The organism is Pseudoalteromonas sp. NEC-BIFX-2020_002 (genome assembly GCF_013002825.1).
In the GTDB taxonomy this organism is placed as follows: domain Bacteria; phylum Pseudomonadota; class Gammaproteobacteria; order Enterobacterales; family Alteromonadaceae; genus Pseudoalteromonas; species Pseudoalteromonas neustonica.
Window position 1 is genome coordinate 1 of sequence record NZ_JABEPJ010000021.1, and the last position, 57,671, is coordinate 57,671.

Consider the following 57,671-nt stretch of genomic DNA (forward strand, 5'->3'; position numbering starts at 1 on the left):
GTAAATCCGCCGATGAGCCATGCTGTTATTCATAATGAATAAAAGATGGTGGGTCATGATGGATTTGAACCATCGACCAATTGATTAAAAGTCAACTGCTCTACCAACTGAGCTAATGACCCGCTCTATTGTTGCAACTTAATACAACCAAACATCAATACGTAAATCCGCCGATAAAAGACCATTCAATTAATAATAAATGAATGGTGGGTCATGATGGATTTGAACCATCGACCAATTGATTAAAAGTCAACTGCTCTACCAACTGAGCTAATGACCCGCTCTTTTTGCCGCAACTTGAGTGGTTGAACCATTCGTTTGCTGCGGGCGCTTATAATACTTATTTAAAAAATGAGTGCAACCGAAATTGTCTCTTTTTTTAAGTTTTAATGCCTAGCTGTCCAATTTTAGACCGCTTATGACAAAAAGCAGTCTAATCATAGCGATTCTACATTTTTGCAAGCCGTTCAGTGGCTAATTTTGCAGCAGTTGTACTGGGGTACTGATTGATTAAATCGTTAAAGGTTTTTAACGCTTGTTCAGCTAATCCTTGCTCTTTTAACAAAGTACCCAGTTTTAACATTGCATCTGGGCGCTTATTTGAGTTTGGAAATTCATTCACGACCACTTTAAAATGTTCAGACGCTTTAACAGGATCATTTTTTATCGTCAGTAATTGCCCTAACCAGTAATGTGCATTCGACGCATAGACTGAACTTGGGTAAGTACTTAAAAAAGTTTGAAACTCAGGGATCGCTTGATCATAACGCTTATCCTTCATTATTAACGCCACTGCACGCTCATACGCTTCATTCTCAGACAAATCTGCGCTAATGGCTTGCGATGGCACCTGTTCGGTATAAGTTTCAGCAGTGCTTTGGTTAGGCTGTGCGTATGCCTGACTAACTCGGTTCTCTATTTCTTGATAAAGCTCACGCTGGCGCTGCAATACTTTTTCAAGTTTATAACTTTGCTCTTCAGTTATCCCACGTACTTGACTTACTTCATCTTGAAGTACATTGAGCTGTTGCTGTAACTCAACTTGTAGCAAGTTTCGTGACTGCATCATGTTCTCTAGTGCAGCAAGGCGTTTTTCTATACTCGATTGTGAACTTGCAGCTTCTGAAACAGGAGCGGGAGCAGCCCATAACTGGGTGCTCCCGCTCAAGATCATGGCTGCCAAAATAATTTTCGGCTTCATAATGTCTCTAATCTTAGTAAACTAGTACCGCACGGCGGTTTTTAGCGAAAGCTGATTCAGTGCGTGATTTAACCATTGGTTTTTCTTCACCATAGCTCACTACTGACATTTGGCTAGCTGAAACACCTAAGCTTTGTAAGTACTTTTCTACGGCTTGTCCACGGTTTTCACCTAGTGCAATATTGTACTCTGGCGTGCCACGTTCATCAGCATGACCTTCAATTAATACTTTAACTGATGGATTTTTTACTAAAAACTCAGCATGGGCACGTAATAGCTCGCCGTATTGACCTTCAATCGTCGCTTTATCAAAATCAAAGTAAATTACTTGCTCTTGACGAAGTGCTTCGTATTTCTCACGAAGTTGCTCTTGCGCTTGTTGCTCAGGAGTCAGTGTTGCCACTTCTACAGTATCAGTATTGTTATTTTGTTCAACTGTCGCTTGATTTGATTGATTTGCTGCACCTTCATCGATATCTGAAGATGAGCTACAAGCTGCTAGCGTCATGACTGGCACAGCAATAAGCAGGCCTTTGAGTATTTTATTAAGTTGCATTGAGTAGATTCCTATTTTGAGTAAACCAGCAAATATTACTGTAAATAAGGCGACCACGCGGGTGCCTTTACTTGTCCGTTTAGCACAGGTAAACGTGCTTTAAAGCGACCGTCCATTGATACGAGCGCAAGTACCTGCTTATTATTATGCAGCGTGCTGTAGATGATCATAGAGCCATTTGGTGCGATGCTCGGTGATTCATCAAGGCGTGTTCGCGTTAAAACTTGAAACGCGCCAGTAGCCAGCTCTTTTTTAGCTAGATGGTATTGCCCATTAGTACGGTTCACCATTACTAATTCTTTGCCATCTGGGGTGATTGAGCCCGCTAGGTTCATATCACCATCGAAGGTCATTCGTTGTGACCTACCTGTTTGTAAATTTAACTTATAAATCTGAGCATTACCACCCCTTTCCGAGGTAAACACAATATCTTGGCCGTTAGGATGCCACGATGGTTCAGTATCTATACTGCGATGACGAGTAAGGCGTGTTTCTTTGCCTGTTGCAAAATCCAGCATATAGACTTCAGTTGCACCGTTACGATCTTTAGACAGTACTAAAAGTAATTTTTTCCCATCAGGTGAAAACTGCGGTGCACCATTAATCCCTTTATGGCTAGTAATTAACTCACGTTTTCCCGTGTATAAATCTTGCATATATATTTGGCTTTGGCGGTTTTCAAACGTTACATAGGCAAGCTTTGTTCCATCTGGTGACCACGCTGGTGACATTAATGGTTCTTTAGAACGCAATAATACTTGTTCATTAAAACCATCATAATCAGCCACTACTAACTGATAAGGTTTCGGATCTTCATCACGAACAATTACATACGCTATTTTTGTTAAAAAAGCGCCACGTTCGCCCGTTAGTTTCTCATAAACAACATCACTAATACGATGAGCGTAACGTCTAAACCCAGTTTCAGTAATTATACTTTCGCGCGCTTCTTGAACATGATCTTGATTTTTAATCAATTTACCATTACTCATCATTTGCGTTTCACCGCCAGTAATCTGACCACGGATCACATCAACTAACTCGTAACTCACTAAATAACGACCATCAGTTTGTTGTGCAACTTCACCAACGAGTACTGCTTCAACACCTTTATTAACCCACGCACTGTAATCAATATCAGATTCTTTACTCGGAAACTGCGGCATATTTTCTGTACTAATCGGTTTAAACTTACCACTGCGCATTAAATCTGCGGCAATCACTTCGCTGAGTTTTTGTGGGATTGGACCAACACCTTGATACTTAAACGGCACAATAGCAATTGGACGAGCGCCATCGATTCCTTCTGTAATGACTATTTCAAGTGCCCCATTTGCAACACTCGTAAAGCCCAGAACTAAAATTAAACAAACTGCTTTGAACTTAGTGAACATACCATTCCTTTAAAATTGTGGCTTAATTGTTAAGTTAATATTTTTTAATTGCTCAAAAACATCTTTATCTTTAGATACAGGAAGCGTGTCTGCCATACGAATAGCTCTAAGAGCAGCTTCGCAAACCAGTTTATCCCCGCCTAAAGAGCGGACTTGAGTCACAAGACCATTAAAACCTAAACGAATATTCACACGGCATTGCTGGTTTTTCATTTTTTCATCAATTAATAAATTTTGCTGGATACGTGCCATTATTAACGCTTTAAACTTATCAACTTCGGTGCCAACCTGCTGTTGACGTACTTTATTACGAGCAGCTTGTTCTGTTGCCAGCTGCTCTTGCAACATTTGCTCTTGTAACGCTTTTTGGCGGGCCTCTTCGGCAGCTTCAGCACGTTTTTTAGCTGCTAACTCTTCACGTTTACGATCGTCTTCAGCTTTCTTTAATGCATCTTCTTCAGCTTTACGTTTTTCAGCCGCCGCTTGTGCAGCTAATTCCGATGCTTCTTTTTGCTTTTCAGCCTGCTGCGCTTTAGCACGTTCTTTTTGCTCTATCTCACGCGCTTTTTTTGCTTGAGCTTGCGCCTGTGCCGTTTCTTTCTCTTTTGCTCTTCGCTCTTGCTCTAATTTTTTTATACGACGATCTTCAGATTCACGTTGCTTGCGTGCATCGGTTGCTCTGCGCTCAAGATCTTGGATACGTTTATCTTCGGCTCGCTTTTGCTGCTCTTCTTTACGCCTTAGTTCAGCAATTTTTTGTTCAACCATTTTTTGATCAACCGTCACAGCTGCAACAGCGTTTTCGGCTTCTGGCATAGACGTGTTTAACGTTACTTCCATTACTTTGGGACTTGGCGCATGAAAGTTTGCAGTGCCTATGAGTACGCCTATTATTGCAAAGTGCAATAATACTGATTTAATTACTGAAGCACCCATATTAGCCTTTAGTCCCTTCAAATGATTCTGTCATTAAACCAACCGATGGAACGCCTGCGTTCTTTAAAAAATCCATTAATAGTAACACTTCTTGATATGACACTTTGCCTGATCCTTTAATCATCACTGGCGTGTCAGGATTTTTCATCAGCTGTAATTTGATGACCGCAGCCACATCAAGTGCCTCCATCGGCTCTTCAGGATCAGTGCCAATACTCACGTAATATTTACCTTGGGCATCTATCGAGGCAATGATTGGCGGCGTATCTTTCGTATCAACTAAATCTGATTCTTCCATTTTAGGAAGATCAACTTTAACGCCGTGTGTAATCAAAGGTGCTGTTGCCATAAAGATGATCAACAACACTAACATAACATCAATGTATGGGACCACGTTTATCTCTGCAACAGGACGACGCTTTTTACGTTGGTACATTCGCTTTTGCCTCTATTTGTGTAGCTGCTTGACGGTGTAAAATATTCGCAAACTCTTCCATAAAATTAATGTAATTAGATTCAAGCTTTTCAACTTTATTTGCAAAACGGTTATAAGCGATAACGGCAGGGATTGCTGCAAATAAACCCATAGCAGTTGCAATTAATGCTTCTGCAATACCAGGAGCAACCATCTGTAACGTAGCTTGTTTAACTTCACCCAATGCAATAAAGGCATTCATTATTCCCCATACAGTTCCAAATAAGCCGATATACGGGCTGATAGAACCGACAGTTGCTAAAAATGATAAGCTTGATTCAAGTTTTTCTATTTCTCGTGATAAAGCAACGCGCATAGAACGATGTGTGCCTTCCATAACAATGCTTGCACTTTCGAATGTGGTTTTTTTATGGCGTGCAAACTCTTTAAAACCAGCAATAAATAATGCCTCTACGCCTGTAGAGTTACCACTGCGTGATGTGATTTCATTATAGAGCTTACTTAAATCTATACCTGACCAAAATTTTTGTTCAAAGCGCTTAGCATTTGATAGCGCATCTGAAATAGCTTTTTTGCGCTGGAAAATAACAGCCCACGACATAACTGACATAGCCACTAATGCCAACATAACCAATTGCACAAGAAAACTTGCTTCTAGAATTAAATCTAAAAAATTAAGTCCTGATCCCACTTTAAACTCCTACTTAAGGTTTCTTGTATAAATAAACATTTTATTATACGCCAGTGTATGACCAAAAACATGGCCAAAAGTTGCAACTAGTGTATCCATTCAATTCGGTACTGACAACGCTATTGCTGTGAATTAGCAACAAAAAACGTTAAAAGACAAACTGATTGTTTTTACCTCAAATGAATCAAATATTCTATTAAATTAAAAGTAAGTACATAATGATATATATTGCTGCGTATTTATTATAAAAAACATCATAAAACACACGTTTTATTCACTATAAAAGAATAACCACCCAAAACCAATTTAAAAACATGAAGCAGGATAGTTAAACTAATGTAAAGTTAATTCAAATTAAAATTAAAAAACATTTAATTCATACACTTAAAAAATAAACAACACTAGTATCGACCACTTTTCATGCAAAAACAAAAATCAATCATTAGTTTTATTAATCTGAAAATTAAATTTTTCTAGTTTGAACAAAAATAATAAAGCCGCTATTATTCTCCCATACCGAGCTAGCGCTGCAATGAATATTTCATTACACCCAGTTCTTTGCAATATGATTCTGATTTTTCGTGTTGCTCAGTTTAAAGTCATTTTGATAAAACTTGATGAATTTAAACTACTCCCTGGATTACTTCCTTCAACTTGTTGTTTGCCCGCATTTTTTGCGGGCTTTTTTTTGCCCGCAATAAAATCACTCTTAATACCTTATCATTATCATTCTAATAACTAAATTTTAATGCACTGAATATAATTACTTGTTTGAATTATATGGATATTAAAGTATTCCACAGCAAATATTCACAATTCTCAGAGGGTATACAATATAGCTGGCAAACTTAACTGTAAGTGAACTTATTATTAGGAATTAAACAAATACTATGCCTGCTTCAAATCAGAGCACAGTATTTATTACTTTATGTAAGATGGGATTACGGGTAGGAATATGGTGTATCTTCAAGCATGCTAAAGATACAAAAGTTGACCAATATTACTCTTTTTTAGGCTGTAAGCCAAAATGGTGATATGCATTATCTGACACAATGCGCCCTCTTGGGGTTCGTTGTATAAAACCTTGTTGAATTAAGTAAGGCTCTATTACATCTTCAATGGTTTCTCTTTCTTCACCAATGGCTGCGGCTAAATTATCCAGACCAACTGGCCCGCCCATAAACTTCTCAATAATCGCGAGTAAATATTTACGATCCATATAATCGAAGCCGCTTTTATCTACGTCAATCATATTAAGCGCGAGCTCTGCAACCTCGGCATTAACTGTACCGTCTGATTTAACTTGCGTGTAATCACGCACTCGTCGCAACAGACGATTAGCTATTCGCGGAGTACCCCGTGAACGTTTAGCTATTTCGATTGCACCATCATCGCACATTTCTAAATTTAAATAATGCGCAGAGCGCCCCACAATCGTCGACAAGTCAGCCACTGAATAAAACTCTAAACGCTGTACTATACCAAAACGATCTCTCAGCGGTGATGTTAACGATCCCGCACGAGTTGTAGCGCCTATCAAAGTAAATGCAGGTAAATCAAGCTTTATTGAGCGAGCAGCTGGGCCTTCACCTATCATTAAATCTAACTGGTAATCTTCCATCGCTGGATAGAGGATCTCTTCAACTTGTGGACTGAGGCGATGAATTTCATCAATAAACAGAACATCACCCTCTTCAAGGTTTGTAAGCAATGCCGCTAAATCGCCAGCTTTTTCAAGTACAGGCCCTGAGGTTGTTTTAATACTTACACCTAGCTCGTTGGCAACAATATTGGCTAATGTTGTTTTACCTAACCCCGGCGGGCCAAATATTAATAAATGATCAAGGGCTTCACCTCGGCTTCGTGCAGCTTCAATAAAAATTTCCATTTGCTGCTTAACATGTGGCTGACCTGTGTAGTCGGCTAAAAGTTTTGGTCTAATTGCACGGTCAACAACATCTTCATTACTTTGTTCGGTGGCATCTATTAAGCGATCCGCTTCAATCATGGTTTACTCACAACATTGATTTAAGAGACTCTTTGATCAGAACCTCTGTAGACATATCTGGCTTGCTAATCGCTTTAACCGTTTTTTGTGCTTGCGCCAACTTATAGCCCAATGAAACGAGTGCAGAAATTGCATCATCAGCCGCATTATTCGCAATTAAAGCATCTGATGCGGGCTGTATTACTGCATTATCACTAAATGGCGTGAATAAGTCATTACCCCAATCTTTTAAGCGGTCTTTCATTTCAAGTACAAGGCGTTCTGCGGTTTTTTTGCCAACACCCGGTAATTTCACTAAGCTAGTTGCATCTTCATTGTTCACACAGGTTACAAATTGCTTAGCCGACATTCCTGATAAAATAGCTAAGCCTAATTTTGGTCCAACCCCATTTGCTTTAAGTAATTCACGAAATAAAGCGCGTTCAGTTTTGTTATTAAAACCAAATAATAGCTGTGCATCTTCTCTCACAACAAAATGAGTGTAAACAATTGCCGTTTCACCAATATTGGGTAAATCATAAAAACACGTCATTGGCATGTTTACCTCGTAACCTACTCCAGAGACTTCAAGTAAGATCTCAGGTGGTTGCTTCTCTACCAATATACCGTTTAATCGACCTATCATTATTATTTCCTTAGCCTTCCTCTAACGGTTTTACTGGCACTGCCCGCTAGCTTTATTAAGTTTTGATTAGAATGTGCATGACAAATAGCAATTGCCAGTGCATCCGCTGCATCGGCTTGCGGCGTACCTGGCAGCTTTAAAATATTTTTTACCATCTGTTGTACTTGTGATTTATCTGCACCACCATGGCCAACAACAGCTTGTTTAATTTGCCTTGCTGAATATTCAAATACGGGTAATTCAGCCACAGCAGCTCCGACAATAGCAGCTCCTCGGGCCTGTCCTAGTTTAAGTGCTGAATCAGGGTTATGCGCCATAAATACTTTTTCAATCGCAAACTGTTCTGGCGAAAATTGCGCTATTAATTGGCTAATACCTTGAAAGATCATTTTTAAGCGAATAGGAAATTCGTGATCCGCCAGTTTTATACATCCACTGCCTAAATAGGTAAATTTTGCACCTTGATGAGCAATGACCCCATAGCCCGTCAACCGCGAACCTGGATCAATCCCTAAAATAATAGCCAAGCTCTTGCCCAATAAATATAACTTACTAATAAAGTAATAATGCCAGAGCACTGTATAAATTACCAGTGCATTGTCAATGCAAAAACCCGCAATTGCGGGTTTTTGTGTTAATACTATAAAATGAGTCGCAATATTAACCGAGCGAGCGCAGTAAACCTTGGGTATTTTTACGCATTGTTCGAGCAATCATAAAGTAGCCTAAAACAGCCACAAATGTGCCCCCTACTAAAGGACCAATGATCCAAATATGCGGGTGTAATTTACCGGCTAAATCAAACATTTCTCGTTGCACAATAAATAATGCGACATCACTCACTAGAGCCGCAACAAAGCCAGCCGCACTGCCGAGTAATAAAAACTCGTATAATGTCGCATTTTTTATTAATCGGCCTTTTGCACCTAGGGTGCGTAAAATCACTATTTCTTGCATTCGCTCCCCTAAGCTTGCTTGCACTTGCGAAATTAAAACTAGCGCCCCACAAAGCACCACAATGGCAAGTACAAAGCCAATTGCCAATGATACTTGCGAAATAGTCGATTGAATTTGTTTAACAAAACTATCAACATCAATAGCATTAACCGTTGGGTAAGTACGTAACAATTCACTAAAGTCACGTTTTTGATCCGTCTCTATACGAACTGAAGAAATATATGTCGCAGGAAAATCTGCCAATACATCCGGACTCAAAATGATAAAAAAGTTTGGCTTTAAGGTGGCCCAATTTACTTTACGAACACTCGTTATTTTTGCATCAAACGATTGTGCGCCAATTAAAAACGTTAATGTATCACCGAGTTTTACGTCTAAACGCGCCAGCATTGATTCTTCAATTGACGCTTCACCCGTCGCACTTTCAGAAAACCACTCGCCATCAATGATCTCATTTTGCGCTGGTGATTGTGTTAACCAAGTTAAATTAAGCTCTCGCCCGATTCCAGAGCGCGCTTCTTCATCTTTTTTCTCATTATCTTGCAACGATACTTCACGCGCTACAAGTTCACCATTTACCGCATTAACACGCCCGCGAATAGTTGGGTAAAACTCTGATACTTGAATTTTCTTTTGCGCTAAATAGTCAGTTATTACGGGTAATTCAGACTCCGTAATATTAACTAAAAATGCATTAGGTGCGTCATTCGGTAATTGTGACTGCCAATCAGCAATCATGTCGTTTTTAAGTACCACCAAAAATAAAAGTAATTTAATCGCTAATGCAAAGCTAATAAGTTGCACTGAATTTGCATTTGCGCGCTTTTGAATTGATGCAATCGCCAACGACCAACTATTGCCTGGGCGTAAACCTAATTTACGTCCGCCCCCAAAGATGATCCGTGAGACCAAAAACAGTAAACCAATAAGCACCAATGTTGAAACAAACAAAATTGCAGTAATTTTTAAGTTATTACTAAATAACCACATTAATAAAAACACAGTCATTGCAGACATGGCTAAATGTACTTTACTAACAAGTAATCTATCCCCTAAATTACGACGCAACACTCGCAGCGGCGGTATATCAAATAAGTCTAACAACGGCTTAATTGAGAACATCACAGCACAAATCACACCTGTACTAATTGCCGTTATCCAAGGTTTAATACCCGCAGCAGGTAATGTATTGTTCATAGATTTAGCTAAATAGTTCGCTGCAATATCTTGTAAACCAAAGCCTATGAGCAAGCCAATAAGCACAGATAAGGCGCACACCATTGATAAATGCAATAAGTAAATTTTGCGGATCATGTCGCGGCTACCGCCAAGGGTCTTCATCATCGCGACGGGATCGTATTGACGCTCACAATAACGCTTAGCAGAAACTGCAATAGCCACAGCAGCTAAAATAATGCCTAATAAACCTGCTAACAATAAAAAGCTTTCAGCACGATTTAAGCTATTAGCGATAGGAGATTGACGGTCTTTTACACCATACCATTGCTGATTTTCTTTTATTTGTGGCTTAAGCCAAGCATAAAAGGCATTAATATCAGACTCTTCACCAGCGTATAATTGACGATAGAACACTCGGCTTCCAGGCTGCACAACTTGCGTTTTCTCAATGTCGGCGCTATTTAACAAAACACGGCGACTGCTTGAAAAAATATTAAAAGGTGCATCAGGTTCTTCCACTAATACTTTTTCAATTGTAAATTGCGCTGCGCCGAGTTCAACCGTGTCGCCCACTTTTACATTTAACGCGTAAAAAACAGATTCACTAAACCACACATTGCCCGCACTTGGCCCTTGATTTACAATTTCAACCTGTGCATCTAAACGAGCCTTAATTTTTAACTCACCTTTGAGCGGGTATTCAGGCGATACAGCTTTAACAGAGCTTAATTGCATTTCATCATTAGCAAACAACATGGTATCAAAATAAGTTAACTGGGCTGTTTTTAAATTCTGCGAATGTGCTTTTTCTAAATACGATTGTGGTAAAGCGTGACTGCTGGCAAGTACTCTATCCGCTGCGATAAATGCACTGCTTTTTTGCGCAATACTTTGGCCTATTCTGTCTGTAACCATAGACAAAGTAAGTACAGTCAAAACGGCTAATGCAATGGCAGCACAAATAACCGTGAGTTCACCACGGCGAAATTCACGAAAAAATAGTTTTAATGCTAATTTAGCCCACATCAGCAAGAACCTCGCTGGTATCTTTTACCAGTTTACCCGCCTCAATTTGCAAAACATACTGGCATTTCGCAGCAAGTGCCTCATCGTGAGTCACCAGTATTAGTGTTGTGCCATGTTGTTCATTAAGCTCAAAAAGTAAAGACTCAATCAATTTACCATTTTTACTGTCTAGGTTTGCTGAAGGCTCATCGGCAAATAATATTTTAGGCGTACCAATAAACGCACGGGCAATGGCTACACGCTGCTGCTCTCCGCCTGATAGTTGTGATGGGTAATGTTCTATGCGATGGCTTAACCCTACTTTTTCAAGTAAATCTAACGCTTGTTGTTTTGCATTAGCGCTGCCCGCTAACTCCGCAGGAAGCATTACATTTTCAAGGGCAGTTAAACTTTGTACAAGCATAAAAGACTGAAATACAAACCCAATTTTTTGTGCTCGCAGTGCTGCTCTTGCCTCCTCATCAAGTGTATGCAAAGCATCACCATCAAGAATTATTTCACCCTGTGTTGATTGATCAAGTCCAGCTAATAAACTAAGTAAGGTCGATTTACCTGAACCTGACGTGCCAACTACAGCAACTGAGTCACCAGACTTGACATTAAAGCTGATGTCGCTGAGGATGGGCAACTCACCTTCAAGGGTATTTACCGTTTTAGACAGTCCATTAACTTGAATAATATTTACTTGAGATAGCGCTGACATATGATGCATTCAATCCTACGTTTAATATTTGTTTTTCTAATTGTAATCAAACCACTTACAGCTGCAGCTGACAACACAATTTTAATTTTAGGTGACAGTTTAAGCGCCGCTTATGGTCTAAAACAAGAGCAAGGCTGGGTTAAATTGTTACAAGATAAGTACGACAAAGAGCAACTAAACATCCAACTTATCAATGCCAGTATCAGTGGTGAAACCACTGGCGGTGCACTAAGACGTTTAGACTCATTGTTAAATGAATTTCAGCCAAGTCACGTACTTATTGAACTTGGCGGTAACGACGGCTTACGTGGTTTTCCAATAAAAAGGCTTGAGCAAAACCTCACCCAATTGGTAAACCTAAGCAAACAAGCTGACGCCAATATAGCTATTATGGAAATACACATTCCACCTAATTACGGCCCACGTTATACCAGTCAGTTTACAGGTAGTTTTGAAAAAGTCGCCACCGCAACTGACAGCCACTTAATGGACTTTTTTGTACTCAATGTTGCAGGCGATCCAACGCTGATGCAAAACGACAATATACACCCTAACAAAACTGCACAACCTATATTACGTGACATTATGTATAAATCGATCAAAATGTGGCTAGAAAAGTAACCTTTTGCCACTATACAGTTATTAACTAAGTTCAATAAATGTTCAAACAAACAAAAGGTTATTGATTTTTTATAAAATATGGGTATATTGCATGGAAAGTCGGTATGTGGCGCAGCTTGGTAGCGCACTGTCATGGGGTGGCAGGGGTCGAGAGTTCGAATCTCTCCATACCGACCAATTATATTTCCCCTCACTTCTATTTCACCGTTATTCTTTGCATCCTCATTAATTTGCTTTATGAAGAGTGAATAATGGCTATTCCGATAATTTTATGTTTTCAAATAAAATTCAAGTTTTTATTTTGTACGCCGTTAATTAAACATGCTTTGGTGACAGTGTTTACTTAGCCCGCAGAGTTTTAAGCTTACACGAGCCCTGTTAAACACTGTCGTATTGTATTGAAAAATATAACAACATTTTAAACATGCCGACTTATTAAAGCCTAAATTAGGGTAATAAGTCGTTATTTATAACAAGTTGCTATTTTATGTACAGGAGGTACTGCGTGGACTTTTCTAATGATGAACAACAGTTTTTATCAAACTTATTTAAAGGCCAAGCCAAGCAGCAATTACCTGCAAATCAACGCCTGACTGTGCAAAGTGATATTCCGGCTAAAATAGCGAATCTATTTATTAATGCTAAGTTGACTTTACTCGCTGAGGTCGGTCACTATCAGTTGTGGTTTCCTTTAGAATTTAAAACTGATGAATCAGGGTTGTTAACCCCGATACTTAGCTCACCTGAAGTTATTGACACCACAGGTACACAACGAAGTTGGCGCTTAGACAATTTAAATATACAAAGTGACGGGTTTAAAATTGAGTCAATATCTAGCACCGGGATCTTTTTAAAACCAATCAGCAATAAAGTGCCTTTAATTACTCATCACAGAATGCAATTTTATCTGCCAAATAAAAAACACATCATTATTAGCATTGAACCAGTTAGACAAAATAAGCAAGGTATCGCAGCTAAAATAACTCATATTCATGAAGGGAAAGATCACCTTCGCGACTATTTATTTAGTGTTCATAAACGACAATATGTAAATTTATATACCGCTATTGCTTAGAGTTAGTTGCGAAGTGAAGAATCCATCGATAAGCTGTCTTTTTTATTGTTACTAATGAAGGTTTTATGAGCGATACTATTTATCCAATTGGAACAGCTAACATTTCATGGAATGATGATGAGAAACAACAATGGTTCGATTCTCAAAACATTAAGCGTAGCTACCACAATGATGTTGTGTCATTAATAAATGAACTTACAGATGAGTGTGATGTTGAACAATATGGTGAACTTGTTTATCAAGACGCTAATTACCCCCTCTTTGCTATTAAATCTCGTAATTGGCAAAACAATAAACCAACCGTATTAGTAACTGGTGGTGTGCATGGCTATGAAACCAGCGGTGTGCATGGTGCAATTCGGTTTATTAAAACATTAGGTAGACATTACAGTGAGCATTTTAACCTTGTGGTAACGCCCTGTATCAGCCCGTGGGGCTATGAAACAATAAACCGCTGGAATCCAGCTGCCATAGATCCTAACCGTTCTTTTTATGCTAATAGCCCTGCCCCTGAATCTGCAAATGTGATGGCTTACATTGCTGGGCTTGGTGTTGAGCTAGTTGCACATATTGATCTACACGAAACAACCGACACCGATAACAGTGAGTTTCGCCCTGCACTTGCTGCGCGCGATGGTAAAATTAATACTAATTGGAATATTCCTGATGGTTTTTATTTAGTTGCTGATTCAGCGAAACCAGCGGCAGAATTTCAAAAGGCTATTATTGAAAACGTTACAAAAATAACACACATTGCACCCAGTGATGAAAATAACCAATTAATAGGCGTGCCGCAAGAGCAATTTGGCGTTATCAACTATGCGGCACGCGAGCTTGGTTTATGCATGGGCTTTAGCGATGCAAAGTTTGTAACAACAACTGAGGTATACCCAGATAGCCCAACAGCAACGGATGAAGAATGTATTCTTGCACAAGTTGCTGCGATTGCCGGTGCGCTTGACTATATAGCTTCACAACAATAATCGTATTTAAAACAGATCCATCTACTGAATAACTTTCGGGTCTGCTTTTTACTAGGGCGTGTTGACCTTTGTGGATTGACATTTGTTCAATCTAGGGGCGATTTAATCGCGGCGCGAGGTTTGGAATCGAGTGGGCTCGATAACTGCTCCTGCGTTATTCTACTGGCTCACATCCATGTGAGAATAAGTAAAAATCGAGCAAAGCTTCCGCGCCCTGCTCACGCCCCTTACCTACATCGGTGTAAGTAACAAAGAGTTAATCGCCCCTAGGAAGAACCCTTTGGGCAGCGCATGTTTGGAATTTATACTGCGTTATCGCCTATTTATGGGGAACGACCACACACCATAGGCGCTGCCTTGCCTAAATACCTAACATACGGCTGTAAAATCAATCACGAAAGGTCAACACGCCCTAGACTAAATTATATATTTGTTTAAAATTCACGCTCTTTTATTTTTACAAGGAAGCAAATGGAATTTAAAAACAAATACGGTAGAGTCGTTTTAGAACGTGATCACAGCATTATTATCGGACATTTTCACGGCAATATTAACGCAAACCTAGTCTGTCAATTTAGTAACAGCATTTTTGAACACATTAAACCTTTTGCAGGAAGACCTTGGGCGTATATCAGTAACTCATACACGGCATGTGCAGCAACGCCTGAGGCTGAGGAACAATTTACACATTTAGCAAAACAAATGATACAGAGTAACTGTATTGCTAGCGCCTATATTTTAGGCTCGTCTTTAGTGGTTAATCAAATGCAACGTATTATGAATAATGCAGGCTTGATGATTGATATTAAAAGTCGTTTGTTTGCTGATTTATATCAGGCTAAAGAACATATAAATGAACAATTTAAGTTGCTAACGTGTTGATAAATCAACTACGTTAGCAATCCACATATTTAATTACGGTAAAATAAGCTTGGTGTTGTAATGGTAATACTTGGATCTTCCTTCGCTGTAATTACAAACTCTAATTTAGTAACTTTTTTATCTACATCGTAGCCATCTGCAATTATAGTTACCGGCACACGTTTAAGTAAGCCTGGCTCAACGAGTATCAACGCTGGGCTTTGTAATTTTGCAATATCAAACCCTTTTAAATCAATTGTATAATGAAGTGGTTGCTGTGTTTTATTAATAATTGTTAGCGTGTATGGGTTTTCAACCAGTCCTTCATAGTTAACTCGGTATAAAGCGTTACGATCACGTAATACCGATGCTTCTATGGGGGTTCTTTGCGCTAACCATGCCACCATAGCAAGCGTTAACAGTGCAGTTAAAGCGCCGTAACCTATCAATTTTAACCTAAATGGATTTGTGTGTTTTCCTGCCATTTGTTGCTCGCTGGCGTATTTGATCAAACCTTTTTGATATCCGAATTTAGTCATCGTATCGTCGCAAGCGTCAATACATAAACCACAATTAATGCATTCATATTGCAAGCCATTTCGAATATCAATACCGGCTGGGCACACCTCTACACATAAGTTACAGTCAACACAATCTCCTAGGCCAACAGTTTTTGGGTCAACTTTACGTTTGCGCGGTCCACGGCTTTCACCACGCTCGTTATCATAAGTGACGACAAGTGTATCTTTGTCAAACATAACTGATTGAAAACGCGAATAAGGGCACGCAACTGTACACATTTTTTCACGTAAAAAGCCTGCATTACCATAGGTGCAAAATGCAAACAGAAAAACCCAAAAACTAGTAATACCTGACCATTCAAAAAAGAACATGTCAGCGTAAAGTGTTTTTGCTGGTATAAAGTAAGCCATAAATGACGTTGCTGTGAGCACTGAAATAACTAACCATGCGCTGTGTTTGGTTATTTTTTTACGTGTTTTAGTGATCCCCCAAGGCGCTTTATCAAGCTGAATTCGTTGATTTCGGCTGCCTTCAATTCGTTCTTCAACCCAAGAAAATAACAACATCCAAATAGTTTGCGGGCATGTGTAACCACACCAAACTCTTCCTAACCAATTAGTTACAAAAAACAACGCAAACGCTGCAACCATAAATAGCAGCGCTAATATCATAAAGTCTTGAGGTAAGAGCGTTAAACCAAAAATGGTAAACTTTTGTGTTGCTACATCGAATAAAACCGCCTGTTGCCCATTGTAAGGGATCCACGGAATAGCAATAAACGTGAGCATCAACAGCCAGCCAAGGTGGCGGCGAATACGTTGGAAAAACCCTTTTTGCTCACGAATATAAATTGGCCCTTCATTTTTGTAGGGCTTGATGATCATATCTTCTTCTTTAATATCAAACTTCATAATACTTACTTCATGGTGACGGTGACTAAGCAAGTATTTGCAACTTTCAGACCAAACTGAAACTTAATTTAAGCTCATGATATTATTGATTTAAATTTAAATGGCTAGTTTTTAACTCGTTAAATAAAACGAAAAACGTTAAATATCACGAATCCCTTTCAATTCCCAATTTTCTCATTTTAGATCGTAACGTACTTTCATGTAGCCCAAGCTTAGTAGCTGCTCCGTGTGCACCTGATATCTTCCAATTTGATAGTTCAAGTACAGACACTATATGACTCTTTTGTGCCTCATCGAGGGTTAAGCTGATGTTAAATGCCGTGTTCGGTGGCATGCTCAAAGGTTGACTTAAATGTAAAATAGGCTGTTTGCTAAGAATAGCTTCACGTTCGAGTACATTTTGTAGCTCACGAATATTACCTGGCCAATCATAAGCTTGCAGCTGGCTAATAGCTTTTTTACTTAACCCCTTCAGTTGCTTACCAAGGCGTTTATTCAATTGCGCAATTAAGTTGGTACATAATAATGGAATATCTTCTTTGCGCTCTTTTAATGCAGGCACTTTAATTGGGAATACATTTAAACGATAATAAAGATCCATTCTAAACGCACCTTGCTGTACCATTTGCCAAAGATCGCGATTGGTTGCTGCGACAATGCGAATATCAACTTTAATTGTATGGCTAGAGCCTACCCGTTCGAATTCATGCTCTTGTAATACGCGCAGTAATTTACTTTGCGCTTCGGGCGGTAACTCCCCTATTTCGTCTAAAAATAAAGTCCCTTTATCTGCCAACTCAAATCGCCCTTTACGACGCTCATTTGCGCCTGTAAAAGCCCCTTTTTCATGTCCGAATAACTCTGATTCGAGCAAACTTGGTGTAAATGCTGCGCAGTTAACCTTTATAAACGACTGGTTTGAGCGTTCGCTGAGGCGATGTAAGTTACGCGCAACAAGCTCTTTACCAGTGCCATTTTCACCTAAAATCAGCACTGTACTAGTGGTTTGCGCTACAAGTTTAATTTGTTCAAGCATGTTTTGAAAAATATGACTGTGTCCAACTAATCCAGAATCTTGCCAATCTTCGTTAAGCTGTGCAATTAAGTAATTATTTTCGTCTTTAAGTTGCTCACTTAAATCTTTAACTTGGGTTAACGCTTGACGTAGCGCGTGTTCGGTTTGATGCTGCTTGGATACATCACGAAATATCGCGACCGCACCAATCAGTTGGTCATTTTTATAAACCGGTGTTGACGTGTATTCAACCGGAAAATTACTGCCATCTTTACGCCAAAAAACTTCATCCTTTACATGGCGGTGTTTACCATCAAACATGGTGCAATATATTTGGCATTCATCCGCGGGGTAAGGCCGCCCGTCAGCGTGGCTGTGATGATGATATTGATGTATTTTTTTCCCTAGTAGCTCAGCGGCTTGCCAGCCTGTCATTCTCTCTGCAGCTGGGTTTATAAACACGGCATTGCCACTGAGATCAAAACCATATATGCCTTCACCTACCGCATTGAGAAGTAATGTAGGATCATTTAAAAATTGCTTTATCATTGCACACCAAATTCGTGAAATATCGCGAGCATTATGGCAAATTTACATCTTTAGTTACATTAATTATTTAACAAATAATTACATCGGCCAGTACAAACATTTAAACTAGTTAAAACAACAAAAATAGAGGGATCATATGTCACTTCAGGTTCAACAACTTAACAAACACTATCACACAGTGACCGCGGTAAATAATTTATCCTTTGAGGTAAATCAAGGTGAAATATTTGCATTGTTAGGTCCTAACGGAGCCGGTAAATCATCGTTAGTAAAAATGCTCGTCGGATTTACACACGCTGATAGTGGCTGTATTAAATTAATTGATGGCTCTCAAAGCTATAGTCAAATTCCTGCCCACCTACTTGGCTATTTACCTGAGGATCGCGGTCTTTATCCTGAAAAAACACTCAAACAAAATTTACAATTTTTTGCAAGTCTCCATGGTGTATCAAATAATGACTTTAATAAACGCTGTGAATATTGGTTAGATAAATTTAGCTTATCATCACGTATTAATGATCCATTAAAGTCTCTTTCTAAAGGTAATCAGCAAAAAGTTCAGCTCATCAGCGCTATTTTACATGAGCCAAAATGGGTTATTTTAGATGAACCATTTTCTGGATTAGACCCTATCAATCAAGAGTTGGTGGTCGAATTTTTAGCGCAATTAAAGCAACAAGGTATGACCGTTATTTTAAGTGCGCATCAAATGGCGATGGTTGAAAAGCTTGCGGATCGGGTTTTATTACTCAACCAAGGCCAAAGCGTGTTATATGGTGATTTAACCAACATTTTAACCACGCAACAAGCAAGGGTTATAAAAGTACAGTTTGCCGAGCCGCTTGATGAATTAGCGGTAAATGAACTAAAAGATAAGTACAATGTTGAACAAATAAAAGCACAACAATTGCAAATCACCCTTTTAGAAGAGCAATCACTGAACACTCTTTTGCCGTCATTATTAGTACTCGGCGATATAGTTGAATTAAAAAATCAGGCCCAGTCATTACACAGCCTTTATCTAAATGCCGTCTCTGAGCATAATAAAAAGTTAAAGCAAGGAGCTCAACTATGAAAGCACAGTCATTAAAAAGCACCCAAATTTGGACCGTGGCAAAATGGGAGTTTTTGCACTTTTTTAAATTAAAACAAGAAATTATTTCAAAACTGATCATGCTTGTCATCGCTGGCGTTATTTATTTCTTTGCAGCAAATAATCAGCAACTTGAACAAAGTTACACTATCGCAACTGATACCGATTTCACTCTCAATGCGGGCAATAGCCAACAGAGCAACTTTAACTTTATACCCGTGAACGATCTTGATCATGTGATCAAAAACTTAAATGAAACTAAAGAGTATGATGCCGTTATTCGTTTTAACTCACCTGATGGGCGGGTCTCACTTATCACCGCAGAAAAAGCAAGCTGGCAATTACAACTAAGCAGTTTATTAAGCACAGAGCTACAGCATGCGCAATTTAATAAACTCAATTTAACTCAAGAGCAACAACTAGGTTTACGTACACAAGTACTTATAGAGCACCAGGTTTTAGATGAATTACTAAAAAACCAAGCAGATAAAAGTCAAACTTACACTGCGTTTGGTGTATTAATTTTGCTTTTTATAGCGATGTTTGGTGTGTTTGGCCAGCTTTTTGTGAGTATCACTGGTGAAAAACAGAACCGTGTTACAGAACAAATTATGGCAACCATGACACCGCAAACATGGATTGACGGTAAATTAACAGGGCAAATATTATTAGCCGTAAAAACAATGGTCGGCACTTTGCTATCCATTGTACTTTCAATGCTATTTTTTACTGTGGTGATAAAACAACAAGCGATTGATCTGCACTTTGTGAATTGGGCGTTGTTGCCATGGTTTTTTGCCTTTGCGATTGCTGGTCTTGCTATTTGCGCGGCCTTTATGGCGGCAATTGCCGCTGGGATAGACGATCCTAACCACAGTAGTAAAAGTGCATTAATGATGCTGCCTATTGCACCTATTGTAATCGCCTTTTTTGTAATGGACGCCCCGAATAGCATACTGACAGTGATATTAAGTTATTTACCAATCACTGCTTTTGCTGTTATGCCTGTACGTATGTCGCTAGTTGAGTTACCACTGTGGCAACCTTTGCTCTCACTCGTACTTAGCATTGGCTGTTTTTATTACTTGCGAATAGTTGCCGCTCGTATTTTCAAAATGGGGATGAATATGTACGGTAAAGAACCTAGTTTAAAAGCAATGTGGTCAGCTATTTTTAAATAATCTAAGGTCTAATTTATTTTAACTTTTTCTTTTTGATACTTTTCTTTTTGATATTTGCAGTACTCCACATAAGATCCTAGACAGGCTGTAAATAAGCAGCCTGTCTAACTATACTCTTCGTTAATGGCTATGAGTTTTACTATTTATATAATCGGTCAGAGCAAACAATACACCTGAGACCACGAATGTCACATGTATTAATACCTTTAACATAAGTTGTTCGCTGGTGTAGGTTGACGAAATTATAAAAACTTTAAGGAGCTCAACAGCTGAAATAGCGACAATCGCACTGATTAATTTCATCTTCAAACCAGAAAAACCAACTTTCCCCATCCATGCAGGGCGGTCTTCATGGTTTTCAATATTTAACTTCGATACAAAGTTTTCATAACCACTAAAGGTAATGATCAATAGTAACCCCGCTAATAATGCCGTATCAACTAGGGTTAAAATACCCACTAACAATTCTTGGCTTGTTGCTGTGAATGTTGATACACCCATTAAATACAGTAATTTGAAAAATTTAATGAGTAATAAAATTACAGCAAAGAGTAAACCAACAAAAAATGGAGCCAATAACCAGCGGCCACGAAATATCAACGTTTCAAGAAGATGTTCAGCTTTACCTGCTTGGCGTGGAATTTTATTTGGGTTGGGATTATCCATAGTACTCATCAATTTATAAAAACCCGACTCTATCTGAGTTTCTAGCTCGATACAAATACTTATCTACATCAGCAGCTGATTTTTGTGTTAGCTTTTTCATCCTAACGATAAAAATATTTCGTTATCTTTTATTCTCATTTAGTTTGAAAATCAACTTACCAACAGCATGCTGCTTGATTGGTTAACTCTTGTTTTTGAATGTTCAAAAACAATCGTCACTACATTTTTAGGATTAAACGAATGAAAAAAGCATTGCTAGCGCTTATGGTAGCGCCATTATTTGCGGTTTCTGCAACTTTTGCTGTTGCTGACGATGCTGTTGACGCTTCAGCCGAAACAATTAAAGAATACACAGAAATGTGTTTAAACTGGGCTAAAGACGACGATATCAGTAATGATGAGCTGAAACCATACGTTTTAAAATGCGTAAATGATGAACTTGAAGCAGAAGGCTATAACAAAGTCACTGATGTAAAAATTTAATCGTCACATTGCCATTGCACATTAATTTGACATAAAAAAACCGGAATCGGCACAAGGGTGTGCGTTCCGGTTTTTTTGCGTTTAACGAGTACTTGATTTAAACACTCGTTACATACATTTTACTCTGCGTCTTTTTTCACTTTAGCAGGTGCTTTTTTTGCAACCGCTTTTTTGGCGGCTGGTTTTTTAGCTGCTGCTTTCTTTTTAGGTGCGGCTTTTTTCTTTGCCTCTTCAACCCACTTTCCTGCGTTATAATGTGCAGTCCAGCCAGTTGCTTTACCTTCAACCTCAGTCATTACATACTGTTCTTTATTCTTTCTGCTATAGCGTACAACAGCTAAGTTACCATCTGGATCTTTTGCTGGTGCATCTGCTAGATAATAGAACTTAGGTGAAATACGATCTCTAAAACGATGTAACTCTTCGACCTTTGGTGCACGTGTTTCTCGCGATTTAGGGAACGTATTTGCCGCTAAGAAAATACCTGCAGCCCCATCTCGCAGTACAAAGTATGCTTCTGATTTTTCACATTCTAGCTCAGGCAGTTGTACGGGATCTTCTTTTGGTGGCGCAGCTTCTCCACTACGCAGTAATTTACGTGTGTTTTTACACTCGTCATTACTACAACCAAAATATTTTCCAAAACGTCCTGATTTAAGCTGCATATCAGATGAGCATTTATCGCACTCAATAATAGGCCCATCATAACCTTTAATTTTAAAGGTTCCCTGCTCGACTATATGCCCTTTACAACCTGGGTTATTACCACAAACATGCAATTTGCGTGTTTCATCAATCAGGTATGAATCCATTGCCGTTTCACAAATTGGGCAACGCTTCATTTGCATTAATGTTTCAGTTTCAACATCTTCAACATCTGCAGCGACCGCTTCATCACCCGACACTAAGTTCATAGTGGTCGTGCAGCGTTCTTTTGGTGGTAAGTTATAACCTGTACACCCGAGGAAAACACCAGTAGATGCTGTGCGAATACCCATTTTTCTGCCGCACGTTGGGCAGTCAATATCGGTTTCGACCATTTCATTTTTACGCATTCCACCTTCATCTTCTTCGCCACTGGCTAAAGTCAGTTGGGTAGAGAAATCAGCATAAAACTTATCAAGTACTTGTGTCCAGATGCGCTCACCTTCAGCAATATCATCTAAACGACCTTCCATTTTCGCGGTAAAATCGAAGTTCATTAAGTCAGTAAAATTCTCAACTAAACGGTCAGTGACAATCTCACCCATTTTTTCTGCAAAGAAGCGGCGATTCTCAACTCGTACATATCCACGATCTTGAATCGTTGAAATAATTGACGCGTAAGTAGATGGACGACCAATGCCACGCTTTTCAAGCTCTTTAACTAGGCTCGCTTCACTAAAACGCGCTGGCGGCTTAGTAAAGTGTTGCTTAGGATCAAGCTCAACAAGGCTTAATACTTCACCTTCTTTAATCGCAGGTAATGATTGATCTTCTTCATTCTTTTTACGAATAGCAGGTTGCACTTTAGTCCAACCATCAAAGCGTAGTACGCGGCCTTTCGCTCTAAGCTGAAAATCATTCGCTGCAACGGTTAATGTTGTTAAGTCATATTCAGCAGGAACCATTTGGCAAGCAACAAATTGACGCCAAATTAATTCATAAAGCTTTTTGGCATCTGGGTCGACACCATCAAGGTGGCCTGATAATACACTCACGCTTGAAGGTCGGATAGCCTCATGCGCTTCTTGTGCATTGCCTTTAGAACTGTAATTTATTGCTTCTTTTGGTAAGTATTTATCACCAAATTGCTCAGTTACGTAATCACGGCACATTGCTACTGCATCTTTCGACAAATTCGTCGAATCGGTACGCATATAGGTGATATAACCTGCTTCATACAAACGCTGGGCAAGCATCATCGTCTTTTTAACGCCATAACCTAAGCGTGTACTCGCAGCTTGTTGCATTGTTGAGGTAATGAGTGGTGCACTAGGACGACTCTTACTTGGCTTCTCTTCAACACTTACAACTTTATACTCAGCATTTTCTAGCGATGCAGTCGCAGCCATCGCCTGTGCTTCGCTAACTGGCTTAAACGCTTTATCACCTTGTTTAAATACTTCTAAACGTAATGCTGATTCGCTATTTTTAACATCTGCATGAATATCCCAGAACTCTTCTGGGATAAATGCTTTAATTTCGCGTTCACGTTCAACCAGTAAACGTACCGCAACAGACTGAACACGTCCTGCTGATAAGCCTCTAGCAACTTTCTGCCACAACAATGGAGACACCATGAAACCAACTACACGGTCTAAAAATCGACGGGTCTGTTGGGCGTAGACCATGTCGGTGTTTAGCTCTCCAGGTGCCTCAAAGGCTGCCTGAATGGCATTTTTGGTTATTTCATTGAATACTACACGTTTATACTTCTCAGGCTCGCCGCCAATAATCTCTTGAAGGTGCCAAGCAATTGCTTCCCCTTCTCTATCCAAATCCGTTGCGAGATAGATTTGGTCAGCATTTTCAGCGAGCTTTTGTAATTCTTGAACAACTTTTTCTTTACCCGGTAATACTTCGTAATGTGGCTGCCAGCCTTTGTCAGGGTCAATCCCCATTCGAGCAACTAAGTTAGTATAATCACGCTGTTTTTTATACGCGGCCTTTTCTTCAGGCGCCATTTTGCGCACTTCCGCAGGTGTTTTTGTAGCTGCAGTTTTGGTTTTGCCAGAACCTGAGGTAGGAAGATCTCGTACATGCCCAATACTAGACTTGACGATAAAATCATTTCCTAAATATTTATTAATTGTTTTAGCCTTAGCAGGAGACTCTACAATTACTAGCGATTTGCCCATAGTTGCCTATTTCTAACCAAGTATTTAAAATGTGTTTTGCCCTTTTACAGGCGCGAATATTTATAGGTATATCTACAAACACCAATTGTTACAAGCTTTTAATACAAACTTTTCTGTTTTTAATGATTAATTAAGCAATTGTTGTGCTTAATTTAGGCAATTTGGTGTTTTTAACTATTTGCAGTGGAATATATAGAATAGAAACAAAAATGCCAACCTTATGGTTGGCATTTATTATTAAATCACAGCTTGAATCTATTTATCGTCAAATATAGCAATCGCTTTTTCAGTCACTTTCTTAACGCCAAACTGATTTTCAAAAGCAAACTTGATGGTAAGTATGCCGTCTAGCTTTTTATTTCCTTCGGCCTCTCTTGCAATTCTAACATCTGAGTACAGAGGTTTATCAGTATTTGTGCTCAATATTGTTTCACTGTGTCCAATAATTGACAGATCACCATTTGTTGTAGATAACGTAACTTCTGTACCTGCAGGTAAAGGGTTACCAAATTCATCTGTATAGTGAATACGTATTGATATTCCCGTTAAACCTACATCAATTGTTTCTGGATCAGTCTCATCAGGATCATTGGGATCAAAATCAGGATTTGGCTGACTAATAATCGATAAATCTATCGTCTCTACATCACAACGCTCTGTAACATCAGACATTTCTAGAGTCGCTACAGCTGAACTAACACAGTTTGCAGGGATATGCAGTGAATTACCCTTGAGCACTGAGAAACGTACATAAGGAGTATCACCAGACATAACTAGTTCAAATTGTTTACGAACTTCTATCAACTCTCTTGAACATTCTCCAGCGTTATTCGCAGCCTCGCTACATAATAAGCCATTATATTTTCCATCAGGTCCATCGAAAAGGCCGTTGCTGTTAAGGTCACGCCACGTTTCATTATGACCTCCGCGTGAGTTTAACTCTGAACATAAATCAGTAACGGGGTCATAACTATCACCTCTGTCATCACTACAATTTGCTTTATCAAATGATGAATTTTCATTATGGTCCATAAAGGCTTCAGCTAAATCATAACTTTTATAATATTCACCAATATCAAACAAACCATTTCTACGGCTGACATCTGGCGTTGACTCTTCATCAACGAAATTTTCTTGACCTTTTGTAACAGCAAGAATGCTTACACGACCACCCATCACAACACCATCGGGGTCATTTTTTGCTCTCTTAATACCATTAATACATGGAGCAGCAACACCAAAATATGGGTCACAGTTAATTTCTTTCGTTTTAGGGTTTATACCTTCTTCAGTCGTTGAGTTACCATCAATCTCACCGATACGGTTACCCCATTTATAACTCCAAAATGGTCTATCGCCTTGTGAGCGCCAAGTAACAACACACATAGCATCCGTAGTCTTACACGTTTCCTCATTACTAGCAGAGCCAATTACACCGGCCTCAGCTAGGATAGTCGCCTCGACGCCATCTCCATTATAGTTATTGAATTGGTCACCAAAAAACACCGTCACGTCAGTTGTTATACCATTGTAATACAGTGAGTTAGGATTAAACATAACAGGGCTTGCATCAAAACTATTTTGATCAGCGACGCCTGATGATAAAGTCAACTGTGATGAAACAGAGCTAATTTGTTCTGATAATGGGACTAAATGTAGTTCACCATCTGGGCAAATTTCGTTAGTAGGTTCAAGTTGACATAATTCATAATCGTCAACCCAACACGTTAAATCGTCGCCTACAGGTAAAGCTTTAACATCATCTTTTGATACGTAACATGCTTTCACTACAAGTGGGCCTGGCACGATTCCTGAAGTAACCGTTGTTTGAACAAATCCATCATTATCTGTATTTGCACTTTTAAGAGTTAAATTAGCGAACCCTAAAGTATCTGTTAATTTAAAATCTATACGCTGCTGTGATGATGCAATATTATCAGCATCAAGCAACTTAAATCGAACAACCGACTGCGTTGGTTGACCACCTTCACCTGGAGGAAGCGCTATAAACGTTTCGGAAACATCAATAAACTGAATAGATTGAACATCTGAAGTTTCAACTGGAATAATTGTTGTAGCTGTAAAGTTCTTTCCACCTGTTTCAACGGTAATATTAATATCATCGTTGATACCACAGCCATTAGCTCGATACGTTGAAGTAGCAATACCGCTAGAAGATTTAACTACAGCATCAATAACAGAGCTACCACTGGTTACACATGTTGAACTAAACTCGACGTCTGTTGGCGTTAAGTATAAGTTTCCATCTTCATCACGCAGTGTTACTTCAATGATAGTGCTGCCGCCAGCTTTCAATGGGATAACGTTACCTAATGCATCTATATTTAGCCCGTTATTAACCTCTAAAATTAAATCAGCGATTCCTACAGCAAAGTTAATTGATGAACTAATACCTAAAGATCGTGCGGTAATAGTGCCCGCTCCACCTGTATTGCCTGGCTGCAACTTTAAAAGAGCCATGCCAAAATTATCCGTTAACGCCGTGCCCGACGAAGGAAGTATCGAACCTAAACTTGTGTCAAGATTAACTAATGCGTTTTTAACACCATCGCCATTTTGTTTATCAATAACCTCGACTAAAATTTCACCTAGCTCAGAGGATGATAAGTTATTTGTCACTGAACAACCACTTGAAGCTTGCGTAGGATCTAATTTAACACTGTCGCGGCCATCATCCCAAGTCGAATTACACCCAGTCAGGAGCCTTACAGATACAGTATATTGAATTTGCTCAACCGGAGCTGAATCACCCGATGAATAAAACACAGCATTTTTACTTAATACGGTGCCATTGTCATTGTATTTAGCTATAACTTCTCCGGCACCTTTAAAGTTACCACTACCAAGTGAAATTTTTGCTTCACCTGCAACATTAGTTATAGAAGTACCTAAATCTGGAGTAATTTGTCCCGTAAAATTAGTGCTAAATGTTACTAGTTGATCACTAAGTGCAACGCCATCTTTTTTTAAGGTAGCCGTAACTGTTCCTACGTTATCATTTGTAACCGGATTAGCTTCTGAGAATTTAACTCCATTTTCATCTAACACTTTTACTTCAATAGTTGTATCACCAGAAATGCCAGTATCGTCTCCTTGCCCACCAGTCGATTGGAATTCAAATATTCCAGTGAATACATCGTCACTTATTGTATATGTGGCAGTTACTTTACCTGCACCCGCATCTTTACCTGCGGTGAGTTCAATTGTTGCAACACCATCATTTTGAGTTAACGCAGAACCTGATGACGGCTCTAATAAACCAATATTGTCTGCAAGAGTAAACGTTATACGCTTGCCTGCCACTGGGACACCATCTTTTTGAAGAGTTGCACGTAGATCTAAAGAAGCGCTACTTGTCACAATATTTGATGCTTGACTGTTAGCTTGTGAGTAGCCTTGCAAAGTTAAAGTGAAATCGCCTTCTTCATTGGTATCTTGACCACCTGATGAAGTAAAAGCAAATAGCCCTTGATATGATTCTCCATCAACAAGGTAAGTCGCAGTCACTTGACCTGCACCAACTACAGAACCGGATTCGAGTGCGAGCTGCGCAACACCTTCACTATTTGTAAGGGCACTCCCTGAAGCTGGTGAAAGAGAGCCGATTCCATCAGCAAGACTAAAAGTTACACGTTTACCCGTAACAACTTCGCCATCTTTTAAAACGGTTGCACGCAAAAAAAGCGGTGCATCTTTAGTTACTGAGTTTGATTGCTCATTCGTTGCTTGATTAAACCCTTGAACTGTAACGGTATAAGTTGGTGTGTCTGGTGTAGTTCCACCACCACCAAGATCACCACCATCCTTTTCAAGTGAACCACCTCCACCACAAGCCGTGATTAGAAAACTGAATAGCACAACACTGAGCCATCGCATTAAAGGCATTGACCTCTCCCTAGCGTTTGTTATTGATTATAAAATTCGAAATATTTACCCAATGTTAACCTATATTCAGATTTAAAATCACAACTTTTATTATTTTTTTGTTGTTTTTTTGATCCACACTTTTTTTTCATATTTATCGATTTTTTCTGTATAAAAATTTGCATGCTGGTAGGCTATGGAAAATTTATAACAAATAGATTATTACTATGTCGAAAATCCGTTCAATGAGTTTAACCACCCGCATCATGATTGGTATGTTGCTGGGGGTTGCTGTAGGCTTTATTTTTCAGGCTATCTTAGCTGGCGAAGACGATTATCTAATCCCTCTTGGGTTATTCTCTTTGCCAATTAAGGGCTTTTTTGTAGATGGTTTATTTCATATTGGTGGACAAATTTTTATAGCCAGTTTGAAGATGTTGGTCGTCCCCTTAGTATTTGTCTCTCTCGTTTGTGGAACATGCAGCTTAAGTGACCCTAAAAAACTAGGTCGCCTTGGCGGAAAATCTATCGGCCTTTATCTACTGACCACTGCAATTGCAATAACGGTTGCAATTAGCTTGGCTTTATTAGTAAACCCAGGTGAAGGAATAAACTTACCTTCAGAAGCGACTTACAGCGCAAAAGAAGCCCCTACACTCGCTCAAGTGATCATTGGTATGTTTCCAACCAACCCAATTGATGCCATGGCCAGCGGTAATATGCTACAGGTTATTGTGTTTGCATTGTTATTTGGTATTGCAATGGCGCTTAGCGGTTCGGCGGGTAAGCGAGTTGCAACTGTTTTTGAAGATCTAAACACTGTGATTTTAAAGTTGGTTACATTATTAATGAACGTCGCCCCTTATGGTGTATTTTGTTTAATGGCCAAGTTATTTACCACAATTGAGCTAAATTTAATCGTTAGCTTAGCTAAATACTTTGGTGTTGTGGTTGCAGCGCTTTTTATTCATGCATTTATAAACTACACATTATTATTAAAATTTTTAACGGGCCTAAACCCAATTATCTTTTTAAAGAAAATGAAACACGCGTGTTTATTTGCATTTAGTACATCGAGCTCAAGCGCTACGATGCCAATTACATTAGAGACAGCAACTAAGAAATTAGGAGCAAATAACTCTGTAGCCTCTTTTACCATCCCGTTAGGCGCCACCATAAACATGGACGGCACAGCCATTATGCAAGGTGTAGCGACTGTCTTTATTGCACAGGTATTTAGTGTTGATTTAACTATTTCTGATTACCTAATGGTTATTCTAACTGCAACTCTTGCATCTGTAGGTACCGCAGGCGTGCCAGGCGTTGGTTTGATAATGCTTGCAATGGTACTTAACCAAGTTGGTTTACCTGTTGAAGGTATCGCTATTATCATTGGTGTTGATAGATTACTTGATATGACACGTACAGCGGTCAATGTTACGGGTGATTGTATGGTGACGTGCGTCGTTGCTAAATCAGAAGGTCAATTAGATGAAAAGATCTTTAATGACCCTAACGCAGCTAAAGATTTAGAGGATTACCATAAATCAGCTGAATAATACTTTTACTTTCAACACTAAAAAACCCGCTTAACTGCGGGTTTTTTTATTAGGTTAACCTACGGGTTTAAACTTTTAAAACGCGAGTAAATGGATACCCCCGCTTTATTAATACCCCCACTAAAGCCTATAGCAAGTTTATCACTGAGTGTCTTTTTAACTTTGTATCTTACTTTATAAATTTGACGCTCATCCTGATATTTTAATAAAGTATCATCACTTGTTTCAATCGTATCTACCAAGCCTTTATCAAGTGCTTGCGTTGCAAACCAATGTTCTCCGGTTGCAACAAGATCAATATCCAATGACGGGCGCTGCGAACTAACAAACTGCTTAAATAAGCCATGTGTTTGCTCTATTTCCTCTTTAAATTTATCGCGCGCTTTATCCGTATTTTCCCCAAACAAGGTCAATGTACGCTTAAATTCGCCTGCTGTTATTTGCTCAAAATCAACATCATTTTTCTTCAATATTTTATTAAAATTTGGGATCTGCGCAATCACACCAATAGATCCAACAATAGCAAAAGGTGCTGCAACTATCTCATCTGCAACACATGCCATCATGTAACCGCCACTGGCTGCCACTTTATCTATTGCTACGGTTAAGTGTATGCCTTTATTTTTAAGACGTTGTAATTGCGATGCAGCCAAGCCATAACCATGAACAACACCACCACCACTTTCAAGGCGAATTAGCACTTTATCTTTAGTTGCATCTGCAATAGCAACGATTGCCGTGATTTCTTCACGCAAACTATCCACTTCATTAGCATCAACACTGCCATTAAAATCAATTACGTATAATCGAGGCTTGGTCTCTTCATTTGCAGCTGCTTTTTTAGCGTCGGCTTTTTGCGTTTTATGAAATGCTTTTAACGCTTTACCCGATAATGTGTGCTCTAAAAAGCTATGTTTTAAATCCTCTAATTGCTCTGATATATCCTCTATATCAATTTCGCCTTTTTTTACTTTGGGTTTTACTGCAGCCCCCACAAAAATTATTACTACAGCGGCAATTGCGATAACCAGGGTCACTGTTTTGGCAAGAAAAATGCCGTACTCATAAAGAAATTCCAATTCTATTCTCCAAATAAAAATTTGCATCAATTTAACCGAACTCGCGCTAACTTACCATTCAAACACAAAAAAGCCACTTTTCAGTGGCTTTTGGTTTACTTAACTACAAAAACTTAGTCAGTAACAATCTCTGTATTAGCAATTGATAACGCTCTTCCGCGTGTTGCTAAGTAAGATGCTATTTGTAACTGCATCTCGGTGGTTGTTGCTGCGCTGTCTTGTGCATTTGACCCTGCGCCTACATCTGGGGCTGGCGTCAATACTGAACCATGATGCCCTTTAGTAAACTTAACAACGTAGCTCATAGGTGCCTCAGTTAGTGGCTGCGACTGAGCGACCGTCGTTAAGCCCATTAGACGCGCTAAAGGAAGCGAACCTGCAATAGGGTTATTCACAGTCATCGGTGGAATTACTTGATCAGCTTTGTTAAGCGCGCCATCACCCACAACCACATTCATGTAAATAGGTGTGCCAAGCGCCGCAATGGAGCTTGCATAGTTTGTTGGATCACCACTATCTAGGGCTGTTTGTGAAGCAAATGCAAATTGCGTCATAACACCTTGTATATTTGCTATTTTAGTCGTTTCACCCGCTACCGTTAACGCAGCAGTAAATTCTTTGTATGCACATGAAGTAAATGCACGACTATAATCGGCTTCACCACAGTTTGAAATTGCAGGGCCTTGTGTGTACGCAGCAAATTCAGCAGACTCAGCAGTATCCGCTGAAAGTAACACAGAACCTTGTACAAATGGACCAAAGCTTGCGGACTCAAGCAAGAAGCTAGCGATACCGCCGCCGCCGCTTGCTAAAGCAACTGTGTTCACTTTAAATAAAGGATCTACTTGTGGTGCCAATGGTGTATTTGTTTGTGTAACAAATGCAGGCGCGACAATTGAGCCTAACGAGTGACCAATGTATGTTACATCTTGCGTGTTAAGAGATTCATCATTAACAAAGTTTAAGCCTAAACGTAAGCCCAATAAATCTGCCGCTGATTGTCTTAAGTTATCACGTGCTACAAGCAACGACTGTAGATTCATATACGCAAGCACAGAACCTGTGGTTGCATTAAAATCATCTTCACCATCGCCATCAACATCTATGCCACGCTCGCCATGCACTGGGTGGTCAATTGCTACTGTCGCAAAACCTTGTACAGCTAAGCTTGCAGTCAATGCTAGCATCGACTCTTTTTGTGTTGTAATACCGTGTTGTAAAATTACAACAGGCCAACCCTCAGCTGGCATTGTTAGTTCGCCCATCCCTATTTGTGCTCTAATCATATTAATAACGGGTAAAATAGGTTTAGTAACTTGCACTGGCACATCTGCCATACTCTGTACTTTAGGTATTGAGTTATATTTAGTTAAATGTTTAGTTGTATCTAAACCTAAATCACGTAAACGCCCTTCACTCAATGCAGCACATGTGCCGTCATTAACACTTATAGGTTCTGCTGGGAAAGCATCACCTGCAGCCGCTTTATATCCAAGTACAGCTACTGCACTATCACACATGCCTTGCCAATAGGTGTCTGCTAAATCAGTAATTGCAGTACCCGTTGGGGTTGATAAATACATAGGTAACATTACATTACCTTTTTGATATTGCACACCAGCAAAAGCAGGTGAAAGCCCTGTAATATTTTGCGCAGCAAACACTTGCTCAACGGTTAACATTGGTTGTTCTGGTACTTGTACTGCAGGCCTTGGCAACGCTGGATTTTGTAAACTAGCAGCCAAAAGAGACTTAATAGTGCTAAGAACAGGCCCTACTGATTGAATCGTCATAGCAGCAGAGTAAATAATATCATCTTTACTAATTGCACCGCCTGAAGTAACAACATTTTCGTAACTATTAACTGCACCTTGCAAGGCAAGTTGAGACGGTGTAATTAAGGGTGTTTCTTGTTTTACTAAACCATACGTTGATGAAGGCTTAATTGAACGCCCTTCTGAATCCTTTAAACTGGTCGTTAAAACGTTAATGTAAGAGCTACCGGCTTTAAATGGTTTAAGTGGAATAATGGCAACTGCATCACCACTGCCTTTAGTTACAAAATCAACACCAAAGGTAAGTTCACCTACTAGCTTACATGCTGCGCCAGCAGGTGCTACAGAGCACTGTGCATCGGTAAGACTTGCACCCATAATGACTTCAAATATCCGCACAGCACCAGAAGTTCCGGCTGAGGTTGCATCAAGACTAATACTTGGTGGAAATGTTAAGTCGATTTTAAATGGTACTTGGCTTGACCAGCCATCCAGTGCGCCTAATGCCATTGATGGATTTGCATAGGCAGCTCTGCTAATAGATACGCCATTGGCATCTAGCTCACCTGGAATATTCAGCGTACCATCTTTAGTGCCGCTCATTAATAAGTCATTGGGGACTGAAATCACCCCATTGGCAGGGTCAAATTTCACTGTAGCAGCGGGGATCACTGCTGGAGTCTCTTTTTTAACGTCTTCTAATGTTTCACCGCCGCCGCAACCAGCTAAAGCAGCTGTAATTGCAAGTGAGAGTAGCATTTTTTTCATGTTGTTTGCTCCGCACAAAATCTTATTTTTATAGTGTGTTCAAATAAATAAGTGTAGTTAATGTTTTACTAAATTCTTAAACGTGATAGATAAATATTAGTTAAAATAATGTAATTAGGTTATTAACAAGACATTAGACCAGTTAAAGTTAACGTAAAGTTTCAAATTTCGCCACCTTATTTTACAATAAATTCGATAACTTGGTGTTTTGCTATGTTAAAATCATTGAAATAAATTCTTTTGGACCTTTCTTATGCAAACTTACAAAGCGGCTGAAAATGCCCTGCAAGACAAAGTGATCTTAATTACTGGTGCCGGCGATGGCATCGGCAGAGTTGCTGCACTTACTTATGCAAAACATGGCGCAACAGTGATTCTTTTAGGTAAAACCACCAGCAAGCTTGAAGCTGTTTATGATGAAATCATCGCATTAAGTGGTCCAAAGCCTGCAATTGTACCGATGGATTTAAAAGGTGCAACAAAACAAAACTTTAGAGACTTAGGTGTCACGATAGAGCAGCAGTTTGGTAAACTTGATGGCTTACTTAATAATGCCGGTATTATTGGTTCATTAGGGCCACTTGAGCATTTTTGTTCATCAACGTTTGACAACATCATGAAAGTTAATGTCACGGCTCAAGCAATGATCACTAAATACATGTTCCCAGTACTGAGAAAATCACCAAGTGCATCGATTATCTTTACTTCATCTGGTGTTGGCCGCCAAGGCCGTGAATTTTGGGGTGCATACGCAATCTCTAAATTTGCTGTTGAAGGTATGATGCAAACGTGGGCGTGTGAAGTAGGTAAAACCAATATTCGTATTAACTGTATCAATCCAGGTGCTACTCATACTGCAATGCGTGCTAGTGTCTATCCGGGCGAAGACAGAGATAAACTGGCATGCCCTGAAGACTTAATGCCAACGTACTTATATTTAATGAGTGATGATTCAAAAGACGTGAATGGCCAATCATTAGACGCACAAGCTAAGTAATACCAATCAACTTAAATATTTAACTATTCTAGCGAGTTAAATAAAGCGCTAACTGCGTTATAAATGGTCAGTAATTTAACACGATTGGTATAACCTAAACTTCGGACAATAGTCCCGATCGAAAAAGCCGCTATTTAAGCGGCTTTTTTAATGCTAACAAAACAATTAGCGACGTTTTGTCTGCTTAACACGATTATTATGTTTTTTAACCGCTTTACGAATTTGGTTGATTTTGGCGCGCTTATCTTTACGCTTTTCTGGCATAACTGACAATTTAGTCTGCGTTTCACGGCCCAGTTTTACCGTTTTACGTAAGTAATTGACTGTTTCTAAATCTAATTCAGCCCAACCACCTTGTGGTAAGCGTTTATCGAGCTCTAGCTTGCCGTAACGAATACGAATAAGACGAGATACTTCGACATCTTGTGATTGCCATAAACGACGCACTTCACGGTTACGCCCTTCAGTTAACGTAACATTAAACCAACGGTTAATACCTTCACCGCCCAGCGGTTTTATATTAAGGAATTTAGCCATACCATCTTCAAGTTCAACACCTCTGGTTAGGTTTTTTACTGTTTCAGCTGTTACCTCACCAAATACACGTGCCGAATATTCACGCTCAACTTCATAACTTGGGTGCATTAGGCGATTCGCTAATTCACCGTCGTTGGTGAATAACATTAAACCCGCCGTGTTTATATCTAAGCGGCCCACAGCAATCCAACGTTCGCCATCAACACGTGGGAGACGATCAAATACTGTTCTGCGTCCTTCTGGATCTTTACGTGTACACAATTCGCCCTCAGGCTTGTTATACATAATAACACGGCAAATTCGTTCTGCTTTTTCTTCAATTTTAACAGTGTGGCCGTCAACACGGATCAAATCGGTTTCTTCTACGCGATCGCCTAACTTTGCCACTTTGCCATTTACACTCACGCGATTTGCATCAATGTATTTTTCCATTTCACGACGAGAGCCAACACCTGCTCTTGCCAATACTTTTTGTAACTTTTCACCTTGTATACTCATTCGGATAGTTCTCTCACAGAAGGATCACTCAATAGCTGGTCGATTTTGCTTTGTTGCTGCTTAGGCAACGGAGGTAAGCTATCTAAACCCGCTAACGAAAAATAATCTAAAAATTGTTTAGTTGTTGCATATAAAGCGGGCCGCCCCGGTACTTCTTTATGCCCAACGACTTTAATCCACTCTCGCTCGAGCAGATTTTTAATAATTCCCGAGCCAACAGTCACACCTCGTACTTGCTCAATCTCGCCCCGAGTGATCGGTTGTCGATATGCAATAAGTGAAAGGGTTTCTAATAATGCTCGAGAGTATTTTGGTGCACGCTCTTGCCACAGGTTACTTAACCACGGACCTAGACTCGCACACGCTTGAAATCGAAAACCACTCCCAACTTCTACCAAACGAATTCCGCGTGTTTGATAATGCAGCTGTATTTGTTCTACAGCGTGAGTGATCCGTGCCATTGAAATATTTAAATCAATTAACACCGTGTCTTTTATATGCCGTTTAGTGAGGGGTTTTCCAGCAACAAATATCGCCGCTTCAATGATCTCAACAAGTTGCTCATCACTAATTCGCCGACCCGCCATACCTACCCTTTATCTAATAAGCTTATGTAACGCATTATTATGACAGATCTAACTGAAACTAGGAAAAACAATCGTTAAAAATACATAAAAAATGCCAATAACGAAGCTATTGGCATTGGTATGATTTAATAAGCGTAAATAAATTAACTATTTTTGATCATTTCAAGTGCTTCATCTTCAGCAACATCGCTACCATAAGTTTGAATATAACCTATAAACTCTTGCTGACTTATACGTTTGTCTTGGTTTGTATCCATATAACCGAAGTGGTTTGCTATGTCATCATCGTTTGCTTCACTGATAGAGATAAAACCATTACGGTCATTATCTAAAGAACTAAAATCGTTTTCAATCGGATCAAATTTGGCAATGTCGGCTTTAAAAGCAGAGTCAGCAACCTCTGTATCGCTGGCAACTTTACCGGTATTGAGTTGCATATAACTATTAAATTCTTTACGGCTGATCTGCTCGTCCATATTTGTATCAATGTTTGAGAAATGTTCCCAAATATTGTCATCATCAGCCTCTACTTTTGAGATGTAGCCATCATCGTCATTATCTAAACTACCAAAATTACTGTCGATTTTTGGCATTGAAGATGTCGAACATGCTGATAAGCTCAGAGCGGCTAAAATAGTAGATGCTAAAGTTAACTTTTTCATAAGAAATTTCCTTGTAATTGATTAATTTCAATCAAATACAAACAAGTTAAATGCCAACTTTAAAAACCTTAAAAATCAATAAATTAATGAAATGCAGGTCATTCACCAACCTGCCTCACTGCAACCATTTCATACAAGCATGTAAAAATTGCATGCATTGCAAATACTTAAATTGCGGCGTTTTGATAACGCTTCACAAAATCTGTTACTACTTCACCATTACATTTTAGTGAATTTAAGTTACCAATTTTTTCTTTAACGGGTGCAAGTCCTTGCTTTAAAGCTGTAATGCATAACTGAGTTTCTTGCTGTGTATTTTTAGCAAACACCTCGATCACTCTCGCTTGTTGAGCATTATCATTGATTTTTTTTGCAATGTTACGAATATCGTCACCATTGCACAAAATGCTTTTTGAAAAACGAGATAGGTTTACACTATGTTGCGCTGCCACTTTTCTGGCTGCAGAAAAACCTTCATTAGCACTAATAGAGCATAACTTAGACTCAATTTTATGATCCGCTGAAACATACTGCGCCGCGCTGACTGAATGTGAGAAAGAAACAGTTGCTACGAACAATGCTAAAAGTTGTTTTTTCATGATGTACCTTTAAAATGAATAAATAATGAACGGGTGGTTTGCGCGCATTATATATACACAAACATACAAATCAACTGGATTATATATTTAATTTTTTATTTAATATGGTATTAACAACGCTTAATGCTTGGTCATCATTTGTTCAACAAAACAGCAGTTCATTTTTATTAATAACCGCATGTGCCATCCGCTATTTGATGATAGAATTTAGCCCTCATCTAAAAGAAGATAATTATTTAGGGCCATCTTATGAAAGTTATTTCATTTAACATTAACGGGCTGCGCGCTCGCCTACACCAATTACAAGCAATTATTGATAAACATCAACCTGACATTATTGGTTTGCAGGAAATTAAAGTTCATGATGAAGCCTTTCCGTTAGAAGACGTGCAAAAAATGGGTTACCACGTTTATTTTCATGGTCAAAAAGCCCATTACGGGGTTGCTATGTTGTGTAAAGCAGAGCCTAAATCTGTATTTAAAGGGTTTGCAACTGACACTGATGAATCGCAAAAACGGATGATTAGCGTCACCGTTAGCCAAGAAAATGGCCGTGACTTAACCGTTATGAATGGCTACTTTCCACAAGGCGACAACATTGCACATGAAACTAAATTTCCGTACAAACGCCAATTTTATCAAGACTTAATGACCCACCTTGATACAAACCACAACAGTGATGAAGACGTCATTGTTATGGGTGATATCAATATTTCTCCAACCGAGTTAGATATTGGCATTGGCGAGCCAAATCGTAAACGTTGGCTAAAAACAGGCAAATGTTCCTTCCAGCCAGAAGAGCGTCAATGGCTTGCAACGTTACTTGATTGGGGCTTCAAAGACACGTTCCGTGAACTTCATCCTGACACTGTTGAGCAATATTCATGGTTTGATTACCGTTCAAAAGGGTTTGATGATAACCGAGGATTGAGAATTGATGTTGTTTTAGCAACCTCGGATTTAGCTGCGCGCTGTATCGATGCTGGTATTGATTACGAATTACGAGGCATTGAAAAGCCCTCAGATCACGCACCTATTTGGTCAACGTTTAGCTAGCACATAACTAAATGACTGAACTAAAAATAATGCCAATAATAAGCCTCGAATTGCAATCTATTGCGTGGTTTATTGTTGGCTGCCTTTTTTTACTCAGCGTCAATAAAACGCAATATACCGCATTGATGACAACACCTGCGCGTCAAACTGGTTTATTTGCTTGTACAGTCGTAATGGCATTACTGTGGCGTATTAAAGCAGGCATATTACCGGGCCTTGAATTACATATACTCGGTGTCACTGCTATCACGCTTATCTTGGGCTGGCGCCAAGCTATACTGAGTGCTTCGCTTGCTACTTTGCTATTAGTGGCTTTTAAGCAAATCACTGTTACTCAATTACCCATACATTTGTTACTCAGTGCCTATTTACCAATATTATTGAGCTATGCTTTTTTTATTCTATGTTATAGCCTTCTACCTCGGCATTTTTTCGTCTACGTATTTGTCTGTGCGTTTATCTGTGCAGCAATTATCGCGTGCTTAAAAATACTCTCTATTAGTCTTTTTTACTATTTCACGCTCAGCTATAACTGGTTTGAATTAACTGAAAACTACCTGTATTTATGTGCCATAATTTGGTTTCCTGAAGCGATGCTAAATGGCATGGCTATTACGTTACTGATCACCTATCGCCCCCAGTGGGTAAAAACTTTTTATGATAAGGATTATTTAGACTCATGAGTCTCAATTATCAATGCCCGCTGTGCCAACACGCCCTTGAGTTGAACGCAAACACGCTTAAATGCACTAACAACCACAGTTTTGATTTCGCCAAAGAAGGTTATGTAAACCTACTACCCGTTCAACAAAAAAACTCAAAGCAACCTGGCGATAACCTAGATATGGTGCAAGCAAGACGCGATTTTTTAAACACGCAGCATTATCAGTTTTTACAATCAACTATTGCAGACCACGTCCATACCCTTGCTCCAAAAACAGTCATAGATTTAGGCTGCGGAGAGGGTTTTTATACCCAAGCAATTGCTAACGCCTGTAATATTGAAGTGTATGGTGTAGATATTTCAAAATCAGCCATCAAATACGCGGCCAAACGTTATAAACACTGTAATTTTAGCGTTGCATCAATTAGCCAAGCGCCCTTCGCTGATGATTCGGCTGATGTGCTAGTCAGTATTTTTGCGCCTTTATTTGATACTGAATTAGCGCGTTTAGCAAAACCAGGAGCAACACTTATTGTTGCAAGTCCAGGTCCTTGGCACTTAAAAGAATTAAAAAACAAGATTTACCGTGAAGTAAATGCACATACGCCAATTGACATACCTGAAGGGTTTGAACTCGTCGAGCAACGTTTACTAGATCAACAAATTGCTTTGCCGTTTAAAGATGTAAAAAATCTAATTACAATGACGCCTTTCGCATGGAAATTTAGACCAGAGCATTGGCTGGAGCTAGAACAACAAGGCGAGCAAATTGTCACCTTATCGTTTTATGTAAGCCAATTTAAGCGCCTTACAGATTCTCTTTCGTAAAGGCACGATCCATTTTTTCAAACATATCGTTGAGCAAACGCGCCAAATCAGCGTATTTTGGATTTTTGCTATTGACCTGACCTTGGTAGCCATTTGCTACCATTTTCCCATGTAGTTCTTTATACCAATGCATCATCGCGGGTTCAAGTTGAGTTTGAGCCCGTTTTCCTAGCCACAGCAGGCCTTGAAAAGGTAAAGACAGAAAAAATAATGCCATTGCAATTGCTTGAGGCAAAAAATCACTGCCTAAATAATTCAACTGCATAAACAACGTAAGCATAGCGATAATTGGCATTACCGTAATCGCAAGATCGGTAGCTTTTATTACTTTAAATTCGATAAATAGCGGCGCCAGCTCTCTGCGAAGAGGCCATTTTTTTGCATATTCACGACCAGTTTGAACTTGTGACATCACACTCTTTTGCATCATGGCTCCTAGGTATCGCTGGTTTATCAAAAAATATTTACTGTTTGAGTGTACCACACTCGCGGTAACATTCCTGTGTAAAATCCATTCCACCTTTTTACCTTAAAACTTGTTTTTGATCATGCTTATCACTAACGTTAAAACAATAAATGAGGTAAAATATCCATGCATTAAGTCAATTAGACTTTATATTTACTTAGCATTAAAAATAGCCTTTAGCGAAAATAATTTACTTTATAACCAGCTAAACAAACCGTTTTTAATGCAAGCCAGTATTTGCTTAAGCATAGCAATATATCGGCCGATTACTACTTTGCTTTAATTTACATTCTTACTCTTAATGCTCACTTACTGATATTGTCAAAAATGGGATCTTGTTATGCCTTCTCAACCAGCTCTACCTCGCCATGTTCTTGTTCTTAACTGTGGCAGTTCAAGTTTAAAATTCGCAATTTTAGATGCTTTAACCTCTGAAGAAATTATTTCAGGTCTTGCCGAGCGTTTAGGATCTTCAACCCCCTTAATTAAGTACAAATATCAAGGTGTAAAAAAACAAATTGAACTTGAGGCAAACCAAGCTCACGGCGCCGCAATTGATACGCTGGTTGCGCTGATCAACGATCATCATTTAGCTGATCACTTAATTGCGGTAGGTCATCGTGTTGTTCATGGTGGGGAACATTTCACCCAATCAGTTTTAATTGATGATGATGTAATAAAGGGCATTACCCAAGCGGCAACGCTTGCGCCTTTACATGGCCACGCAAATTTATTAGGTATTTCATCGGCTCAGGCATCATTTAAAGGCTTACCACAAATTGCCGTTTTTGATACTGCCTTTCACCAAACGATGGAAAAAACAGCTTATCTGTATGCCTTGCCCTACAAACTTTATACAGATTATGGCGTTAGGCGTTATGGCTTTCACGGTACAAGCCATTTTTATGTTGCTGAACAAACAGCTAAATTATTAAATCAATCGATTGAACATAGTAACTTTATTAGTGCACATTTAGGTAATGGTTGCTCGGTGTGCGCAATTAAAAACGGTAAAAGTGTCGATACGAGTATGGGACTTACCCCACTCGAAGGCTTAATGATGGGAACTCGCAGTGGTGATATTGACCCTGGCCTATTTAACTTTTTAACCACACAGCTTGATTACAGCGCACAGCAAATCGATGATTTACTCAATAAGCAAAGTGGCTTACTGGGTATTAGTGAACTCTCTAACGATTGCCGAACAATTGAAGAAGCTGCCGTGGCAGGTAACGAAAAAGCAATTCTCGCACTCGACATGTTTTGTTATCGATTAGCAAAACAAATTGCTGCTTTTATGGTGCCATTACAACGCCTAGATGCTTTGATTTTTACAGGTGGCATTGGTGAAAACTCAGATATAATTCGCGCAAAAGTAATCGCGCAGCTCTCATTTTTGGGCCTAGACTGTGACAATACAGCAAACCTTGCAGCGCGTTTTTCAAAGCAAGGGATTATTAGCTCTACAGCAGCAAATGTCAAAGCGGTCGTAATGCCTACGAATGAAGAGTGGGTTATTGCCCTTGATGCTGCAACCATTGCGCAGGAGCACTAATTATGGCTCGTCGAATTATGTTAGTGCCCATTTCAACAGGCGTTGGATTGACCTCTGTCTCTGTTGGTTTGGTTCGTGCTCTTGAGCAAAAGGCAGTCAAAGTTAACTTTTTTAAACCCATTGCACAGCCTCGTTCTGGTGAAACAGGTCCAGAAAAGTCAACCCAAATTGTTACTCAAGGTTCGCCTATCACACCACCTACTCCATTTGCGCTTGCGTATGCAGAGCAAATGATTGGTGATGGTAAAGGTGATGACTTACTTGAAGAGATTGTAGAGCGCTTTGAAAATGCGATAAACAGCGATGAAGTCGCTATTATTGAAGGTATGGTGCCCACCCGCCGCCAACCTTATGCAGGGCGAGTAAATCGCGAGATTGCCCAAACTTTAGGTGCAGATATCGTATTTGTGCTTACACCAGGCAACGATACTAATGATCAAATTGAAGACCGATTAGAAATTGCTGCAGGCAACTATGGCGGTGTTGATCATGCCCGCGTACTGGGCTGTATTTTTAATAAAGTAAACGCCCCTTTAGACGAAGAAGGCCGAGCTCGCGCTGATTTAGTGGATACACATAACCCCGAACAACTTGAAAATGAACTCAATAGACTTGCCTCACTGCCCATATTTAGAAAACACCCATTTATGTTATTGGGTTCTATACCGTGGGACTTTGAGTTAGTCGCTCCTCGTGTAAAAGATTTATGTGCTTATTTAAAAGCTGAAATAATCAACGAAGGCGATATGGCGCACCGACGTTTACGCCGTGTCACTTTTTGCGCGCGTACTGTGTCAAATATTCTCAACCACTTTACGCCAGGTGCGTTATTAGTTACGCCCGGCGATCGCTCTGACGTATTAGTTGCAGCGTGTTTATCAGCCATGAACGGCACTAAAATTGGTGCTATTTTACTCACTGGTGGATTTAGACCTGAGCCTCGTATTATGACTTTGTGCGAACAAGCAATGGCAACCGGCTTACCTATTTTAATCACTGACGCCGATACTTGGCGAACATCTCTATTACTACATAACTTTAATATGGAAGTACCATGTGATGATGAACAACGAATCGATAAGGTAAAGCATCATAATGCGAGCAACATCGATTCTGACTGGCTCGATACCCTTGCTAAAAGTGTCGGTAAAACACGTAAAATGTCTCCACCAGCATTTCGCTATTTACTGACAGATAAAGCCCGACAGTTTGCTAAAACCGTGGTGCTCCCAGAGGGTAATGAGCCACGTACTATCAAAGCTGCCGCTATTTGTGGTCAACGTGGTATTGCAAAAACAATTTTACTTGGCGATCGCGAGGAAATCGAACGCATTGCCATACAACAAGGTGTTGAACTCAACGAAAATGTAACAATTATTGAGCCTCATAGTGTGATCAATGATTATATCGCGCCAATGGTTGAACTCAGAAAAAGTAAAGGCCTCACCGAAGTTGTAGCACATGAACAACTACAAGATAACGTTGTACTTGGCACCATGATGTTAGAGCGCGGTAAAGTTGATGGCCTTGTATCTGGCGCGGTCAATACCACAGCAAATACTATTCGCCCTGCACTTCAGTTGATTAAGACTGCACCGGGATCATCATTGGTCTCATCGGTATTTTTTATGCTATTACCTGATCAAGTACTTGTTTATGGTGACTGTGCAATTAACCCTGATCCAACGGCCGAACAACTCGCTGATATTGCGATTCAATCTGCTGACTCCGCCGCGGCTTTTGGCATTGAACCTCGTGTAGCCATGATAAGTTATAGCACCGGAACATCAGGCACAGGCGCAGATGTTGAAAAAGTGCGTGAAGCCACCGCACTTGCAAAGCAAAAACGCCCCGATCTGATAATCGATGGCCCATTACAATACGACGCCGCTATTATGGAAAACGTTGCACGTAAAAAAGCCCCTAACAGCCCTGTCGCAGGTAAAGCAACGGTATTTATATTCCCCGATTTAAATACCGGTAACACAACCTACAAAGCAGTGCAAAGAAGCGCTGACTTAATAAGTATTGGCCCTATGTTGCAAGGTATGAGAAAACCAGTAAACGACTTAAGCAGAGGCGCGTTGGTTGACGACATTGTTTACACAATTGCGTTAACTGCCATTCAAGCATCACAAGTTAAAAATAACGAGTGAGACATCAGTAAAGCACCTTAATCAGGTGCTTTACTTTTTACTGTAACTAATTTTAACGCAGTTAATGAGTTATTTTAGCCCTAGAATGCCTCAGAATCGCAGTCTGTCACTTACCTCTATCGCTTTTAACTCCAACGACGCTCGCATCTTGAGGCGGCTTGGGTATATACTATTAATAAGTGACTTACTGCCAAAGGGTTTAAAAATGTCAAAGCAAACATTGCAGCTTCATAGTACAGCCTTTACGATTCATAGCCTTGATGTTAATAGTGATATTCCTGCTGCGCTATTTAAAGAATCAATGTATTTTATCTCTAAAACAGTCGACGAATTATCCATCGTATGCCCCACTACATTTGAGATTGAGAGCCTTGATGCAGAAAACGATTGGTTAGCATTAGAGGTCGTAGGTCCACTTGGGTTTTCATTAACAGGGATCATGGCTGATATCTCAGGTGTTTTAGCCAAAGCGAGCATTTCAATTTTTGCTTTATCGACCTACGATACCGATTATGTTTTAGTTAAACGACAGCGTATACAAAACGCGATTGCAGCACTAAAAAAAGATGGCTACCACGTACTCAACGAATCCCTTTAAGCACTATGAAATACTCTGATATTAGCTATTTACCACAACGTCAATTAGATCCCAACAGCATATCAATATGCAGCCCTTTCAGTGGTAAAGTTCGCCCATTAAGTGAGCATCCTGAGCCTTTTTTTAGTTACGGCACTCTTGGGCGGGGCATCATTGTTGAACTTACAAGTCACAAAATATTAGCACCATTTAACGGCACGTTATTGCAAGTTAAAAATGCAGGCAGTGAATTTATCTTGAAAGCAAATAATGGCTTAAAAGTATTACTAACACTGCATTTAGATACACATCAACACCATATTGCCCATACCCATATTGCCCAATTAGGCGGCAGTAAAATTATCAAAGGTGAACGGCTTGCTTATTTTGACTTACGCGAGCTCAAAACGCCTCTACTTGCGACAATGATTTTACTCAATGGTAATAGGTTGGGAGCTGTACACTATGGTTTATCTCATGTCACAGCTGGGGTAGACTCTTTATTAACAATAACTAAGAAGTAATTTATATGACCACTCTTTACGGTATTAGCAACTGCGACACCATCAAAAAAGCCAAAAAACATTTAGCCGATCACAACATTGATTTTAAGTTCCATGATTACCGTAAAGACGGAATATCTCATGAAATGGTGAGCGAATTTGCACAACATATTGATTGGCAAGATCTGGTAAATAAGCGCGGCACGACTTATCGCCAATTATCTGATGAGCAAAAAGAAAATTTAGATAAGCAAAGCGCTTTGGCTATTTTAGTTGAGCAGCCAGCTATGATCAAACGCCCTGTACTTATCCATAACAGTAACTACCACTTAGGCTATAAAGCGGCTCAATATGATGAGATTTTTGCATTATGAATGATCCCGTAATTAAACTTGCTCAAGATCTTATACAAAAGCGCTCAGTCACCCCTGAAGACGCTAATTGCCAAGCGATGATGAATGAACGTCTGGCAAAGCTAGGTTTTAATATTGAATCACTGTTTTTTACAGACACCCTTAATACTTGGGCGCGCAAAGGAGATCGCTCTCCGCATTTTTGCTTTGCAGGTCACACTGATGTTGTCCCCACGGGCCCGGAAAAAAACTGGCAGCACCCTCCCTTTTCAGGCCTGATAACTGAGGGCATGTTACATGGGCGTGGTGCAGCCGATATGAAAGGTTCATTAGCGGCCATGATTGTTGCAACAGAGCGATTTGTAACTAAACACCCAGATCACAAAGGCTCTATTTCATTTTTGATTACCTCTGATGAAGAAGGCCCTTTTATTAATGGCACAACCCGCGTTATAGACACATTAGAAGCCCGTGGTGAAAAAATCGACATGTGCTTGGTTGGCGAACCTTCATCACGTGATGTACTTGGTGATGTCGTTAAAAATGGCCGTCGAGGTTCTCTTACAGGCTTTTTAACCGTAAAAGGAATACAAGGCCATGTGGCCTACCCGCAACTGGCGTTAAATCCTATCCATATTGCAGCTCCTGTACTTACTCAGTTAAGCCAAACTGTATGGGATACTGGGAATGAGTTTTTCCCTGCCACTAGTTTTCAAATTTCAAATATTAATGGCGGCACTGGGGCTGGAAATGTTATTCCTGGCGAATTAGAGATTCAGTTTAATTTTCGTTTTAGCACTGAAGTCACCCATCAACAATTACAGCAACGCGTCATTGATATTCTTGACGAATATGATTTTGACTATGAGTTAAATTGGATTGTAAATGGCCAGCCTTTCATCACTGAAGGTGGCCCACTAATTGATGCCACAGTTGCGGCGATTAAATCAGTGACTGGTGTAGATACAGCTCTTGAGACTACTGGTGGTACATCGGATGGGCGCTTTATAGCGCAAACGGGCGCAAAAGTGATTGAACTTGGGCCTCGAAATGACACTATTCATAAAGTAAACGAGTGTGTAAGCACTGACGATCTTATTGCCTTGGCCGATATTTACGAGCAAATTTTAGAACAATTATTAACATGATTTATCAACAACTCTCATCTCAGCAGCTCAGCGATTGCGCTTGCGGTCAAAGCGAGTTGTTACTCAGTGAACATAACGCTCATAAACTGCATAAAGAGATTATTGTCGATTTTAACCAACTACAAGCAGCCGCTGCGCAAGCTGGCTTTGAGCTTGCGATAGTCTCTAGTTTTCGAAGTTTTGAGCGCCAAGCACACATTTGGAATGCAAAATTTAGTGGCCAGCGCCCAGTATTAAATAAACAGCAACAAGTCGTTGATCTAACGAGTCTAACCGACATTGAAAAATGCCACGCTATTATGCTTTACTCTGCGCTACCGGGTACAAGTAGGCATCATTTCGGGACTGATCTCGATATTTTTGATAAAGCAGCCGTTCCCGCTGATTACCGATTACAACTAGAAGCGCACGAGTATCAAGATGATGGGCCTTTTTCAGCGCTCACTCGTTGGCTTGATAAAAACCTCGCTCTGTATGGTTTTTACCGCCCATATCAATCTGATTTAGGCGGCGTTGCGCCTGAGCCTTGGCACATCAGCCATGTAAAACATTCGACAACGCTAATGCAGCATTTAAATATCACCGCACTAAGAGATGTGATAAATAACAGTGAGTTACTAGGAAAAGACGCTATTTTGACTCATCTGCCAATGCTTTATCAGCGCTATGTGTTGAATGTAAGCTCTGCGGTTGCTTAACAAGTAAAAATACCATCACAGCGCCTAATATAAAGGCGCTGGCAATAATAAAACGCGCTGATAATACCTCATCTAAAAATATTGCCCCTGCAATAGCTGCAATCACTGGCACACATAATTGTACAACTGCAGCTTGTGTGCTTTTTAAAAGTGGCAATGCAATATACCAAATACTGTACCCGATGCCAGATGCTAATGCCCCCGACGCGCATGCAAGCGCAATTCCCTGCCAATTCAATTGTGCCACACTAGCGAAACCAACAATAAAAAATACGGGCAGTATCAACACGCTTCTAAAAAAATTATACGATGTAGCACGCAGTGGTGACTTGCATGCTTTACCTCTAATACTGTAAACCCCCCATGCAATACCACTTGTACACATAAGAACAGCAGGTAAAACTGAAGGCACTGTTGCTGAAGGGAGCATGAGATAAATAAATCCCATCAACGCACACATAAATGCAGCCCATTGAATCGCACTTAAGCGCTCTTTATTTATGATCCCCCACCCAATCATCGTTAATTGGACAGCACTGAATAATATTAACGCCCCACTACCTGTATCTAACTCAATATAAGCAAGCGAAAAACACAATGCATACACAACTAAACTAATGCTACTGCGCCAACTGCCATTATCTGGTGCGTATTCAGTGTTTACTAAACGCAAGGATGATTTTGATTGCCACAAAAGAATGACTCCCAAACACAACGCACCACTTAATAAGCGCAGCGCTGTAAAATTCCACGCATCTATATACCCATTGGCAAGTGCAATTCGGCACAACAATGAGTTGGCAGCAAAAGCGATTAAAGCTAGCAGTGTGTAAAGTATTGCTTTCAAAAATTACCCTTTAGAATTGTTTTAACCAACCTCTTTCAAGCCAGCTGTTAATTTTTCCAATTAAGAAACCCGCGATCAGCGATGGCTCTAGTTCATTTAAACAGGATTGGCATAATTGCGCAAAAGGTGTCTGATTTTTTATCAGCGATAATAAACGGAACTCTTGTTGATCAACATAAACATATTGTGTACGGCGCTGTAAATCCCGCGCTATAACCCAACATTTTGATGATTGATGCTGAGGTTCAGGCGGTGACTGTTGCTCTTTAAGTGCCTGCCATGATTCAACCGCATTGGTATTAAAACACACTAATTGTACACTAGGCTGTAATACTAACTCCAAACTAGGCCAGTTTTCAGGTGCAATGCTTTCAAGTGCTTCAACACGTAAATGCGCAGCATCCATTGCATCAAATGCAGTTAATAGCATTCGTTCAAAAGTCGCTATTTCAGCCAATATAGGATGCTGTATAAACGGCTCCGTGGTACTTAAAAATTGCGGTAATTGATCGCAAAAATTTCTTAATGACGTAAATTTAGATGGAAAATGTTGCAAGTATCCCTCTACCATTAGTTCAAATAGGTCATCTCCTAAATAACGTCCTAACTGTTCATGATCTTGCTCTATCACTGCACGTAAACGAATTTTATAAGCATTTTGATAAATAGATAAACGTTGATTGGTATTTAATTCACCTTGCTCGGTTATATGATCTGCAAGCTTATCACTCGTCCCTTGAAGTAACGCCATAAAGTGTTGCTGTAATTGTGCTAAATCACTCATTTTTAGCCATACCTTGCCAAAAAGGCTGCACTAATTCGCGAGCCTGATCCAACTCTTTAATCAACGCCTCTAATGTGCCGATATTATCATCGCGCTCAATCATGGTGCTGACTGGCCCTAATTGCTGAGCATAGCGAGTAAATAAATCCCACACCGGCGGTGACACATCTTCATCGTGCGTATCTATAATGTGGCTACCAAAATCTTGGTGTCCTGCTAAGTGGATTTGTGCAATCGCTTTTTTTGGTATTGCATTTAAATACGTCATCGCATCAAATTGATGATTACGTGCACTGACATAAACATTATTTACATCCATTAAGTAGCGGCAACCTGTTTTATGATGTAAAGCTGCTAAAAAATCCCACTCAGTCATTTGAGATTCTTTATAAGTAAGATAACTTGAGACATTTTCAAAAATCATCTCAGTTCCTAAATACGCTTGTACTTGATGGATCCGCGATGCTAAATGCTCAAGCGATTCTTGTGTATAGGGCATAGGTAATAAGTCATGGCTATTAATATCTCCCACTTGGGTAAAACATAAATGGTCAGATACCCACTGTGGCTCAACACGGGCAATTGTTTCTTTTAATGATTTCAAGTAATCAATGTTCAACGCATTTGTTGAGCCTATCGACATCGAAACACCATGCATAACTACGGGGTAATTTTCACGAATTTTATTTAAGTAATACCAAGGTTTACCACCCGCTACAAAATAGTTTTCAGAAATAACTTCAAACCAATCTACCGCTGGTTTCTCTGTAATTATTTGTTCTAAATGGGGTGCCCGCAAACCCAAACCAAAACCTAAAAATTGCTCTTTCATACACATCCTTTCATATCTAGGCGGTAATACCACCTAGATTATTACAACCCATTTATGAATCGACAGAGCCACCAATATCACCACATGATTTAGCGGGCATTGAAACAAAGCCAGTTCCTTTACATGATGCTTGACCTGCACACGCATTATCAGCTGTTTTACAGTCATTATGACCGCCACACACATTGACGTCATTACAATGCACTAAATCCGTTTGAGCAACAGTCCCAACCCATTTATCTTTAATTGCACCACCAACATCACCACAGGCTTTCGATGGCATTGCCACAAAGCCAGTGCCTTTGCACGATGCTTGACCAGAACAGGCATTATCTGCCGTTTTACAGTCATTGTGACCGCCACACACATTTACATCGTAACAATGCACTAAGTCTGTTGTTGAATTCATATTTGCAACCGATGCTGCTGAGGTGTCTGCTTCTGTGCTATTACAGCCAACTAAACCTGCAACCATCACGGCCATTGCTGCTCCAGTAAATTTTTTCATTTTTTATTCCTCTGATTATTTAATTGTTCAAACAGCAAGACCGCTCACATCGCTGATCTATTTCAGCTTAGTGCAGTAAATGTAAAATAGTTACTACGATTTCTTACATTGTTTATCATTAACCAATCAAAAGATTATGCTAATCTATATTGAATTAATAAAAGGAGTGCCATGTGCAGCGCAGTATTTTATTTAGCTTTTGTTTCATTTTAGGAGGATGCAGTAGCATTGGTTTTAATGATCTCTTTAGCCATTACGCTCATCAAATGGCTCCTGTGCGCCACGCAGTTAACTCTAATAATATGGCGCAAGCACAAAAACTGTTACCGAGTAATGGAAAAAACCATAGCAATTACCTACTAAATCAATTAGAAAGCGCACGATTAAGTGATTTAAATAGTGAACAGGATACAGCTCAAAATTATTATGAGTCAATTTATCAGCAGATGGAAACTAAGCGTCAAGCTGCAAAGCTGCAATTAAGCGCAGGCCTTGAGCAAACAAGTGCATTACTGACGAATGACTCGGTGATAGGTTATGTACCTGCTCCCTATGAAATGAGCATGCTGCATAGTTATAAAGCTCTTAATTTCATATACAAGCGAGATATTGAAGGTGCGTTAGTTGAAGTTCGTCGAGCAAATAAAGTACAAATAGACGCGCTCGCTGAACAAGGCAATGTACTTGATGCCGTTGCCAAAGAAGCACAGCAACATTACCCAAGTATGGATGCGTTAATACAGGATGCTAAAAATGGCTATCAAAATGCCTTCACATTTTATTTGTCTGGATTACTTTATCAATCCAATAAGCAATTTGATGATGCGTATATAGATTATAAAAAAGCCTTAGAGATTAACCCTAATAATCCATATTTACAGCAAGATGTTATGCGTCTAGCTAAACAGCAAGGATTTGAACAAGATTATGAGCAATATACACAGCGCTTCGGGCAATTAAATAGTCGAACTAATGGGGGCGAAGTTGTCATTCTCATGGAGCAAGGTTTAGTTGCACAAAAGGATGAATTTGTCCTCAGGCTGCCCATTTATACATCACGCGGGGATGCGCGTTTTTATAGCTTAGCAATGCCTGTATATAAAGATAAAGCATTTACTCCAAGTTACAGCAATATCAGTGTCAGTGATCAGGAGTTAGCATTGAGTCCATTAGTCAGAATTGAAGCATTGGCAGCCAAAACCCTTGAAGAACAAACACCAGCGCGAGTTTCAAGACAAGTATTAAGGCTTATAGCCAAAGAAAAAGTGCGTGCTGAACTTGCTCGCAGTGGCGGTGATGTTGGGAATATATTAGCAAACCTTTACAATTTGGCGTCAGAGCAAGCAGACACACGAAGCTGGCTAACATTACCAAACCAAATAAGTGTCGCGCGGACACAACTAAATGCAGGAGACCACAGTTTACAATTAAGTGGTCATAAAAATATAAATTTCACGGTTAGTAAGCAAGGGTTAACCTTAATTTACCTAACCTCTATTAATAACTATTTTAATTACCATGTAGTGCAACTTTAGGAGCAGCCATGAAATATCTAGTGCCTTTATTAGCGGTGTCTTTACTTACAGCATGTGCTGGCAGACCCACTACATCGGGAATTGCTGTAGAGAACGCATCTGCGCAATATCAGCAACAACTCAAAGTAAATAACCCACAACTTGGTAAGCGATTAGTTATTAGCGACGTAAAAACACGCCAAACAAATCAACTCACTGATGTGGTTGTTACACTTTCAAGCCAATACAAAAAGTCTCAATACTTACAGTATCAATTTACTTGGTTTGATGGCGATGGGTTTGTTATTAAAGGAAATCATTCACCTTGGCAGGCGCTTACTTTATTTGGCTTTGCCAATATACAACTGCCCGGGCTTGCACCTACACAAGAAGCGGTTACATTTTCACTTGCTGTGCGCGAAGTATCGACACAAGCTCAAGAATTTAAAGAATAAAGGAAAACATAATGAACACAGTAAACACACCTAACAAGCCATCTTTAAAAGCACTCTCTGGCTATGCCTTAATAGGCCTAAGTGCCTTGGCGCTTAGTGGTTGTGCAAACAAAGCCGTCGTTAGTTATGGCGATGCACAAGCAGTAGAAACAACCGATATTAACTTTGGATCAACCGACCTGCAAAAAGTAGCCAGTCAAATGACTGACTCATTACTTGCTTCACCGGTTGTTGGCACAATGACGGCAAATAGTCGCCCAATCGTTTTTGTTGAACGTATAAAAAACAAAACCAGTGAGCATATTGATAGCGAATCAATTACTGATTCAATCTCTACACAATTACTCCGCAGCGGTAAATTTCGCTTTGTTGATATGACCCGTGTAGAAGCTGTTCGAGAGCAACTTAATTTTCAAAATGACGACGCATTAGTTAATCCATCTACAGCCATCGCATTTGGTCAACAAGTCGGTGCTCAGTACATGCTGTACGGTAACCTTTCAAGTATTGTAAAATCGAATAAAGATAAAGCCGATGTATATTACAAATTTACAATGCGTTTGATGGATTTAAAAAGCGGTTTAGTAGAGTGGGCTGACGAAACTGAAATTCGTAAAACACGCGAAAAATCAACATTTGGTTGGTAAAATTCAACAAAAACTTATTAACTAGCCATTATAGCGACTGATAATTAGCTATCTGCTCACTATAAATATCGCTGTTTAATTATTTGTTTTGAAAACAGTCTGGGAGATGCGTTATGAAAACTCTAACCTTAGCATTTATTTGTACACTACTTGCCAGTAGCCCAAGTTTTGCAGCCTATGAGCGAAACAAAGCGGTGCCTGTACAGCAAGTGTTATTTGGCGAAGTAAAGTCTGTTCGTAACATCACGCAACAGGAGTTAGTACAAGACAAAAGTAGCGGCTGGAAAACCTTTGGTGGTGCATTGCTTGGGGGGGTTATAGGTAACCAATTTGGTGGCGGAAGCGGTCGAACAGCTGCAACCATTTTAGGATCTGTAATTGGTGGTAATATTGCGCATAATAAGCAACGCAGTAGCTACTATGAGCAGTACCACCTAGTTGAGTTAATGATCCGTGTTGAGAACGGTGAACAATTTATGGTGGTTCAAGATAAAGATAATCAGATGCACTTTAGCACTGGTGACGATGTTCGCTTAGTTTACCTATCAGACAACACCGTGCGCGTAGATAAAGCCTTCTAAGTGACTAATAAAACCAAAAAGCGAGCCCATTAGCTCGCTTTTTTAATAGGCTTTGCATTTAGCCTTGGCGATAACCATTAAAAAATCGCTGCATTTTCCCCATTGCCACACTTAAGTCATCTTTATTAGGTAAAAATACTAATCTAAAGTGATCTGGGTTTGGCCAATTAAATGCCCTACCGTGTACTAATAAAATTTTCTCGGCTTTGAGTAAATCTAAAATCATTTTTTCATCATTTTTGATATTAAAGCGCTCGGTGTCTACTTTGGCAAACGCATACAGTGCGCCTTTTGGTTTAGTACACGAAATACCTTCAATAGCGTTTAGGCCACGCCATGCAATATCTCTTTGCTCGTATAAGCGCCCACCAGGATCAATTAGGCTATCAATAGACTGGACACCACCGAGAGCTTGCTGAATGGCATATTGTGCTGGTACATTTGCGCATAACCGCATTGATGCAAGAATATCTAGACCTTTACGAAGATCATCCATCAAATCGGTGCGACCACTTAATACCATCCACCCCATGCGTAAGCCTGCAGCTCGGTAAGTTTTTGCTAAGCCGTTGAACGTAATAATTGGTACATCATCACACAATGCGCCAATTGAGCTATGCGTAATGCCGTCATATAAAATTTTCTCGTAAATTTCATCACTCAACAACAGTAACTTATGTTCACGAGCGACATCAATCAACTGCTGTAATAGTGCATCATCGTAAACAGCACCTGTTGGGTTGTTTGGATTTATTAAAACCAACGCTTTGGTTTTTGATGTGATTTTACTGCGAATATCTGCAATATCAGGAAACCAATCTTGCTCTTCATCACATAAATAATGAACTGGATTGCCACCTGCTAACTTAACTGACGCAGTCCATAATGGGTAATCAGGCGCAGGGATCAGCACTTCATCATCATTATTGAGTAAAGCTTGGGTAGTCATTTGAATTAACTCACTGACCCCATTCCCAATGTATATATTGTCAACATCTAAATTGAACAAACCACGTTGCTGATAGTGCTGATAAATAGCCACGCGGGCTGAGTAAAGGCCTTTAGAGTCACAATAGCCTTGGGCTGAATAAAGGTTACGAATAATATCGCGGTGCATATCTTCAGGCATATCAAAGCCGAATGCCGCAGGGTTACCAATATTCAATTTTAAAACTTTTTGGCCTTCGTCTTCCATTTTGCGCGCCTGAACTAATACTGGCCCACGAATATCATAACAAACGCCTTGTAATTTATGACTCTTTTTAATTTCTGACATTTTTACCTCTACTAGTGAGTGGTTAGACTAACCTAGTAAAGGGGCAAAACACCAGCCTATTTAGCATCATAAAACTGAAAAAAATTCATTTTATTTTAACGGCTTTGCAACCATTGAGTTAACTTCTCTTTAGCCCCTGCGACTTGGCTTTCAAGCTGTTCTGTTGCCATCACTGCCTGAGATAAATCGCCATTATTTAAGCTTTGCTCAATATCGCGTGCAACATCAGATAAGCTACTGGCACCAAACTGTGCCGCGTTAGACTTTAGACTATGGGCGTGGCGAGTCGCTGTTGGGACATCGCTATGGATTGTGGCTAGAATCTCGCCTCCCAAGCGCTCAAACTCAGCGCAGCAAAACATCAATGTGTCATCAAACTGCTCGCCTAATAATGACTCCATACCTTCCAACGCGCCTTCATCAATAATTACCGTGTTCATTTTTTTATCCTTTTTTTACTCGTGTTTTAATCACAAGTAACTAGTTAATAATTCTACTTTATATTTATAGAGAAAAAAATCCACTTAAAAAAGTGATTAAGCGTATAATTGCTGAGTTTTCAAACTAACAAATTACTAAATAGATTATTTTATGTCTCGTTTATTGTGTACTCATTGTAAATTTAGCCTAACAACCTGCCTTTGTGAAGATATATCACAACTTAAAAACAGCATAAAAGTTATTATCTTACAGCATCCTAGTGAAATAAAAGTGACGAAAAATACAGCTCGCCTACTTTCTTTGAGCCTCACACAGTGTGAAATTAAAGTCGGAGAAAGTGAATCTGACTTCACGAGCATATTAGATCTACCAATTCAAACGACAGCATTACTATACCCTGATAAAACAGCGTTGCTATTAGATGATAGTACAACTAATACCTCGCAATTTAGCAAAACGCTCACGCATCTTATCGTGCTTGATGGAACATGGAAAAAAGCATATAAAATTATGCAAATGACCCCCTCTCTTAACGCTTTTCAAAAAGTAAGCTTTAAAGAAATACCAAAAAACCGTTATAGGATTCGTAAAGCACCTCGCTTAGACAGTTTATCAACGCTTGAAGCCGTAGCACACAGTTTAGCGCTTATTGAGAGCATAGATCCTCAGCCACTGTACACAATGTTAGAATCACTCAATAAAAAGCAAACTCAGTTTATGCCTGAACATGTTAAAGCTCGCTATCAACCCATATGACGTATACCAATCGATTAAAAGCGGGTTTCTTTCGTCAAGGCCCTGATTACCGATTTGAGGATCAAGTCGACTTTAATGAAATTCGTGACACCTTTGGATTTAAAACCATGGTGGTTGGTAAATGGGTTACCAAAGAAGAGCGATTAGTGAGCGCCAATTTAATTTATGATGCCCTTGCAGATTTAGCACAAATTTTACAAATACCACCCACTGCAATTGGCCTAAGAGGGAACCTAAATTTTGCATTTGGCCATGGCGGGCAACAAAATGTCCAAGCACATTATAATAGTAATACCCGCACCTTAGCCTTAGCAAAAAATGCAGGCGGCGGCGCGCTTGCCCATGAATGGTTTCATGCTTTTGATCACCATATTACTAAGCACTTATTTCCACTTCACTCATCGCGTCATTTTGCATCTAAACTGTGGCTTGAACACAGTGTGGATCAATCTCACCCTATTAACCTTATATTGAGTGAATTTTATAAGGGGGTGTTTCTAGATAATCAGGGGAAAAATGCCAATCAATATGTACATCAATGCATGGTTTTTGATAAGCAGCATCAGCAATTCTATATGAGCATGCCTGAAGAGCTTGCAGCACGATGTTTCGAGGCTTGTATTAGCCATCAAAAAAACATCGTTAATCACTTTCTCGTATCAGGCATAACTAATTCAACACTTATTTACCCCGATCAGAAAATGTGTAATGACTGTATTGAACCACTTAGCAGTTATTTTTTTCAATTGGGGCAACGACTGTTTCAACATCCTTAGAAACACTTCTACTTTTTGATAACCAAGCTAAGTACTGTGTAAAAGCCATAGGTCGCGAAAAATAGTAACCCTGCCCAACATGACAACCATATTCTTGGAGTTTATTTAAGCTTGCTTTATCTTCAATGCCTTCAGCAACCACATATGAATCGAGTGATCTTGCAATATCACATGTGGCACGACAAATCGTTTGATCATTTTTAGAGTATTCAATGTTCATAACAAATTGCTTGTCTATTTTAATTTCATCAAAGCCCATTTTACTTAAATAGGCTAATGAAGAATAACCAGTGCCAAAGTCATCAATAGCAATTTTTAAACCAATTAATCTGTAATCATTTAAGGCTGTTTTTATGTTCATGCCTTCATCTAATGTGGCTGATTCGGTCAGTTCTAACATGATATTTTCAGGGTCAAGCTGATACTCATTCATTAATGTAATAAATAATACTGGTAAATCTTTATTTAGTAAGTCTTTAGCAGAAATATTAACCGACATTATATGTTCAGGATAAAGCTCAATTAAAAGTCTTTGGCACTTAAGTGCTTCAGCGACAACCCACTCAGTCAATTCTGATATCAATCCCGTTGACTCACTAATTGGAATAAATTGATCTGGCGATATATGCCCTAGTACAGGATGCTCCCATCGTAAAAGTGCCTCTGCACCATGGATTTCTCCTGTTTTTAGGTTAATCTGAGGTTGAAAATATAAGCTAAGCTGATCTTCATCAATTGCTTCTCTCAATGCTGATGCAATCGCTCGTTTATGCCGTGAAATTGTAGAGCTTT

55 protein-coding genes and 3 tRNA genes (1 of these 58 running past the window's edge) are annotated in these 57,671 nt (G+C 39.5%); 26 read left to right on the plus strand and 32 right to left on the minus strand.

The features are described from left to right. Window positions 1–46: 46 nt before the first annotated feature. The 13 genes from HJP15_RS18435 to HJP15_RS18495 all read right to left on the minus strand — a co-directional run bounded on the left by HJP15_RS18435 (window position 47) and on the right by HJP15_RS18495 (window position 11,712). Window positions 47–122, minus strand: a tRNA-Lys gene (locus tag HJP15_RS18435). An 82-nt stretch (window positions 123–204) separates the two neighbouring features. Beyond that, window positions 205–280: transfer RNA gene (locus tag HJP15_RS18440), tRNA-Lys, on the minus strand. 168 nt (window positions 281–448) lie between these two features. Then, complete coding sequence (gene ybgF / locus HJP15_RS18445) at window positions 449–1,201, minus strand: tol-pal system protein YbgF (RefSeq protein WP_054204781.1); 753 nt, start codon at window positions 1,199–1,201, stop codon at window positions 449–451. 13 nt (window positions 1,202–1,214) lie between these two features. Next, a complete protein-coding gene (gene pal, locus HJP15_RS18450; RefSeq protein WP_169328534.1) occupies window positions 1,215–1,757 on the minus strand; it encodes a peptidoglycan-associated lipoprotein Pal in 543 nt (180 codons plus the stop codon). Window positions 1,758–1,792: 35 nt separating this feature from the next. After that, window positions 1,793–3,151 (minus strand): Tol-Pal system beta propeller repeat protein TolB, encoded by a 1,359-nt coding sequence (gene tolB, locus HJP15_RS18455; protein ID WP_054204783.1) that lies wholly within the window; start codon window positions 3,149–3,151, stop codon window positions 1,793–1,795. A gap of 9 nt (window positions 3,152–3,160) precedes the next feature. Beyond that, window positions 3,161–4,087, minus strand: coding sequence for a cell envelope integrity protein TolA (tolA, locus tag HJP15_RS18460; protein WP_054204784.1), 927 nt, complete (start codon window positions 4,085–4,087; stop codon window positions 3,161–3,163). Window position 4,088: 1 nt separating this feature from the next. Further along, window positions 4,089–4,523, minus strand: coding sequence for a protein TolR (tolR, locus tag HJP15_RS18465; RefSeq protein ID WP_054204785.1), 435 nt, complete (start codon window positions 4,521–4,523; stop codon window positions 4,089–4,091). Continuing rightward, complete coding sequence (gene tolQ, locus HJP15_RS18470; RefSeq protein WP_054204786.1) at window positions 4,510–5,214, minus strand: protein TolQ; 705 nt, start codon at window positions 5,212–5,214, stop codon at window positions 4,510–4,512. The genes tolR and tolQ overlap by 14 nt, the downstream gene beginning before the upstream one ends. 1,000 nt (window positions 5,215–6,214) lie before the next feature. After that, window positions 6,215–7,222 (minus strand): Holliday junction branch migration DNA helicase RuvB, encoded by a 1,008-nt coding sequence (ruvB, locus tag HJP15_RS18475; RefSeq protein ID WP_054204787.1) that lies wholly within the window; start codon window positions 7,220–7,222, stop codon window positions 6,215–6,217. Window positions 7,223–7,229: 7 nt separating this feature from the next. Continuing rightward, window positions 7,230–7,847, minus strand: coding sequence for a Holliday junction branch migration protein RuvA (gene ruvA / locus HJP15_RS18480; protein WP_054204788.1), 618 nt, complete (start codon window positions 7,845–7,847; stop codon window positions 7,230–7,232). Between the two features lie 2 nt (window positions 7,848–7,849). Further along, window positions 7,850–8,374 carry a crossover junction endodeoxyribonuclease RuvC gene (ruvC, locus tag HJP15_RS18485; protein WP_054204806.1) on the minus strand — a complete coding sequence of 175 codons (525 nt, stop codon included), beginning with the start codon at window positions 8,372–8,374 and terminating at the stop codon, window positions 7,850–7,852. Window positions 8,375–8,507: 133 nt separating this feature from the next. Further along, window positions 8,508–11,009 (minus strand): ABC transporter permease, encoded by a 2,502-nt coding sequence (locus HJP15_RS18490; protein WP_054455690.1) that lies wholly within the window; start codon window positions 11,007–11,009, stop codon window positions 8,508–8,510. Next, window positions 10,999–11,712 (minus strand): ABC transporter ATP-binding protein, encoded by a 714-nt coding sequence (locus tag HJP15_RS18495; protein WP_170174315.1) that lies wholly within the window; start codon window positions 11,710–11,712, stop codon window positions 10,999–11,001. The genes HJP15_RS18490 and HJP15_RS18495 overlap by 11 nt, the downstream gene beginning before the upstream one ends. On the opposite strand from HJP15_RS18495, the gene HJP15_RS18500 reads away from it, so the two are divergent. From HJP15_RS18500 to HJP15_RS18520, 5 genes are all read left to right on the plus strand, one after another. After that, the gene (locus HJP15_RS18500; RefSeq protein WP_054204791.1) at window positions 11,713–12,333 is read left to right on the plus strand and encodes an arylesterase; all 621 of its coding nucleotides are present in this window, start codon (window positions 11,713–11,715) and stop codon (window positions 12,331–12,333) included. Between the two features lie 100 nt (window positions 12,334–12,433). Beyond that, a tRNA-Pro gene (locus HJP15_RS18505) sits at window positions 12,434–12,510 on the plus strand. 328 nt (window positions 12,511–12,838) lie between these two features. Continuing rightward, window positions 12,839–13,408, plus strand: coding sequence for a hypothetical protein (locus HJP15_RS18510; RefSeq protein WP_064435979.1), 570 nt, complete (start codon window positions 12,839–12,841; stop codon window positions 13,406–13,408). Window positions 13,409–13,473: 65 nt separating this feature from the next. Continuing rightward, a complete protein-coding gene (locus HJP15_RS18515; RefSeq protein WP_054206543.1) occupies window positions 13,474–14,391 on the plus strand; it encodes a M14 family metallopeptidase in 918 nt (305 codons plus the stop codon). 471 nt (window positions 14,392–14,862) lie between these two features. Further along, window positions 14,863–15,273 carry a hypothetical protein gene (locus HJP15_RS18520; protein WP_170174316.1) on the plus strand — a complete coding sequence of 137 codons (411 nt, stop codon included), beginning with the start codon at window positions 14,863–14,865 and terminating at the stop codon, window positions 15,271–15,273. Between the two features lie 29 nt (window positions 15,274–15,302). Here the strand turns inward: HJP15_RS18520 and ccoG are convergent, their stop codons facing one another. Both ccoG and HJP15_RS18530 read right to left on the minus strand, forming a co-directional pair. Further along, window positions 15,303–16,685: a cytochrome c oxidase accessory protein CcoG gene (ccoG, locus tag HJP15_RS18525; RefSeq protein ID WP_170174317.1), complete on the minus strand. Its 1,383-nt coding sequence runs from the start codon at window positions 16,683–16,685 to the stop codon at window positions 15,303–15,305. Between the two features lie 145 nt (window positions 16,686–16,830). Continuing rightward, window positions 16,831–18,249, minus strand: coding sequence for a sigma-54 interaction domain-containing protein (locus tag HJP15_RS18530; RefSeq protein WP_054206540.1), 1,419 nt, complete (start codon window positions 18,247–18,249; stop codon window positions 16,831–16,833). A gap of 136 nt (window positions 18,250–18,385) precedes the next feature. Here HJP15_RS18530 and HJP15_RS18535 point away from each other — a divergent pair, with 136 nt between their 5' ends. Together HJP15_RS18535 and HJP15_RS18540 are read left to right on the plus strand one after the other, a co-directional pair. Continuing rightward, entirely contained in the window at window positions 18,386–19,324 is a 939-nt protein-coding gene (locus tag HJP15_RS18535; protein ID WP_170174318.1) for an ABC transporter ATP-binding protein, read from the plus strand. Then, complete coding sequence (locus HJP15_RS18540) at window positions 19,321–20,523, plus strand: ABC transporter permease (RefSeq protein ID WP_170174319.1); 1,203 nt, start codon at window positions 19,321–19,323, stop codon at window positions 20,521–20,523. The genes HJP15_RS18535 and HJP15_RS18540 overlap by 4 nt, the downstream gene beginning before the upstream one ends. A 120-nt stretch (window positions 20,524–20,643) precedes the next feature. Here HJP15_RS18540 and HJP15_RS18545 read toward each other — a convergent pair whose 3' ends face one another. Then, window positions 20,644–21,189: a TIGR00645 family protein gene (locus tag HJP15_RS18545; RefSeq protein WP_054206537.1), complete on the minus strand. Its 546-nt coding sequence runs from the start codon at window positions 21,187–21,189 to the stop codon at window positions 20,644–20,646. Window positions 21,190–21,429: 240 nt separating this feature from the next. Between HJP15_RS18545 and HJP15_RS18550 the strand changes: the two genes are divergently transcribed. After that, window positions 21,430–21,672 carry a hypothetical protein gene (locus HJP15_RS18550; protein ID WP_054206536.1) on the plus strand — a complete coding sequence of 81 codons (243 nt, stop codon included), beginning with the start codon at window positions 21,430–21,432 and terminating at the stop codon, window positions 21,670–21,672. A 119-nt stretch (window positions 21,673–21,791) separates the two neighbouring features. Here HJP15_RS18550 and topA read toward each other — a convergent pair whose 3' ends face one another. Both topA and HJP15_RS18560 read right to left on the minus strand, forming a co-directional pair. After that, a complete protein-coding gene (topA, locus tag HJP15_RS18555) occupies window positions 21,792–24,512 on the minus strand; it encodes a type I DNA topoisomerase (RefSeq protein ID WP_054455679.1) in 2,721 nt (906 codons plus the stop codon). A gap of 255 nt (window positions 24,513–24,767) precedes the next feature. Further along, window positions 24,768–28,418, minus strand: coding sequence for an autotransporter outer membrane beta-barrel domain-containing protein (locus HJP15_RS18560; protein WP_249365893.1), 3,651 nt, complete (start codon window positions 28,416–28,418; stop codon window positions 24,768–24,770). A 206-nt stretch (window positions 28,419–28,624) separates the two neighbouring features. On the opposite strand from HJP15_RS18560, the gene HJP15_RS18565 reads away from it, so the two are divergent. Then, window positions 28,625–29,956 (plus strand): dicarboxylate/amino acid:cation symporter, encoded by a 1,332-nt coding sequence (locus HJP15_RS18565; RefSeq protein WP_054206533.1) that lies wholly within the window; start codon window positions 28,625–28,627, stop codon window positions 29,954–29,956. Window positions 29,957–30,015: 59 nt separating this feature from the next. Here HJP15_RS18565 and sohB read toward each other — a convergent pair whose 3' ends face one another. Both sohB and HJP15_RS18575 read right to left on the minus strand, forming a co-directional pair. Then, the gene (sohB, locus tag HJP15_RS18570) at window positions 30,016–31,035 is read right to left on the minus strand and encodes a protease SohB (protein WP_170174320.1); all 1,020 of its coding nucleotides are present in this window, start codon (window positions 31,033–31,035) and stop codon (window positions 30,016–30,018) included. A 113-nt stretch (window positions 31,036–31,148) separates the two neighbouring features. Next, a complete protein-coding gene (locus tag HJP15_RS18575; protein ID WP_170174321.1) occupies window positions 31,149–33,578 on the minus strand; it encodes a VolA/Pla-1 family phospholipase in 2,430 nt (809 codons plus the stop codon). Window positions 33,579–33,831: 253 nt separating this feature from the next. On the opposite strand from HJP15_RS18575, the gene HJP15_RS18580 reads away from it, so the two are divergent. Continuing rightward, window positions 33,832–34,575, plus strand: coding sequence for a YciK family oxidoreductase (locus HJP15_RS18580; protein WP_054206530.1), 744 nt, complete (start codon window positions 33,832–33,834; stop codon window positions 34,573–34,575). Window positions 34,576–34,740: 165 nt separating this feature from the next. On the opposite strand, the gene rluB is transcribed toward HJP15_RS18580, so the two are convergent. From rluB to HJP15_RS18600, 4 genes are all read right to left on the minus strand, one after another. Next, the gene (gene rluB / locus HJP15_RS18585) at window positions 34,741–35,610 is read right to left on the minus strand and encodes a 23S rRNA pseudouridine(2605) synthase RluB (protein WP_054206529.1); all 870 of its coding nucleotides are present in this window, start codon (window positions 35,608–35,610) and stop codon (window positions 34,741–34,743) included. Further along, entirely contained in the window at window positions 35,607–36,197 is a 591-nt protein-coding gene (gene scpB / locus HJP15_RS18590) for an SMC-Scp complex subunit ScpB (RefSeq protein WP_054206528.1), read from the minus strand. The genes rluB and scpB overlap by 4 nt, the downstream gene beginning before the upstream one ends. Before the next feature lie 143 nt (window positions 36,198–36,340). Continuing rightward, complete coding sequence (locus HJP15_RS18595; RefSeq protein WP_054206527.1) at window positions 36,341–36,859, minus strand: EF-hand domain-containing protein; 519 nt, start codon at window positions 36,857–36,859, stop codon at window positions 36,341–36,343. 167 nt (window positions 36,860–37,026) lie between these two features. Beyond that, window positions 37,027–37,458 carry an exonuclease III gene (locus HJP15_RS18600; protein WP_170174322.1) on the minus strand — a complete coding sequence of 144 codons (432 nt, stop codon included), beginning with the start codon at window positions 37,456–37,458 and terminating at the stop codon, window positions 37,027–37,029. A 249-nt stretch (window positions 37,459–37,707) separates the two neighbouring features. Between HJP15_RS18600 and xthA the strand changes: the two genes are divergently transcribed. Genes xthA through rlmA form a run of 3 tightly spaced genes read left to right on the plus strand, consistent with a single transcriptional unit; the run spans window position 37,708 to window position 40,006 of the window. Beyond that, window positions 37,708–38,514: an exodeoxyribonuclease III gene (gene xthA, locus HJP15_RS18605; RefSeq protein WP_054206525.1), complete on the plus strand. Its 807-nt coding sequence runs from the start codon at window positions 37,708–37,710 to the stop codon at window positions 38,512–38,514. A 35-nt stretch (window positions 38,515–38,549) separates the two neighbouring features. Next, window positions 38,550–39,197: an energy-coupling factor ABC transporter permease gene (locus tag HJP15_RS18610; protein ID WP_064435982.1), complete on the plus strand. Its 648-nt coding sequence runs from the start codon at window positions 38,550–38,552 to the stop codon at window positions 39,195–39,197. Continuing rightward, a complete protein-coding gene (gene rlmA / locus HJP15_RS18615; RefSeq protein WP_170174323.1) occupies window positions 39,194–40,006 on the plus strand; it encodes a 23S rRNA (guanine(745)-N(1))-methyltransferase in 813 nt (270 codons plus the stop codon). The genes HJP15_RS18610 and rlmA overlap by 4 nt, the downstream gene beginning before the upstream one ends. On the opposite strand, the gene yfbV is transcribed toward rlmA, so the two are convergent. Further along, window positions 39,987–40,433: a terminus macrodomain insulation protein YfbV gene (yfbV, locus tag HJP15_RS18620; RefSeq protein WP_169328292.1), complete on the minus strand. Its 447-nt coding sequence runs from the start codon at window positions 40,431–40,433 to the stop codon at window positions 39,987–39,989. The two genes, rlmA and yfbV, sit on opposite strands and share 20 nt — an antisense overlap. A gap of 379 nt (window positions 40,434–40,812) precedes the next feature. On the opposite strand from yfbV, the gene HJP15_RS18625 reads away from it, so the two are divergent. The 7 genes from HJP15_RS18625 to HJP15_RS18655 all read left to right on the plus strand — a co-directional run bounded on the left by HJP15_RS18625 (window position 40,813) and on the right by HJP15_RS18655 (window position 47,462). After that, entirely contained in the window at window positions 40,813–42,027 is a 1,215-nt protein-coding gene (locus HJP15_RS18625; RefSeq protein ID WP_054455668.1) for an acetate kinase, read from the plus strand. 2 nt (window positions 42,028–42,029) lie between these two features. Next, window positions 42,030–44,183, plus strand: a complete 2,154-nt coding sequence (gene pta / locus HJP15_RS18630) for a phosphate acetyltransferase (RefSeq protein WP_054455665.1) — start codon at window positions 42,030–42,032, stop codon at window positions 44,181–44,183. A gap of 205 nt (window positions 44,184–44,388) precedes the next feature. Then, window positions 44,389–44,781, plus strand: a complete 393-nt coding sequence (locus HJP15_RS18635) for an ACT domain-containing protein (RefSeq protein ID WP_054206520.1) — start codon at window positions 44,389–44,391, stop codon at window positions 44,779–44,781. Between the two features lie 5 nt (window positions 44,782–44,786). After that, window positions 44,787–45,284, plus strand: coding sequence for a PTS sugar transporter subunit IIA (locus HJP15_RS18640; RefSeq protein WP_054206519.1), 498 nt, complete (start codon window positions 44,787–44,789; stop codon window positions 45,282–45,284). A 5-nt stretch (window positions 45,285–45,289) separates the two neighbouring features. After that, window positions 45,290–45,637 carry an ArsC family reductase gene (locus HJP15_RS18645; protein ID WP_054206518.1) on the plus strand — a complete coding sequence of 116 codons (348 nt, stop codon included), beginning with the start codon at window positions 45,290–45,292 and terminating at the stop codon, window positions 45,635–45,637. Continuing rightward, window positions 45,634–46,764 carry a succinyl-diaminopimelate desuccinylase gene (dapE, locus tag HJP15_RS18650; protein WP_170174324.1) on the plus strand — a complete coding sequence of 377 codons (1,131 nt, stop codon included), beginning with the start codon at window positions 45,634–45,636 and terminating at the stop codon, window positions 46,762–46,764. Before HJP15_RS18645 ends, dapE begins: the two co-directional genes overlap by 4 nt. Next, on the plus strand, window positions 46,761–47,462 hold the full coding sequence (locus HJP15_RS18655; protein WP_170174325.1) for a M15 family metallopeptidase: 702 nt from the start codon (window positions 46,761–46,763) through the stop codon (window positions 47,460–47,462). The genes dapE and HJP15_RS18655 overlap by 4 nt, the downstream gene beginning before the upstream one ends. Here the strand turns inward: HJP15_RS18655 and HJP15_RS18660 are convergent. From HJP15_RS18660 to bufA2, 4 genes are read right to left on the minus strand one after another with little or no spacing between them, the layout of a single operon-like run. Next, on the minus strand, window positions 47,395–48,309 hold the full coding sequence (locus HJP15_RS18660) for a DMT family transporter (protein ID WP_170174326.1): 915 nt from the start codon (window positions 48,307–48,309) through the stop codon (window positions 47,395–47,397). The two genes, HJP15_RS18655 and HJP15_RS18660, sit on opposite strands and share 68 nt — an antisense overlap. A gap of 10 nt (window positions 48,310–48,319) precedes the next feature. Further along, window positions 48,320–49,093: an HvfC/BufC N-terminal domain-containing protein gene (locus tag HJP15_RS18665; RefSeq protein ID WP_170174327.1), complete on the minus strand. Its 774-nt coding sequence runs from the start codon at window positions 49,091–49,093 to the stop codon at window positions 48,320–48,322. After that, window positions 49,086–49,925: an MNIO family bufferin maturase gene (gene bufB / locus HJP15_RS18670; RefSeq protein ID WP_054206513.1), complete on the minus strand. Its 840-nt coding sequence runs from the start codon at window positions 49,923–49,925 to the stop codon at window positions 49,086–49,088. The genes HJP15_RS18665 and bufB overlap by 8 nt, the downstream gene beginning before the upstream one ends. 52 nt (window positions 49,926–49,977) lie before the next feature. Further along, window positions 49,978–50,433, minus strand: coding sequence for a BufA2 family periplasmic bufferin-type metallophore (gene bufA2, locus HJP15_RS18675; RefSeq protein ID WP_054455658.1), 456 nt, complete (start codon window positions 50,431–50,433; stop codon window positions 49,978–49,980). A 173-nt stretch (window positions 50,434–50,606) separates the two neighbouring features. Here bufA2 and HJP15_RS18680 point away from each other — a divergent pair, with 173 nt between their 5' ends. The 4 genes from HJP15_RS18680 (at window position 50,607) to HJP15_RS18695 (ending at window position 53,630) form a co-directional block, all read left to right on the plus strand. Continuing rightward, on the plus strand, window positions 50,607–51,968 hold the full coding sequence (locus HJP15_RS18680) for a COG3014 family protein (protein ID WP_170174328.1): 1,362 nt from the start codon (window positions 50,607–50,609) through the stop codon (window positions 51,966–51,968). Window positions 51,969–51,976: 8 nt separating this feature from the next. Then, window positions 51,977–52,402 carry a YcfL family putative periplasmic lipoprotein gene (locus HJP15_RS18685; protein ID WP_054455654.1) on the plus strand — a complete coding sequence of 142 codons (426 nt, stop codon included), beginning with the start codon at window positions 51,977–51,979 and terminating at the stop codon, window positions 52,400–52,402. 11 nt (window positions 52,403–52,413) lie between these two features. Further along, window positions 52,414–53,049 carry a penicillin-binding protein activator LpoB gene (lpoB, locus tag HJP15_RS18690; RefSeq protein WP_054455652.1) on the plus strand — a complete coding sequence of 212 codons (636 nt, stop codon included), beginning with the start codon at window positions 52,414–52,416 and terminating at the stop codon, window positions 53,047–53,049. Window positions 53,050–53,162: 113 nt separating this feature from the next. Continuing rightward, complete coding sequence (locus HJP15_RS18695; RefSeq protein ID WP_169328286.1) at window positions 53,163–53,630, plus strand: outer membrane lipoprotein; 468 nt, start codon at window positions 53,163–53,165, stop codon at window positions 53,628–53,630. Window positions 53,631–53,688: 58 nt separating this feature from the next. Here the strand turns inward: HJP15_RS18695 and HJP15_RS18700 are convergent, their stop codons facing one another. Both HJP15_RS18700 and HJP15_RS18705 read right to left on the minus strand, forming a co-directional pair. Then, entirely contained in the window at window positions 53,689–54,906 is a 1,218-nt protein-coding gene (locus tag HJP15_RS18700; RefSeq protein ID WP_054206507.1) for a pyridoxal phosphate-dependent aminotransferase, read from the minus strand. Between the two features lie 95 nt (window positions 54,907–55,001). Next, on the minus strand, window positions 55,002–55,346 hold the full coding sequence (locus HJP15_RS18705) for an Hpt domain-containing protein (RefSeq protein WP_054455648.1): 345 nt from the start codon (window positions 55,344–55,346) through the stop codon (window positions 55,002–55,004). Window positions 55,347–55,497: 151 nt separating this feature from the next. Here HJP15_RS18705 and HJP15_RS18710 point away from each other — a divergent pair, with 151 nt between their 5' ends. Further along, entirely contained in the window at window positions 55,498–56,103 is a 606-nt protein-coding gene (locus HJP15_RS18710; RefSeq protein ID WP_054455646.1) for a tRNA-uridine aminocarboxypropyltransferase, read from the plus strand. Next, window positions 56,100–56,879, plus strand: coding sequence for a CLCA_X family protein (locus tag HJP15_RS18715; protein WP_054206504.1), 780 nt, complete (start codon window positions 56,100–56,102; stop codon window positions 56,877–56,879). The genes HJP15_RS18710 and HJP15_RS18715 overlap by 4 nt, the downstream gene beginning before the upstream one ends. Here HJP15_RS18715 and HJP15_RS18720 read toward each other — a convergent pair. Beyond that, window positions 56,830–57,671, minus strand: the end of a protein-coding gene (locus tag HJP15_RS18720; protein ID WP_170174329.1) for a putative bifunctional diguanylate cyclase/phosphodiesterase. The gene runs 1,420 nt beyond the window's last position; only the last 842 of its 2,262 coding nucleotides appear in the window; the start codon falls outside the window, past its right edge; the stop codon is at window positions 56,830–56,832. The two genes, HJP15_RS18715 and HJP15_RS18720, sit on opposite strands and share 50 nt — an antisense overlap.

Excerpts from the sequence above, each read along its gene's own strand:
- ybgF (WP_054204781.1), bottom strand. The coding sequence starts at position 1,201 with ATGAAGCCGAAAATTATTTTGGCAGCCATGATCTTGAGCGGGAGCACC.
- pal (WP_169328534.1), bottom strand. The coding sequence starts at position 1,757 with ATGCAACTTAATAAAATACTCAAAGGCCTGCTTATTGCTGTGCCAGTC.
- tolB (WP_054204783.1), bottom strand. The coding sequence starts at position 3,151 with ATGTTCACTAAGTTCAAAGCAGTTTGTTTAATTTTAGTTCTGGGCTTT.
- tolA (WP_054204784.1), bottom strand. The coding sequence starts at position 4,087 with ATGGGTGCTTCAGTAATTAAATCAGTATTATTGCACTTTGCAATAATA.
- tolR (WP_054204785.1), bottom strand. The coding sequence starts at position 4,523 with ATGTACCAACGTAAAAAGCGTCGTCCTGTTGCAGAGATAAACGTGGTC.
- ruvB (WP_054204787.1), bottom strand. The coding sequence starts at position 7,222 with ATGATTGAAGCGGATCGCTTAATAGATGCCACCGAACAAAGTAATGAA.
- ruvA (WP_054204788.1), bottom strand. The coding sequence starts at position 7,847 with ATGATAGGTCGATTAAACGGTATATTGGTAGAGAAGCAACCACCTGAG.
- HJP15_RS18490 (WP_054455690.1), bottom strand. The coding sequence starts at position 11,009 with ATGTGGGCTAAATTAGCATTAAAACTATTTTTTCGTGAATTTCGCCGT.
- HJP15_RS18495 (WP_170174315.1), bottom strand. The coding sequence starts at position 11,712 with ATGTCAGCGCTATCTCAAGTAAATATTATTCAAGTTAATGGACTGTCT.
- HJP15_RS18500 (WP_054204791.1), top strand. The coding sequence starts at position 11,713 with ATGATGCATTCAATCCTACGTTTAATATTTGTTTTTCTAATTGTAATC.
- HJP15_RS18515 (WP_054206543.1), top strand. The coding sequence starts at position 13,474 with ATGAGCGATACTATTTATCCAATTGGAACAGCTAACATTTCATGGAAT.
- HJP15_RS18520 (WP_170174316.1), top strand. The coding sequence starts at position 14,863 with ATGGAATTTAAAAACAAATACGGTAGAGTCGTTTTAGAACGTGATCAC.
- ccoG (WP_170174317.1), bottom strand. The coding sequence starts at position 16,685 with ATGAAGTTTGATATTAAAGAAGAAGATATGATCATCAAGCCCTACAAA.
- HJP15_RS18530 (WP_054206540.1), bottom strand. The coding sequence starts at position 18,249 with ATGATAAAGCAATTTTTAAATGATCCTACATTACTTCTCAATGCGGTA.
- HJP15_RS18535 (WP_170174318.1), top strand. The coding sequence starts at position 18,386 with ATGTCACTTCAGGTTCAACAACTTAACAAACACTATCACACAGTGACC.
- HJP15_RS18540 (WP_170174319.1), top strand. The coding sequence starts at position 19,321 with ATGAAAGCACAGTCATTAAAAAGCACCCAAATTTGGACCGTGGCAAAA.
- HJP15_RS18545 (WP_054206537.1), bottom strand. The coding sequence starts at position 21,189 with ATGGATAATCCCAACCCAAATAAAATTCCACGCCAAGCAGGTAAAGCT.
- HJP15_RS18550 (WP_054206536.1), top strand. The coding sequence starts at position 21,430 with ATGAAAAAAGCATTGCTAGCGCTTATGGTAGCGCCATTATTTGCGGTT.
- topA (WP_054455679.1), bottom strand. The coding sequence starts at position 24,512 with ATGGGCAAATCGCTAGTAATTGTAGAGTCTCCTGCTAAGGCTAAAACA.
- HJP15_RS18560 (WP_249365893.1), bottom strand. The coding sequence starts at position 28,418 with ATGCCTTTAATGCGATGGCTCAGTGTTGTGCTATTCAGTTTTCTAATC.
- HJP15_RS18565 (WP_054206533.1), top strand. The coding sequence starts at position 28,625 with ATGTCGAAAATCCGTTCAATGAGTTTAACCACCCGCATCATGATTGGT.
- HJP15_RS18575 (WP_170174321.1), bottom strand. The coding sequence starts at position 33,578 with ATGAAAAAAATGCTACTCTCACTTGCAATTACAGCTGCTTTAGCTGGT.
- HJP15_RS18580 (WP_054206530.1), top strand. The coding sequence starts at position 33,832 with ATGCAAACTTACAAAGCGGCTGAAAATGCCCTGCAAGACAAAGTGATC.
- rluB (WP_054206529.1), bottom strand. The coding sequence starts at position 35,610 with ATGAGTATACAAGGTGAAAAGTTACAAAAAGTATTGGCAAGAGCAGGT.
- scpB (WP_054206528.1), bottom strand. The coding sequence starts at position 36,197 with ATGGCGGGTCGGCGAATTAGTGATGAGCAACTTGTTGAGATCATTGAA.
- HJP15_RS18595 (WP_054206527.1), bottom strand. The coding sequence starts at position 36,859 with ATGAAAAAGTTAACTTTAGCATCTACTATTTTAGCCGCTCTGAGCTTA.
- HJP15_RS18600 (WP_170174322.1), bottom strand. The coding sequence starts at position 37,458 with ATGAAAAAACAACTTTTAGCATTGTTCGTAGCAACTGTTTCTTTCTCA.
- xthA (WP_054206525.1), top strand. The coding sequence starts at position 37,708 with ATGAAAGTTATTTCATTTAACATTAACGGGCTGCGCGCTCGCCTACAC.
- rlmA (WP_170174323.1), top strand. The coding sequence starts at position 39,194 with ATGAGTCTCAATTATCAATGCCCGCTGTGCCAACACGCCCTTGAGTTG.
- yfbV (WP_169328292.1), bottom strand. The coding sequence starts at position 40,433 with ATGCAAAAGAGTGTGATGTCACAAGTTCAAACTGGTCGTGAATATGCA.
- HJP15_RS18625 (WP_054455668.1), top strand. The coding sequence starts at position 40,813 with ATGCCTTCTCAACCAGCTCTACCTCGCCATGTTCTTGTTCTTAACTGT.
- pta (WP_054455665.1), top strand. The coding sequence starts at position 42,030 with ATGGCTCGTCGAATTATGTTAGTGCCCATTTCAACAGGCGTTGGATTG.
- HJP15_RS18635 (WP_054206520.1), top strand. The coding sequence starts at position 44,389 with ATGTCAAAGCAAACATTGCAGCTTCATAGTACAGCCTTTACGATTCAT.
- HJP15_RS18640 (WP_054206519.1), top strand. The coding sequence starts at position 44,787 with ATGAAATACTCTGATATTAGCTATTTACCACAACGTCAATTAGATCCC.
- HJP15_RS18645 (WP_054206518.1), top strand. The coding sequence starts at position 45,290 with ATGACCACTCTTTACGGTATTAGCAACTGCGACACCATCAAAAAAGCC.
- dapE (WP_170174324.1), top strand. The coding sequence starts at position 45,634 with ATGAATGATCCCGTAATTAAACTTGCTCAAGATCTTATACAAAAGCGC.
- HJP15_RS18655 (WP_170174325.1), top strand. The coding sequence starts at position 46,761 with ATGATTTATCAACAACTCTCATCTCAGCAGCTCAGCGATTGCGCTTGC.
- HJP15_RS18665 (WP_170174327.1), bottom strand. The coding sequence starts at position 49,093 with ATGAGTGATTTAGCACAATTACAGCAACACTTTATGGCGTTACTTCAA.
- bufB (WP_054206513.1), bottom strand. The coding sequence starts at position 49,925 with ATGAAAGAGCAATTTTTAGGTTTTGGTTTGGGTTTGCGGGCACCCCAT.
- bufA2 (WP_054455658.1), bottom strand. The coding sequence starts at position 50,433 with ATGAAAAAATTTACTGGAGCAGCAATGGCCGTGATGGTTGCAGGTTTA.
- HJP15_RS18685 (WP_054455654.1), top strand. The coding sequence starts at position 51,977 with ATGAAATATCTAGTGCCTTTATTAGCGGTGTCTTTACTTACAGCATGT.
- lpoB (WP_054455652.1), top strand. The coding sequence starts at position 52,414 with ATGAACACAGTAAACACACCTAACAAGCCATCTTTAAAAGCACTCTCT.
- HJP15_RS18695 (WP_169328286.1), top strand. The coding sequence starts at position 53,163 with ATGAAAACTCTAACCTTAGCATTTATTTGTACACTACTTGCCAGTAGC.
- HJP15_RS18700 (WP_054206507.1), bottom strand. The coding sequence starts at position 54,906 with ATGTCAGAAATTAAAAAGAGTCATAAATTACAAGGCGTTTGTTATGAT.
- HJP15_RS18705 (WP_054455648.1), bottom strand. The coding sequence starts at position 55,346 with ATGAACACGGTAATTATTGATGAAGGCGCGTTGGAAGGTATGGAGTCA.
- HJP15_RS18710 (WP_054455646.1), top strand. The coding sequence starts at position 55,498 with ATGTCTCGTTTATTGTGTACTCATTGTAAATTTAGCCTAACAACCTGC.
- HJP15_RS18715 (WP_054206504.1), top strand. The coding sequence starts at position 56,100 with ATGACGTATACCAATCGATTAAAAGCGGGTTTCTTTCGTCAAGGCCCT.